General features: G+C 61.0%; 54 protein-coding genes (1 of these 54 running past the window's edge). 42 read left to right on the top strand and 12 right to left on the bottom strand.

Annotated elements, in window-relative coordinates:
• The 7 genes from ptsP to KW825_RS05555 form a co-directional block, all read left to right on the top strand.
• Positions 1–1,895, top strand: the 3' portion of a protein-coding gene (ptsP, locus tag KW825_RS05585) for a phosphoenolpyruvate--protein phosphotransferase (protein ID WP_042652122.1). It extends 385 nt beyond the left edge of the window; the window shows 1,895 of its 2,280 coding nt (coding positions 386–2,280); its start codon lies off the left edge, out of view; its stop codon occupies positions 1,893–1,895.
• A gap of 67 nt (positions 1,896–1,962) precedes the next feature.
• Complete coding sequence (gene lgt / locus KW825_RS05580) at positions 1,963–2,790, top strand: prolipoprotein diacylglyceryl transferase (RefSeq protein ID WP_218328589.1); 828 nt, start codon at positions 1,963–1,965, stop codon at positions 2,788–2,790.
• Positions 2,787–3,581, top strand: a complete 795-nt coding sequence (gene thyA, locus KW825_RS05575; RefSeq protein WP_042652124.1) for a thymidylate synthase — start codon at positions 2,787–2,789, stop codon at positions 3,579–3,581. Before lgt ends, thyA begins: the two co-directional genes overlap by 4 nt.
• A 305-nt stretch (positions 3,582–3,886) precedes the next feature.
• Positions 3,887–5,077 carry a Na+/H+ antiporter NhaA gene (gene nhaA / locus KW825_RS05570; protein WP_042652125.1) on the top strand — a complete coding sequence of 397 codons (1,191 nt, stop codon included), beginning with the start codon at positions 3,887–3,889 and terminating at the stop codon, positions 5,075–5,077.
• 20 nt (positions 5,078–5,097) lie between these two features.
• The gene (locus tag KW825_RS05565; RefSeq protein ID WP_218328775.1) at positions 5,098–5,478 is read left to right on the top strand and encodes a hypothetical protein; all 381 of its coding nucleotides are present in this window, start codon (positions 5,098–5,100) and stop codon (positions 5,476–5,478) included.
• Positions 5,465–6,397 carry a transcriptional activator NhaR gene (nhaR, locus tag KW825_RS05560; RefSeq protein WP_218291187.1) on the top strand — a complete coding sequence of 311 codons (933 nt, stop codon included), beginning with the start codon at positions 5,465–5,467 and terminating at the stop codon, positions 6,395–6,397. Before KW825_RS05565 ends, nhaR begins: the two co-directional genes overlap by 14 nt.
• 48 nt (positions 6,398–6,445) lie before the next feature.
• Positions 6,446–6,748, top strand: a complete 303-nt coding sequence (locus tag KW825_RS05555) for a metalloregulator ArsR/SmtB family transcription factor (protein ID WP_042652128.1) — start codon at positions 6,446–6,448, stop codon at positions 6,746–6,748.
• Positions 6,749–6,796: 48 nt separating this feature from the next.
• On the opposite strand, the gene rpsT is transcribed toward KW825_RS05555, so the two are convergent.
• A complete protein-coding gene (gene rpsT / locus KW825_RS05550) occupies positions 6,797–7,060 on the bottom strand; it encodes a 30S ribosomal protein S20 (RefSeq protein WP_005892298.1) in 264 nt (87 codons plus the stop codon).
• Positions 7,061–7,251: 191 nt separating this feature from the next.
• On the opposite strand from rpsT, the gene murJ reads away from it, so the two are divergent.
• The 7 genes from murJ (at position 7,252) to KW825_RS20660 (ending at position 15,123) form a co-directional block, all read left to right on the top strand.
• Positions 7,252–8,820, top strand: a complete 1,569-nt coding sequence (gene murJ, locus KW825_RS05545; RefSeq protein ID WP_218328588.1) for a murein biosynthesis integral membrane protein MurJ — start codon at positions 7,252–7,254, stop codon at positions 8,818–8,820.
• A 140-nt stretch (positions 8,821–8,960) separates the two neighbouring features.
• Complete coding sequence (gene ribF / locus KW825_RS05540; protein ID WP_218328774.1) at positions 8,961–9,935, top strand: bifunctional riboflavin kinase/FAD synthetase; 975 nt, start codon at positions 8,961–8,963, stop codon at positions 9,933–9,935.
• Positions 9,935–12,796: an isoleucine--tRNA ligase gene (ileS, locus tag KW825_RS05535; protein ID WP_218328587.1), complete on the top strand. Its 2,862-nt coding sequence runs from the start codon at positions 9,935–9,937 to the stop codon at positions 12,794–12,796. Before ribF ends, ileS begins: the two co-directional genes overlap by 1 nt.
• A complete protein-coding gene (gene lspA / locus KW825_RS05530; protein WP_218291189.1) occupies positions 12,796–13,296 on the top strand; it encodes a signal peptidase II in 501 nt (166 codons plus the stop codon). Before ileS ends, lspA begins: the two co-directional genes overlap by 1 nt.
• A complete protein-coding gene (gene fkpB, locus KW825_RS05525) occupies positions 13,293–13,745 on the top strand; it encodes an FKBP-type peptidyl-prolyl cis-trans isomerase (protein WP_218291190.1) in 453 nt (150 codons plus the stop codon). The genes lspA and fkpB overlap by 4 nt, the downstream gene beginning before the upstream one ends.
• Entirely contained in the window at positions 13,745–14,680 is a 936-nt protein-coding gene (gene ispH, locus KW825_RS05520; protein ID WP_218328586.1) for a 4-hydroxy-3-methylbut-2-enyl diphosphate reductase, read from the top strand. The genes fkpB and ispH overlap by 1 nt, the downstream gene beginning before the upstream one ends.
• A 155-nt stretch (positions 14,681–14,835) precedes the next feature.
• Positions 14,836–15,123: a Tfp pilus assembly protein FimT/FimU gene (locus KW825_RS20660; RefSeq protein WP_305730735.1), complete on the top strand. Its 288-nt coding sequence runs from the start codon at positions 14,836–14,838 to the stop codon at positions 15,121–15,123.
• A 239-nt stretch (positions 15,124–15,362) separates the two neighbouring features.
• Here the strand turns inward: KW825_RS20660 and KW825_RS05510 are convergent, their stop codons facing one another.
• A complete protein-coding gene (locus KW825_RS05510; protein ID WP_218291192.1) occupies positions 15,363–15,749 on the bottom strand; it encodes a type IV pilin protein in 387 nt (128 codons plus the stop codon).
• A gap of 94 nt (positions 15,750–15,843) precedes the next feature.
• Here KW825_RS05510 and KW825_RS05505 point away from each other — a divergent pair, with 94 nt between their 5' ends.
• The 8 genes from KW825_RS05505 (at position 15,844) to luxS (ending at position 23,495) form a co-directional block, all read left to right on the top strand.
• Entirely contained in the window at positions 15,844–16,377 is a 534-nt protein-coding gene (locus KW825_RS05505) for a GspH/FimT family pseudopilin (RefSeq protein ID WP_218328585.1), read from the top strand.
• Positions 16,371–17,015: a PilW family protein gene (locus KW825_RS05500; protein WP_084228255.1), complete on the top strand. Its 645-nt coding sequence runs from the start codon at positions 16,371–16,373 to the stop codon at positions 17,013–17,015. Before KW825_RS05505 ends, KW825_RS05500 begins: the two co-directional genes overlap by 7 nt.
• A gap of 1 nt (position 17,016) precedes the next feature.
• Positions 17,017–18,144 carry a PilX N-terminal domain-containing pilus assembly protein gene (locus KW825_RS05495; RefSeq protein WP_042652141.1) on the top strand — a complete coding sequence of 376 codons (1,128 nt, stop codon included), beginning with the start codon at positions 17,017–17,019 and terminating at the stop codon, positions 18,142–18,144.
• Between the two features lie 11 nt (positions 18,145–18,155).
• Positions 18,156–20,258 (top strand): prepilin-type N-terminal cleavage/methylation domain-containing protein, encoded by a 2,103-nt coding sequence (locus KW825_RS05490; RefSeq protein WP_218328584.1) that lies wholly within the window; start codon positions 18,156–18,158, stop codon positions 20,256–20,258.
• A gap of 87 nt (positions 20,259–20,345) precedes the next feature.
• Entirely contained in the window at positions 20,346–21,968 is a 1,623-nt protein-coding gene (locus KW825_RS05485) for an NAD+ synthase (protein WP_218328581.1), read from the top strand.
• A 9-nt stretch (positions 21,969–21,977) separates the two neighbouring features.
• The gene (gene glnB, locus KW825_RS05480) at positions 21,978–22,316 is read left to right on the top strand and encodes a nitrogen regulatory protein P-II (protein ID WP_005308848.1); all 339 of its coding nucleotides are present in this window, start codon (positions 21,978–21,980) and stop codon (positions 22,314–22,316) included.
• A gap of 52 nt (positions 22,317–22,368) precedes the next feature.
• Positions 22,369–22,968 (top strand): hypothetical protein, encoded by a 600-nt coding sequence (locus KW825_RS05475; RefSeq protein ID WP_305730739.1) that lies wholly within the window; start codon positions 22,369–22,371, stop codon positions 22,966–22,968.
• Positions 22,969–22,985: 17 nt separating this feature from the next.
• Complete coding sequence (gene luxS / locus KW825_RS05470) at positions 22,986–23,495, top strand: S-ribosylhomocysteine lyase (protein WP_218328573.1); 510 nt, start codon at positions 22,986–22,988, stop codon at positions 23,493–23,495.
• A 61-nt stretch (positions 23,496–23,556) separates the two neighbouring features.
• Here the strand turns inward: luxS and KW825_RS05465 are convergent, their stop codons facing one another.
• The gene (locus KW825_RS05465) at positions 23,557–24,579 is read right to left on the bottom strand and encodes a GGDEF domain-containing protein (RefSeq protein ID WP_218328571.1); all 1,023 of its coding nucleotides are present in this window, start codon (positions 24,577–24,579) and stop codon (positions 23,557–23,559) included.
• 133 nt (positions 24,580–24,712) lie between these two features.
• On the opposite strand from KW825_RS05465, the gene rnr reads away from it, so the two are divergent.
• The 5 genes from rnr (at position 24,713) to KW825_RS05440 (ending at position 29,856) form a co-directional block, all read left to right on the top strand.
• On the top strand, positions 24,713–27,079 hold the full coding sequence (gene rnr, locus KW825_RS05460) for a ribonuclease R (protein ID WP_218328569.1): 2,367 nt from the start codon (positions 24,713–24,715) through the stop codon (positions 27,077–27,079).
• Entirely contained in the window at positions 27,076–27,825 is a 750-nt protein-coding gene (gene rlmB, locus KW825_RS05455) for a 23S rRNA (guanosine(2251)-2'-O)-methyltransferase RlmB (protein ID WP_218291200.1), read from the top strand. The genes rnr and rlmB overlap by 4 nt, the downstream gene beginning before the upstream one ends.
• 10 nt (positions 27,826–27,835) lie before the next feature.
• Positions 27,836–28,402, top strand: a complete 567-nt coding sequence (locus KW825_RS05450; protein WP_218328567.1) for a Crp/Fnr family transcriptional regulator — start codon at positions 27,836–27,838, stop codon at positions 28,400–28,402.
• Between the two features lie 56 nt (positions 28,403–28,458).
• Positions 28,459–28,914 (top strand): GNAT family N-acetyltransferase, encoded by a 456-nt coding sequence (locus KW825_RS05445; protein WP_042652150.1) that lies wholly within the window; start codon positions 28,459–28,461, stop codon positions 28,912–28,914.
• Between the two features lie 105 nt (positions 28,915–29,019).
• A complete protein-coding gene (locus tag KW825_RS05440) occupies positions 29,020–29,856 on the top strand; it encodes a DMT family transporter (RefSeq protein ID WP_218328563.1) in 837 nt (278 codons plus the stop codon).
• Positions 29,857–29,894: 38 nt separating this feature from the next.
• On the opposite strand, the gene KW825_RS05435 is transcribed toward KW825_RS05440, so the two are convergent.
• Together KW825_RS05435 and KW825_RS05430 are read right to left on the bottom strand one after the other, a co-directional pair.
• Complete coding sequence (locus KW825_RS05435) at positions 29,895–30,743, bottom strand: hypothetical protein (protein WP_218328561.1); 849 nt, start codon at positions 30,741–30,743, stop codon at positions 29,895–29,897.
• A gap of 108 nt (positions 30,744–30,851) precedes the next feature.
• The gene (locus tag KW825_RS05430) at positions 30,852–32,075 is read right to left on the bottom strand and encodes an Nramp family divalent metal transporter (RefSeq protein ID WP_218328560.1); all 1,224 of its coding nucleotides are present in this window, start codon (positions 32,073–32,075) and stop codon (positions 30,852–30,854) included.
• 235 nt (positions 32,076–32,310) lie between these two features.
• On the opposite strand from KW825_RS05430, the gene rpsF reads away from it, so the two are divergent.
• From rpsF to KW825_RS05410, 4 genes are all read left to right on the top strand, one after another.
• The gene (gene rpsF / locus KW825_RS05425) at positions 32,311–32,697 is read left to right on the top strand and encodes a 30S ribosomal protein S6 (RefSeq protein ID WP_042652154.1); all 387 of its coding nucleotides are present in this window, start codon (positions 32,311–32,313) and stop codon (positions 32,695–32,697) included.
• A 32-nt stretch (positions 32,698–32,729) separates the two neighbouring features.
• The gene (rpsR, locus tag KW825_RS05420) at positions 32,730–32,960 is read left to right on the top strand and encodes a 30S ribosomal protein S18 (protein WP_005313392.1); all 231 of its coding nucleotides are present in this window, start codon (positions 32,730–32,732) and stop codon (positions 32,958–32,960) included.
• 49 nt (positions 32,961–33,009) lie between these two features.
• Complete coding sequence (gene rplI / locus KW825_RS05415) at positions 33,010–33,456, top strand: 50S ribosomal protein L9 (RefSeq protein ID WP_042011812.1); 447 nt, start codon at positions 33,010–33,012, stop codon at positions 33,454–33,456.
• A gap of 100 nt (positions 33,457–33,556) precedes the next feature.
• Positions 33,557–34,300, top strand: coding sequence for a ferredoxin--NADP reductase (locus tag KW825_RS05410; RefSeq protein WP_218328558.1), 744 nt, complete (start codon positions 33,557–33,559; stop codon positions 34,298–34,300).
• Positions 34,301–34,335: 35 nt separating this feature from the next.
• Here the strand turns inward: KW825_RS05410 and KW825_RS05405 are convergent, their stop codons facing one another.
• Positions 34,336–34,692 carry a hypothetical protein gene (locus tag KW825_RS05405; protein ID WP_218328557.1) on the bottom strand — a complete coding sequence of 119 codons (357 nt, stop codon included), beginning with the start codon at positions 34,690–34,692 and terminating at the stop codon, positions 34,336–34,338.
• Positions 34,693–34,944: 252 nt separating this feature from the next.
• On the opposite strand from KW825_RS05405, the gene KW825_RS05400 reads away from it, so the two are divergent.
• Positions 34,945–35,937 carry a Preprotein translocase subunit SecY gene (locus KW825_RS05400; protein ID WP_218328556.1) on the top strand — a complete coding sequence of 331 codons (993 nt, stop codon included), beginning with the start codon at positions 34,945–34,947 and terminating at the stop codon, positions 35,935–35,937.
• Between the two features lie 49 nt (positions 35,938–35,986).
• Here the strand turns inward: KW825_RS05400 and KW825_RS05395 are convergent, their stop codons facing one another.
• The gene (locus tag KW825_RS05395) at positions 35,987–36,145 is read right to left on the bottom strand and encodes a hypothetical protein (RefSeq protein WP_170175991.1); all 159 of its coding nucleotides are present in this window, start codon (positions 36,143–36,145) and stop codon (positions 35,987–35,989) included.
• 65 nt (positions 36,146–36,210) lie between these two features.
• Here KW825_RS05395 and KW825_RS05390 point away from each other — a divergent pair, with 65 nt between their 5' ends.
• The 4 genes from KW825_RS05390 to gshA are packed head-to-tail and all read left to right on the top strand — an operon-like array spanning position 36,211 to position 42,108.
• On the top strand, positions 36,211–37,176 hold the full coding sequence (locus tag KW825_RS05390) for an NADP-dependent oxidoreductase (RefSeq protein ID WP_371315780.1): 966 nt from the start codon (positions 36,211–36,213) through the stop codon (positions 37,174–37,176).
• Positions 37,173–37,610 carry a YqaA family protein gene (locus tag KW825_RS05385; RefSeq protein ID WP_218328546.1) on the top strand — a complete coding sequence of 146 codons (438 nt, stop codon included), beginning with the start codon at positions 37,173–37,175 and terminating at the stop codon, positions 37,608–37,610. Before KW825_RS05390 ends, KW825_RS05385 begins: the two co-directional genes overlap by 4 nt.
• 27 nt (positions 37,611–37,637) lie before the next feature.
• Positions 37,638–40,451, top strand: a complete 2,814-nt coding sequence (locus tag KW825_RS05380; RefSeq protein ID WP_218328545.1) for a pitrilysin family protein — start codon at positions 37,638–37,640, stop codon at positions 40,449–40,451.
• Between the two features lie 58 nt (positions 40,452–40,509).
• The gene (gene gshA / locus KW825_RS05375; protein ID WP_042652161.1) at positions 40,510–42,108 is read left to right on the top strand and encodes a glutamate--cysteine ligase; all 1,599 of its coding nucleotides are present in this window, start codon (positions 40,510–40,512) and stop codon (positions 42,106–42,108) included.
• A 137-nt stretch (positions 42,109–42,245) separates the two neighbouring features.
• Here the strand turns inward: gshA and KW825_RS05370 are convergent, their stop codons facing one another.
• Together KW825_RS05370 and aspA are read right to left on the bottom strand one after the other, a co-directional pair.
• Complete coding sequence (locus KW825_RS05370) at positions 42,246–43,565, bottom strand: anaerobic C4-dicarboxylate transporter (RefSeq protein WP_218291212.1); 1,320 nt, start codon at positions 43,563–43,565, stop codon at positions 42,246–42,248.
• Between the two features lie 129 nt (positions 43,566–43,694).
• The gene (gene aspA, locus KW825_RS05365; RefSeq protein WP_218328544.1) at positions 43,695–45,137 is read right to left on the bottom strand and encodes an aspartate ammonia-lyase; all 1,443 of its coding nucleotides are present in this window, start codon (positions 45,135–45,137) and stop codon (positions 43,695–43,697) included.
• Positions 45,138–45,584: 447 nt separating this feature from the next.
• On the opposite strand from aspA, the gene KW825_RS05360 reads away from it, so the two are divergent.
• The gene (locus KW825_RS05360; protein ID WP_218328542.1) at positions 45,585–46,058 is read left to right on the top strand and encodes an FxsA family protein; all 474 of its coding nucleotides are present in this window, start codon (positions 45,585–45,587) and stop codon (positions 46,056–46,058) included.
• 36 nt (positions 46,059–46,094) lie between these two features.
• Here the strand turns inward: KW825_RS05360 and KW825_RS05355 are convergent, their stop codons facing one another.
• Positions 46,095–47,429: an MATE family efflux transporter gene (locus tag KW825_RS05355; protein ID WP_256353793.1), complete on the bottom strand. Its 1,335-nt coding sequence runs from the start codon at positions 47,427–47,429 to the stop codon at positions 46,095–46,097.
• 241 nt (positions 47,430–47,670) lie between these two features.
• Between KW825_RS05355 and KW825_RS05350 the strand changes: the two genes are divergently transcribed.
• The 5 genes from KW825_RS05350 to KW825_RS05330 all read left to right on the top strand — a co-directional run bounded on the left by KW825_RS05350 (position 47,671) and on the right by KW825_RS05330 (position 52,436).
• On the top strand, positions 47,671–47,964 hold the full coding sequence (locus tag KW825_RS05350) for a co-chaperone GroES (protein ID WP_041214497.1): 294 nt from the start codon (positions 47,671–47,673) through the stop codon (positions 47,962–47,964).
• 40 nt (positions 47,965–48,004) lie between these two features.
• Positions 48,005–49,639 carry a chaperonin GroEL gene (groL, locus tag KW825_RS05345; RefSeq protein WP_042652165.1) on the top strand — a complete coding sequence of 545 codons (1,635 nt, stop codon included), beginning with the start codon at positions 48,005–48,007 and terminating at the stop codon, positions 49,637–49,639.
• A gap of 137 nt (positions 49,640–49,776) precedes the next feature.
• Complete coding sequence (locus tag KW825_RS05340) at positions 49,777–50,232, top strand: molybdopterin-binding oxidoreductase (RefSeq protein ID WP_371315779.1); 456 nt, start codon at positions 49,777–49,779, stop codon at positions 50,230–50,232.
• Between the two features lie 25 nt (positions 50,233–50,257).
• The gene (locus KW825_RS05335; RefSeq protein ID WP_042652167.1) at positions 50,258–52,189 is read left to right on the top strand and encodes a bifunctional diguanylate cyclase/phosphodiesterase; all 1,932 of its coding nucleotides are present in this window, start codon (positions 50,258–50,260) and stop codon (positions 52,187–52,189) included.
• A 58-nt stretch (positions 52,190–52,247) separates the two neighbouring features.
• On the top strand, positions 52,248–52,436 hold the full coding sequence (locus KW825_RS05330; protein ID WP_218328538.1) for a hypothetical protein: 189 nt from the start codon (positions 52,248–52,250) through the stop codon (positions 52,434–52,436).
• A 58-nt stretch (positions 52,437–52,494) separates the two neighbouring features.
• Here the strand turns inward: KW825_RS05330 and rluA are convergent, their stop codons facing one another.
• Positions 52,495–53,151 carry a bifunctional tRNA pseudouridine(32) synthase/23S rRNA pseudouridine(746) synthase RluA gene (gene rluA / locus KW825_RS05325; RefSeq protein WP_218328536.1) on the bottom strand — a complete coding sequence of 219 codons (657 nt, stop codon included), beginning with the start codon at positions 53,149–53,151 and terminating at the stop codon, positions 52,495–52,497.
• Positions 53,152–53,187: 36 nt separating this feature from the next.
• A complete protein-coding gene (gene rapA / locus KW825_RS05320) occupies positions 53,188–56,055 on the bottom strand; it encodes an RNA polymerase-associated protein RapA (protein WP_218328534.1) in 2,868 nt (955 codons plus the stop codon).
• Positions 56,056–56,591 lie beyond the last annotated feature (536 nt).

Genomic DNA, 56,591 nt, shown 5'->3' with positions numbered 1-56,591 from the left:
AGAAAGAGAGCCGGCTGTTCGATGAAGGGGAAGAGTCCTTCATGGTCACGCTGGCGGCGCAGCTGGCGGCCCGCATCGCCCAGGCCCAGGCCAAGGGCTGGCTGCAGAAGACCGACTGGAGCAAGCCGCTGCGCGGCATCGCTGGGGCCAGTGGCATCGCCATCGCCAAGGCCTGGGTGTGGCGCCCGCGCAAGGCGCTCAACAGCATCACCCCGCGCAAGGACGAGGAGCACGGCAAGCAGCTGGCGCGCCTCGAGCTCGCGGTGGAGGAGGTGCGCCACGATCTGGAGAGCCTGGCGCTGCGTTTTCGCGAGAGCTACAGCCAGGATTCGGTCGCCATCTTCGACATCTATCTGCACCTGCTCAACGATCCCGGTTACATCAAGCCGATCCGCAACAAGGTCAGCAAGGAACACTGGACCGCGATCTCCGCGGTCAAGCTCATCAGCGATCGGCTGATAGAGCAGTTCAAGGGGATGAAGGATCCCTACCTGCGGGAGCGTTCCACCGATGTGAAGGACATCGCCCAGCGGCTCATCAGCCGCCTGGTGCAGGATGAGCCTGAGCAACTCACCATAGGGGAGCCGGTGGTACTGGTCGCCGACGAGGTGACCGCCACCATACTCGCCGAGATCCCGCGCGAATTCTTGAGCGGTGTGGTCTCGCTGAAGGGGGGGACCAACTCCCATGCCGCCATCCTGGCCCGCGCCATGGGGGTCGCGGCCATCATGGGGGTGGATCTGCCGCTCGGCGACATCGGCGGTCGTACCCTGGTGGTCGACGGCTATAGCGGCGATCTCTTCATCGAACCCAATCAGGTGATCCTGACCGAGTACCGGCAGCTGCTCAATGAGGAGCGGGCGCTGGATACCCTGGTGCGCACCGTGGATCATCAGCCGTCCGAGACCGCTGACGGCACGCCGGTATCGCTGCTGCTCAACGCGGGCCTCAGCGCCGACACCGAGATCTCCCTCAATCATCTGGCGGACGGGGTGGGGCTCTATCGCACCGAGATCCCCTTCATGCTGCAAGACAGCTTCCCCTCCGAGTGGGAGCAGACCGCGCGTTATCGCGGCATCCTGGAAACCTATCGCGATCGTCCGGTGTGCATGCGCACCCTGGATGTGGGCGGCGACAAGCAACTGCCCTATTTCCCCATCGTCGAGGAGAATCCCTTCCTCGGCTGGCGGGGGATCCGGCTCACCCTGGATCACCCCGAACTGTTCCTGGTCCAGCTCAAGGCCATGCTGCGCGCCAGCGAAGGGCTGGACAATCTGGCCATCATGCTGCCGATGATCAGCAGCGTTGGCGAGATCCGGGCCTCCCGCCGGCTGCTGGATCAGGCCTGGCGCGAGGTGTCGGAAGAGGCCGCCAGCCGCGATGCCGTGATCCGCTACCCCAGCCTGGGGGTGATGATAGAGGTGCCCTCCGCCCTCTATATCCTGCCGGAGATGGCGCCCCTCATCGACTTCTGGTCGGTGGGCAGCAATGACCTGACCCAGTATCTGCTGGCGGTGGATCGCAACAATGCCCGGGTCGCCAGCATCTATGATGCCTTCCATCCGGCGGTGATCCGCGCCCTGCAACTGCTGGTCGACGCCTCCCACCGTTACCAGAAGCCGGTCTCGGTGTGCGGCGAGCTGGCCGGGGATCCGGTCGGCGTGCTGCTGCTGCTGGCCATGGGCTACCGCCGCTTCAGCATGAATACCCACAACATCTCCCGCATCAAGTACGTGCTGCGCCAATCCAATCTCGGCGAGCTGAAGGCCCTGATGGCCGATGGCCTCAAGCACGACAACCCCCATGTGCTGCGCGGCCTGTTTGCCCGCTATCTGGAAGAGCACGGCCTCGGCGGTTTGTTGCGCGCGGGCCACAAGGCCAAGCTGCCCGATTGATATTCAGTCTTGTTCCAGCTGACGAATGATCGGAGAATGCGGCTTTTCTTATGACTGGGGCCGCACTATGCAGCACGATGGATATTGGGTTTTCTCGCAGATTGATCCCGTAGCATTCAGTTTGGGACCACTATCGGTACGCTGGTATGGTCTCATGTACCTGTTTGGCTTCGCCTTTGCCATGTGGCTGGCGGGCCGTCGCGCCGATGCGCCGAACAGCGGCTGGACCCGCAACGAGGTCTCTGACCTGCTGTTTTACGGCTTCCTCGGGGTGATCCTGGGTGGCCGGGTCGGCTACGTGCTGTTCTACAACTTCGACCTCTTCCTGGCAGACCCCCTCTATCTGTTCAAGATCTGGACCGGCGGCATGTCGTTCCACGGTGGCCTGATCGGGGTTATCACCGCCATGATCTGGTTTGCCCACAAGACCAAGCGCCACTTCTTCACCGTGGCGGACTTCGTGGCGCCGCTGATCCCGTTCGGGCTGGGGGTCGGCCGCATCGGCAACTTCATGAACGGCGAGCTGTGGGGCAGGATCACCGACGTGCCCTGGGCAATCATCTTCCCGGAGGCGGGCCCGGAGCCGCGCCATCCCTCCCAGCTCTATCAGTTCGCCCTGGAAGGGGTGGTGCTGTTCATCATCCTCAACCTGTTCTGGCGCAAGAATCCGCCCCGTGGCGCCATCTCCGGCATGTTCCTGCTGTGCTACGGTCTGTTCCGCTTCCTGGTGGAGTTCGTGCGCCAGCCGGACAGCCAGCTCGGTCTCTACTTCCAGGAGATCAGCATGGGCCAGATCCTCTCTACCCCGATGATCATCATCGGCGCCCTGATGATCTGGGTCGCCTACAAGCGGCCGCAGCTGTTCGGTAACGCCGGGAAGGAGGCTAAACAATGAGGGCTTATCTCGACCTGATGCAGAAGATCCTGGATGAGGGCACGGTCAAATCCGACCGTACCGGCACCGGCACCGTCTCCCTATTCGGTCACCAGATGCGCTTCAATCTGGCCGACGGCTTCCCGCTGGTCACCACCAAGAAGTGCCACCTGCGCTCCATCATTCACGAGCTGCTCTGGTTCCTCAATGGCGATACCAACACCGCCTATCTGAAGGAGCACGGGGTCAGCATCTGGGATGAGTGGGCCGACGAGCACGGCGATCTGGGCCCGGTCTATGGCGCCCAGTGGCGTTCCTGGCCGGCGGCCGATGGCAGCGTCATCGACCAGATCCAGCGGGCGGTGGATGACATCAAGCACAATCCGGATTCGCGCCGCATCATCGTCTCGGCCTGGAACGTGGGTGAGCTGGACAAGATGGCGCTGGCACCCTGCCACGCCTTCTTCCAGTTCTACGTGGCGGACGGCAAGCTCTCCTGCCAGCTCTACCAGCGCAGCTGTGACGTCTTCCTCGGGTTGCCGTTCAACATCGCCAGCTACGCCCTGCTGACCCACATGATGGCCCAGCAGTGCGATCTGGCGGTGGGGGACTTCGTCTGGACCGGTGGCGACGTGCACCTCTACTCCAACCACATGGAGCAGACCGCGCTGCAGCTCTCCCGCGAGCCGCGCCCCTTGCCGCAGCTGGTGATCAAGCGCAAGCCGGACTCCATCTTCGACTACCAGTTCGAGGATTTCGAGATCCAGGGCTACGATCCCCATCCCGGCATCAAGGCGCCCGTCGCCATCTGATCCGGGCTTTCGCGTCGGTGGCGAGCTATTCCCTGAGTGGGAGCGCCATCCGACATCGAGGCGGGGTTCGACTGAATCCGCTTGAAAGGCGCCTCAGGGCGCCTTTTTTACGCACTCAATAAAATATTTATGCATTTTCATGAATGACTAGATAGCTGGGAAAAGGCATGTGAAAACATGCTTATAGCAGATGGCTTTATTTTTGCCTTCGGTTTTCCCGTTGTTAATGGCAGTTAGAAACGATTTTTCATTGGCTCACTTCGACTCTAGACTGAAAAAAATGCAATATTGTGGACAGTTAGACCATGAGTGACGTATTCAAAAGATTTCTCAAACTGGAGTCGGCCTCCGGAATAATTCTGATCCTGGCGGCCCTGCTGGCCATTGGCCTGGCCAACTCGGCCTTCGCCGAGCACTACCAGGCCTTCCTCAATACCCCGGTGCAGGTGCGCATCGCCGCCCTCGACATCGACAAGCCGCTGTTGCTCTGGATCAACGACGGCTTCATGGCGATCTTCTTCCTGCTGGTCGGGCTGGAGGTCAAGCGTGAGATGCTGGAGGGGGCGCTGTCGTCCCGGGTGCAGGCGACCTTCCCGGCGATCGCCGCGGTGGGTGGCATGCTGGCCCCTGCGCTCATCTACGCCTTCTTCAACTACGAAGACGAGGTGACCCGAGCCGGTTGGGCCATCCCGGCCGCCACCGACATCGCCTTCGCCCTCGGGGTGATGGCGTTGCTGGGCAAGCGGGTGCCGACCAGCCTCAAGGTGTTCTTGCTGGCGCTGGCCATCATGGACGACCTGGGGGTCATCATCATCATCGCGCTCTTCTATACCCAGCAACTGTCGCTGACCGCACTGGTGGTCGGCGTCCTGGCGACCCTGACCCTGCTGTGGATGAACCGCCGTGGCGAAGACAGGATCGGCCTCTACATGCTGGTCGGTCTGGTGCTCTGGGTGGCGGTGCTCAAGTCCGGCGTCCATGCGACCCTGGCCGGGGTGGTGGTGGGCTTCATGATCCCGCTCAACGGCAAGCGTTATGCCTCGCCGCTCAAGCATCTGGAGCATTCGCTGCATCCCTGGAGCGCCTACCTGATCCTGCCGCTGTTTGCCTTCGCCAACGCCGGGGTCTCCCTCGATGGAATAGGCATGTCGGCCCTGCTGAGCCCGGTGCCCCTTGGCATCATGCTGGGGCTGTTCGTCGGCAAGCCGCTCGGGGTGTTCACCATCAGCTGGCTGGCGGTGAAGCTCGGCATCGCCCAGTTGCCGAACGGGGTCAACTTCAAGCAGATCTTCGCGGTCAGCATCCTGTGTGGCATCGGCTTCACCATGTCGATGTTCATCGCATCGCTGGCATTCGAGCACGGCGGATTGGATTACGGCAGCTACTCACGCCTCGGGATCCTGGTGGGATCCACCCTGGCGGCCGTGGTCGGTTATCTCGCCCTGCGGATATCGCTGCCCAACCGGGAGGCGGATCAAAGCACGGAGGGGTTATGAGAAGACTAGGATGGTTGGTCATGCTGGCTAGCCCGGCGCTCTGGGCTAGCAGCCTGGCGGATTGCCAGCAGGATGTGGCATCCAGCAGTTGTTCCGCCTATCTCAATGGGGTGGTCGACAGCGCCGTCATGCTAGGTGACCAGCAGGCCAGGGCCCAGTTCGGCGAGACCTTCGCCGAGCGGGCCCTGAGCAGCCGGGCCGGGGAGCGAGTGAAGAAGTCCCACAAGCGCTACTGCGGGGAGCGGATACCGGACAAGGCGCAGCTCAAACACAGGTTGCAGACGCAGTTCGCCGCAAACAAGGTTGACTCGATCAGCGACATGTATGACATTCTGGCGGCTGAACTCAGCTGCTACCGGAGTCCGCCAGCCGCGGGAACCCCAACGGATGTCACACCTTAATTACAACCACCTCTACTATTTTTGGATGACTCAGAAGAAGGGCTCCGTCACCCAGGCGGCGGAGGCCCTCTTTCTCACCCCCCAGACCGTCACCGGTCAGATCAAGCTGCTGGAGCAGCGTCTGGGCGGCAAGCTGCTGATGCGCAAGGGGCGCTCCCTCGAAGCCACCGAGCTCGGTCAACTGGTGTTCCGCTACGCCGACAAGATGTTCAGCCTCTCCTACGAGATGCTGGATATCGTCAACTATCGCAAGGAGAGCCAGATCCTGTTCGACGTCGGCATCGCCGATGCGCTCTCCAAACGTCTCGCCAGCCGGGTGCTGCTCTCGGTCATCCCCAACGATGGCTCAATCCACCTGCGTTGCTTCGAATCGACTCACGAGCTGCTGCTCGAGCAGCTGAGCGAGCACAAGCTCGACATGATCCTCTCCGATTGCCCGGTGGATTCCAGCCAGCATGCGGGCCTGCTCTCCAAGCGGCTCGGCGGTTGCGGTGTCAGCTTCTTCTGCAAGGCGCCGCTGCCCGAGAAACCCTTTCCCGCCTGTCTGGAGGAGCGCAAGCTGCTCATCCCCGGTCGTCGTACCGCCATGGGGCGCCAGCTGACCCAGTGGTTCGAGCAGCAGGGCATCTCTCCCAGCATCCTGGGGGAGTTCGACGATGCGGCGCTGATGAAGGCATTCGGCTTCTTCAATCAGGGTATCTTCATGGCGCCGACCATCTATCGGGAGGAGATCCTGGAGGGGGAGGAGGTGATGCTACTGGGGGAGACCCAGGATCTGATGGAGGAGTATTACGTCATCTTCGCCGAGCGGATGATCCAGCATCCGGCGGTGAAGCGGGTATGCGAGAGCGACTTCTCCTTCCTGTTTGCCGGCCAGGAGGATTTCGCGACGATCCAGCCGGCGACCCTGTCGTTTTAAATGGAAGGGGCAGGGGGTATGATCCTTGCCTCGCATGAGGGGGATGAGATGCAACTGGAAGAGATGGCGGCGAATGCCGGGCGTGCGGTGGCGCTGCTCAAGGCGCTGGCCAATGAACGACGGCTGTTTATCCTGTGTCAGTTGCTAGAGCGGGAGTTGTCGGTGGGGGAGCTCAACGAGCGGCTCGGTCTGAGTCAGTCGGCCCTGTCACAACATCTGGCGTTGCTGCGGCGGGATGAGCTGGTGGCGACGCGAAAAGAGGCCAAGACGGTCTACTATTCGCTGCGCAGCCATGAGGTGCGGGAGTTGATAGGCTTGCTGCACCGGCTTTACTGCAGCGCAGATAAATAAAAAACCGGCACTAGGCCGGTTTTTTGAGCTTTATTCAGCCGGAGCTGATTAAGCCATAGCTTTGATCTGGGCAGACAGGCGGCTCTTGTGACGAGCAGCTTTGTTCTTGTGGATCAGGCCTTTGGTAGCCATGCGATCCATGATCGGCTGAGCGGTAGCGAAAGCAGCAACGGCAGCAGCTTTGTCGCCAGAAGCGATTGCAGCAATTACTTTCTTCAGATAGGTACGGGTCATGGAACGACGGCTGGCGTTGTGTTGACGACGTTTCTCTGATTGAATCGCGCGCTTCTTAGCAGATTTGATATTAGCCAAGGTAAAACTCCTAAAACTGTCTTAGCGAGTGTATTGAAAAGGCCCGGAAATATGCCTTCTCAACCACATATTGTCAAATGATTTGTGCAAATAAACACCGCCCCCCGGTGGTGTGTCAGTTGGGAGGCGGTTAAACTGTCGGCCGATTCTAGCAGCATTCTTTCCATTCTGACAGTTCCAGAGGCCTCGTCTTGAGTAAGAAATTGATCAAATCTGGCATGATAGTGTCCGCAATGACGCTGGTGTCCCGTGTGATGGGCTTGGTGCGCGATGTGGTCATCGCCAATCTGCTCGGCGCCGGGGTGGCCGCAGACGTCTTCTTCTTTGCCAACCGCATTCCCAACTTCCTGCGTCGACTGTTCGCCGAGGGGGCCTTCAACCAGGCCTTCGTGCCGGTGATGACCGAGTACAAGAAAAAAGGTGACGAGCAGGAGGTGCGCGATCTGCTGGCCGCGGTGGCGGGCACGCTCGGCGGCATCGTCACCATAGTCACCCTGCTCGGCGTGCTGGGCTCGGGGGTGCTGACGGCCCTGTTTGGCTGGGGCTGGTTCTGGGACTGGCTGCACGGCGGCCCGGCGGCCGAGAAGTTCGAGCTGGCCAGCCTGATGCTGAAGATAACCTTCCCCTATCTCTGGTTCATCACCTTCACCGCCATGGCGGGAGCCATCCTCAACACCTTCGGCCGTTTCGCCGTCTCCTCCTTCACGCCGGTGTTCCTCAACCTCACCATGATTGCGGCGGCCTGGTGGATTGCCCCGCTGCTGGAGCGGCCCGAGATCGCGCTGGCGATCGGGGTCTTCCTCGGCGGCCTGGTGCAGTTCCTGTTCCAGTATCCCTTCCTGCGTCAGATCAACATGCTGGTGTGGCCCAAATGGGGTTGGCACCATCCCGGGGTGGTCAAGATCCGTACCCTGATGATCCCGGCACTGTTTGGCGTCTCGGTCAGCCAGATCAACTTGCTGATCAACACCATGCTGGCCTCCTTCCTGGCGACCGGCGCCATCAGCTACCTCTATTACTCGGATCGGCTGCTGGAGTTTCCCCTCGGCCTGTTTGCGGTGGCCATCAGCACCGTGATCCTGCCGGCACTGGCCAAGAAGCACGTGGATGCGGAGTCGGCCGATTTTTCCCGCACCATGGACTGGGGGGTGCGGATGGTGATGCTGCTCGGCCTGCCCGCCATGGTGGGGATCGCCGTGTTGCGTGAGCCCATCCTGCGGGTGCTGTTCATGCGTGGCGAGTTCGGTCTGCACGAGGTCAGCATGTCCAGCGCCAGCCTGTTGGCCTCCACCACTGGACTGCTCTCCCTGATGCTGATCAAGGTGCTGGCGCCGGGCTACTACGCCCGCCAGGACACCAAGACCCCGGTGCGGATCGGGGTGATGTCCATGATTGCCAACATGGTGTGCAACCTCATCTTCATCTTCCCGCTCGGTTATGTGGGGCTGGCGCTGTCGACGGCCTGCTCCGGCACCCTGAACGCGGCCCTGCTGTTCAAGGGGCTCTATCAGCAGAACGTCTACCGGCCATCCCGCCATACCGGGGTGTTCTGTCTCAAGCTGCTGGTGGCGACCCTGGCGATGGGGGGGATGCTTGGCTATCTGTCACCGGATCTCGCCCAATGGGGCGCCTGGAGCATGGGCAAGGCCAGCCTGGAGCTGACCCTGCTGCTCTGCATGGGGGGCGGTCTGTACGGGATCATCTTGCTGGCGCTCGGCATTCGACCGAGGCACCTGAAATCGGGTCAGCAGCAGGAGTGATCCTGCTGCACGCCATGGGATCGCCCCGATGGCGTTCGGGATCCGGGCCAGATAGCTGAAATCGGGCCATGAGGGCTGACCCTGCCTGCTGCCTGATATATAATCCGCCGATTTCCATGGCAGCAACGCACAAGGCACTGATGGAGCTTATTCGCGGCATTCACAATATCCAGCCCCGTCATCGGGGCTGCGTATTGACCATAGGCAACTTCGATGGGGTTCATCAGGGGCACCATGCGGTGCTGGCTCGGCTGCAGGAAAAAGCCGCCCAACTCGGTCTGCCCGCCTGCGTCATGTTGTTCGAGCCACAGCCGCTTGAGCTGTTTGCTGGCGATGCCGCGCCGGCCCGCCTCAGCCGCTGGCGAGAGAAGTATGAGGCCCTCAAGGGCATGCAGATCGATCGCATGCTCTGCGTCCGCTTCACCCACCGCTTCGCCGACCAAGCCGCCAGCACCTTCATCGAGCAACTGCTGGTGGAGAAGCTCGGCGTGCACTACCTGGTGGTGGGGGACGATTTTCGCTTCGGCAAGGGGCGGGAAGGGGACTTCCAGCTGCTGGAGGCGGCGGGGCGGCGCTTCGGTTTCGAGGTGATCAGCACCCAGAGCTTCCAGATCGAACGCCAGCGGATCAGCAGCACGCTGGTGCGCGAGGCGTTGAAAGCGGGCCGGATGGCGGAGGTGGAGCTGATGCTTGGCCGCCCCTACGCCATCAGTGGCCGGGTGGCCCACGGCGACAAGCTGGGGCGCACCATAGGTTTTCCTACCGCCAATCTCGCGCTCAAACGGCAGGTGATCCCGGTCGGTGGCGTGTTCGCGGTGGAAGTGTTATGTTCCGGCAAGACCTTCCCCGGTGTCGCCAATGTGGGCGTACGGCCGACCTTGAGCGGTACGCAAGCCAGATTGGAAGTACATCTATTTGATTTTTCTGGTGATCTATATGGTCAGCAGGTCAAGGTGCTGCTTCGCCACAAGCTGCGCGAAGAGCAGAAATTTGCCTCTTTCACCGCCTTGAAAGAGCAGATCGAACGAGATGCCCTGGCGGCCCGAGCCTGGTTCGGGCTGCCACCATTCAATTTACCCAGCACTCTTTTAGAAAAGAAGGGAACCCAGGACTGATGAGCGACTATAAACACACCCTGAATCTGCCGGAAACCGAGTTTCCGATGCGTGGCGATCTGGCCAAACGCGAACCCAACATGCTGAAACGTTGGTACGATCAGGACCTTTACGGCGCCATTCGCCGCGCCAAAGCGGGCCAGCCTTCTTTCATTCTGCACGACGGTCCTCCCTATGCGAATGGCAGCATTCACATCGGTCACTCGGTCAACAAGATCCTCAAAGACATCATCATCAAGTCCAAGGGCCTCTCCGGTTTCGATTCCCCCTATGTGCCGGGCTGGGATTGTCATGGTCTGCCCATCGAGCTTAAGGTCGAGGGGCTCGTCGGCAAGCCTGGTGTGAAGGTGTCTGCCGCCGAATTCCGCGCCGAGTGCCGCAAATATGCCAAGACCCAGATAGAAGCGCAGAAGACCGACTTCATCCGTCTGGGGGTGCTGGGTGACTGGGACAAGCCTTACCTGACCATGGACTTCGGCACAGAGGCGAACATCATTCGCTCCATGGCCAAGATCGTCGAGAACGGCCACCTGCACAAGGGCTCCAAGCCGGTGCACTGGTGTACCGACTGTGGCTCCGCCCTGGCCGAGGCCGAGGTGGAGTACTACGACAAGAACTCCCCCTCCATCGACGTGCGCTTCAAGGCCGTCGACGAGGCTGCGGTTGCCGCCAAGTTTGATTGCGCCGAGGGTCACACCGGCCGCGGCCCACTCTCCGTGGTGATCTGGACCACCACGCCCTGGACCCTGCCGGCCAACCGTGCCGTCGCCCTGAACGCGGATCTGGACTACGCCCTGGTGCAGGTCGACGGGGATCATCCCGAGCGCCTGATCCTGGCCGCCGATCTGGTCAAGGACGTGATGGACCGTGCCGGCTTCGATCAGTTCCACAACCTGGGCTATGCCAAGGGTGCTGCGCTCGATCTGCTGCGCTTCCACCACCCCTTCTACAGCTTCGATGTGCCCATCGTCCTGGGTGAGCACGTCACCCTGGATGCCGGTACCGGCGCGGTGCACACCGCCCCTGGCCACGGCCAGGAAGACTTCGTGGTCGGCCAGAAATACGGCCTGGAAGTGGCTAACCCGGTGGGCAGCAACGGCGTTTACCTGCCGGATACCGAGCTGTTCGCCGGCCAGCACGTATTCAAGGCCAATGCCTCCGTCGTCGAGGTGTTGACCGAGCGTGGTGCCCTGCTGCACCACAAGGTGTTCAACCACTCCTATCCTCATTGCTGGCGTCACAAGACCCCCATCATCTTCCGTGCCACCCCGCAGTGGTTCATCAGCATGGAGCAGAAGGGGCTGCGCAAGCAGGCTCTTGCCGAGATCGAGCGTATCGAGACCGATGGCATCGCCCAGCACGGCCAGAGCGGCTGGGTGCCGGCCTGGGGCAAGAACCGCATCCAGGCCATGGTCGAGAACCGTCCTGACTGGTGTATCTCCCGTCAGCGCACCTGGGGTGTGCCCATCTCCCTGTTCGTTCACAAGGAGACTCAGCAGCTGCACCCGGAATCCGTGCGCCTGATGCACGAAGTCGCCAAGCGGGTCGAGCAGTCTGGCATCCAGGCCTGGTGGGATCTGGACAAGGCCGAGCTGCTTGGCAGCGACGCCGACCTGTACGACAAGGTGCCTGATACCCTAGACGTCTGGTTCGACTCAGGTTCGACCCACTCCTCAGTAGTGGATGCCCGCCCCGAGTTCAACGGCAAGTCGGCCGACATGTATCTGGAAGGCTCCGACCAGCACCGTGGCTGGTTCATGTCCTCCCTGATGATCGGCGTGGCCATGAAGAACAAGGCCCCCTACAACCAGGTGCTGACCCACGGTTTCACCGTGGATGGTCAGGGCCGCAAGATGTCCAAGTCCATCGGCAACGTGGTCAGCCCGCAGGATGTGATGAACAAGCTCGGCGCCGATATCCTGCGTCTGTGGGTGGCCAGCACCGACTACACCGGCGAGATGACGGTCTCCGACGAGATCCTCAAGCGCTCCGCCGATGCCTATCGTCGCATCCGCAACACCGCCCGCTTCCTGCTGGCGAACCTGAACGGCTTCAATCCGGCGACCGACATGGTGGCACCCGCCGACATGGTGGTGGTGGATCGTTGGGCCGTGGGTCGTGCCAAGGCGGTACAGGCCGAGATCGTGACCGCGTTCGACGAGTACAACTTCCACGGTGTGACCCAGAAGCTGATGCAGTTCTGCTCCATCGAGATGGGCTCCTTCTACCTGGACGTGATCAAGGACCGTCAGTACACCGCCAAGGCCGACAGCCTGGCCCGTCGCTCCTGCCAGACCGCCCTCTATCACATCGTCGAGGCCATGGTGCGCTGGATGGCGCCGATCATGAGCTTCACCGCCGACGAGATCTGGGCCCTGCTGCCGGGCGAGCGCGGTGAGTTCGTGTTCACCGAAGAGTGGTATGACGGCCTGTTCGGGCTGGATGCCGGCGAGCAGATGGGCGATGCCTTCTGGGCCGAGATCCTGACCGTGCGGGGTGAGGTCAACAAGGCGCTGGAAGCGGCCCGTGGTGAGAAGCGCATCGGCGGCTCCCTGCAGGCCGAACTGACCCTGTTTGCCAAGCCTGCGCTGGCCGAGCGTCTGAATGCCCTGGCCGATGAGCTGCGCTTCGTGCTGCTCACCTCCAAGGCCAAGGTGGTGGTCGCTGATGCTGCGCCCGAAGGCTCCGTCGCCACCGAGCGCGACGATCTGTGGCTGAGCGTGGCTCAGTCTGCCGCCGCCAAGTGCGATCGTTGCTGGCACCATGTGGAAGACGTGGGTACCATCGCCGGTCACGAAGAGATCTGTGGCCGCTGCGTCACCAACGTTGAGGGTGACGGCGAAACGCGTCAATTTGCCTGATGAACATGACACATAACAAGAGCGGCCTGCGTTGGCTGTGGCTGGCGGTGCTGGCATTCGTACTGGACCAGGCGAGCAAGCTCGCCGTGGTCAAGCTGCTGCCGTTTGGCTACCCGGGGGTGGAGATCACCCCCTTCTTTAACTTGGTGCACGTCTACAACAAGGGGGCGGCGTTCAGCTTCCTGGCCGATCAGGGGGGCTGGCAGCGCTGGTTCTTCGCGGTGCTGGCGTTCGCCATCTGCGGTCTGCTGATCCATTGGCTGCGCAAGCAGTCGGTGACCCAGCGCTGGAGCGGCATCGCCTACTCCCTGATCATCGGCGGCGCGCTCGGCAACGTGTTCGATCGGCTGGTACTGGGCCACGTGGTCGATTTCCTCGACTTCTACTGGCAGCGCGCCCATTGGCCGGCGTTCAACCTGGCCGACAGCTTCATCTTCATCGGCGCCGCCATGATAGTGCTGGAAGGCTTCCGCTCCGAGAAGCAGAAGGAGGCGGCATGAGCCAGCTGATTACTGCTGACAGCAGCGTGCTGTTCCATTTCTCCATCAAGCTGGAAGATGGCTCCGTGGCCGACAGCACGGCGTTGCACGGCAAGCCGGCCCGTCTGCGGATGGGTGACGGCAGCCTGACGGATAGCTTCGAGCAGTGCCTGCTGGGGCTGCAGCAGGGGGAGGCCAAGAGCTTCACCCTGGCGCCTGAGCAGGCCTTCGGCCTCTCCAACCCGGACAACATCTACCATCTGGACCGTGCCAAGTTCGGTGCCGATGTGGAGCCCAAGATCGGTACCATCATCGTCTTCGACCAGCCCAATGGCAGCGAGCTGCCCGGCATCATCCGGGCGGTGGAAGGCATGTCGGTGACGGTCGATTTCAACCATCCCCTGGCCGGCCATACCGTCACCTTCGAGGTGGAGATCCTGGCCGTCGATGACGAGGAAAAGGTGCACTGATGGATATTCTGCTCGCCAACCCACGTGGTTTTTGTGCCGGTGTCGACCGTGCCATCAGCATCGTCGAGAGTGCGCTGGAGAAGTTTGGTGCCCCCATCTATGTGCGCCATGAGGTGGTACATAACCGCTATGTGGTGAACAAGCTCAAGGAGGCGGGCGCGGTGTTCGTCGAAGAGCTCGACGAGGTGCCGGACGACAGCATCGTCATCTTCTCCGCCCATGGCGTCGCCAAGGTGGTGCGCGAGATGGCCAAGTCCCGTGCCCTCAAGGTGTTCGATGCGACCTGTCCGCTGGTGACCAAGGTCCATATGGAAGTCCATCGCGCCAGCCGCAAGGGGTCGGAGGCGGTGCTCATCGGCCACGCCGGCCATCCCGAGGTGATCGGCACCATGGGCCAGTATGAGAACCGCGAGGGGGGCATGTATCTGGTGGAGACACCGGAAGACGTGGCCAAACTCAAGGTGAAGAATCCGGACGAGCTCTGCTTCGTCACCCAGACTACCCTCAGCGTGGACGAAACCTCGGACGTCATCGACGCCCTGCGCAAGCACTTCCCCAAGATCCAGGGGCCGCGCAAAGACGACATCTGCTACGCCACCCAGAACCGCCAGGACGCGGTGCGGGAGATGGCGGGGCTGGTGGATGCCATGCTGGTGGTCGGTTCACGCAACTCCTCCAACTCCAACCGCCTGCGGGAGCTGGCCGAGAAGGTGGGGGCTCGCGCCTACCTGATCGATGATGCCTCCATGATCGAAACCGGCTGGCTGGAAGGGGTCGAACGGATTGGCGTGACGGCGGGTGCCTCGGCACCCGAGGTGCTGGTACAAAATGTCATCGCCCGTTTGCGTGAACTGGGCGGCAAGATAGTGGCCGAACACCCGGGTCGCGAGGAGAACGTGGTATTCGAAGTGCCACCCGAGTTGCGTATCCTCTGATTGAGATGCCGGCCCTGTGCCGGCATTTTTGTGATCGACATCCCATTCCTCGTATATAAAAGCAGCATAACTTCTCGTTTGAACCCGGAGTTGTAATTACCAACACCGACAACTCTGATTAGACTGTCTCTATCTCACCAATACCGCCCCCAACCATGGATGGGACTGAAGGAGGGTTTGGCACGGTGCACAACAGGACGTTTGCGCCTCTCGGCTTCACGCTCATCGAGCTGATGGTCGCCATTGCACTCTTGTCTATCCTGCTGACGCTGGGAATCCCTTCCTTTCTGCATACCCTTGGTGAGTACTATTCAGGCACTCTCTGGCAACCATCGTGCCTTCTTGGTCACCGAGTCGATCGCCTAGGGCAGGGGAAGAGTGGAGGGTATTTTGACCTCAACATAGCTTCAGAGTTAGCGGCGACTGGAAGACTGTGTTGCTGAGTAGCGTGGGTAGGGCTACGTGTCAATGTAACCACCTTTCCTGCATGGTGGCCGGTGGGGATTCAGCTGTAGTGGCAACGTCGAAATGGGTCTCGCGTTTTAGGTTGCTACCTTGGGAGGTGGCAGGATGGGTGACAAATGGGTATATAGCAGGTAGCACCCACATCAAGGAGTTGAAAATCGGGATTGGGTCTGATGGACAGGTTGTGCCTCGCTCACTGCGGCGGACTGCTGGTAATTCACTTCCAGCAGTTGGTTGGTGTCTTGTTGTCGGCCTTGTCTAGGGTCAGATTATCGCAGGGGGTGCCATCGATCTGAGCGCCTTTGGCATTGGCTTTCAGGACATAGTAAGTGGTGGCGGTTGCCGCTGATAAGACAACCTCGAAGTCGTAATAATCGCTGCTAGGATTACCAATTTGGGATTTAGTGCCGCTGTAACTGGTGTTGGATATCCGAAACTCTTCCTGTTTGAGCTGCATGCTGAGCAGGCCCTTGAACGCCTCGGCGCGGCGGGATTTACGCAGTCCATCAGTAAAGCTCGGATAGGCAATGGCCGCCAGGATGGCGACTATGGCGACCACGACCATCAGCTCTAGCAGTGTGATACCTGATTGTTTGACTCTCATTGGCGGCACGCCTCGGGAAACGGGTTGATACTATAGAATAGTACTGACGGTGCGCTCTACTGGCACGGGCAAAAAGAAAGGAGTCTTGAGCTAAATGGTACGCACAGCGGACAGAACCGCCGGTTTTACCCTGATTGAGTTGCTGATCGCCCTGACGTTGGTGGCTATCTTGGTGGCTGTGGCGTTGCCCAGCTATCAGTCATTGCGGCAGGAGCAGATGGTGCGGGCGGCGACGCAGGCTCTCTATACCGATGTCATGCTGCTCAAATCCGAGGCTGTCAAACGCAATCAGACGTTGAATCTCCTCCTTTTTAATAGCGGCACGAGTAACTGGTGCTACCGAGTTCATATCGATGGCAGCTGTAGCAGCTGTACTGATATTTGCTCCAGCATAGAGGGGCGGAAAGGGGGGGATGCCAGCGAGTTTCCCGGCCTCATTTTAGAGGCGAGTTACAGTGAATCAGCAACTAACATCAGGCCACTCAATATTTCTCCCCGTCGAGGCACGCTGACGGCGGGCAATATTGCTATCTCATCAGGTGACTACTCCATGCGGGTCGTAACCAACAATGTTGGGCGGGTACGCACCTGTGCCGTCCGCAATGTCAGTGGGGTGCCGGGATGCTGAGACGCCATACAGGTTTCAGTCTGGTGGAGCTGATGGTGGCCATGGTGGCTGGTCTGCTGCTGGTAGCGGCGGTGACGACGCTCTTCGCTACCGTTCTCAGGGCCAATAGTACCGCTATGAAGGTGAGCCGCCTCAATCAGGAGATACAGGCAATTACCGATATGATGGCCCGTGACATCGAGCGGGCAGGCTATGATGCCAGTGCGGCCACCGCAACCCGACTGGTGTCTGGCGCAGCCCCTTCCCCTTTCTATTTCAATGCCAGTGCCGATCTGCTGGATGAGACGGCAACAGGCTCCAAGCTATATCGCTGTATTAGAGTGAATTATGATGACAATGAAAATGGTGTGCTGAACAACAGCGTGTCCAGCAGTCATGAGACGCGAGTTTATAGTTACAGCAGTGCCGACAAGGGAGTCAAGCTGGCGACGGGGGCCAGTCCTGCCTGTAATAGCGGTAGTCTCATCTCGACCGATAACACCATCGAAGTTACCCAGCTCACTTATAGCCTGCTCTCGAGCAGTCAGGTGAGTGGCGCCAGGGCCATTCAGCTCAATATCTCCGGTCGTTACAAAGACAATACTGCGCTGACCCTGAACTTGCAGCGCGATATCAAGCTGCGTAATGACGGATACTGATATGAGAACCCAATCCGGTTTTACAACCTTCACTGTCACGCTGATCCTGGTGCTGATCCTGCTGGCGGTCTCCCTGCTGGTAGGCAAGTTGCTGGTGGCCGATCGTCGTGTGACATTAAACGAAGCGCTCTATCGTCAGGTCATGGCGTTGGCGGAGCAGGGGCTCTCCTACGGTTTTGGCCGATTAGCCGCTGAAGGCTCTCTTTGTCCTGCAACCCCCTCCTGGTCTGGAAATTCATTCTCTCCATCTGGGGCTGGCGGCACCTATGGCCTGACTGTGGATTGCATGACTTCTTTCCCCGTGGTGGTGGGGAGTACCACCCAAGTGACCCCGATCCGCATTCGTTCCGTGGCCAATTTGAATAACAATCAGGCTCAGGCTGCGGTCGAGGCGCAATATGTGCAGAGCAATGTCTTGGCAGGAACCCCGGCTGCCCCGCTGACCGTCGCCGGCGGCATGGCGGTGGGGGGCAATTTCACCGTGGTGGCCAATCCCAATGGGGGCGGGCTGGGAGTGCCGCTGTCCATCTGGACCAATGATTATGTGGACCTCAACAATGGATCTGGCCAGACCTGCAATCAGGGAGACTACGCGGGTAGTTGCAGTGCCAATATCAGCCAGGCGGGCAGCAAGCAATCGGATATCAAGGATAGCGATCCCGCCTTCCCCAGTGATCTGGTCTGGTATCTGTTCAATGAGAATGATGATGACGCAGGTTGGGCAAACATCGAATCCAGAGCCAATCAGATGGTCACGAATTGCAATGGTCTGGGGCCGACGACCACCGGGCTTGTCATCGTCGACGGCGATTGTAATCCGGGGGCCAATATTGGCACTCAGGCCGCCCCTGTTGTGTTGATCATTCGAAATGGCAACCTGACCATCAATGGTAACCGCCAGCTCTATGGACTGGTGTTTGCTTACTCTGAAGACCCGGCCACGGCGACCGCAGATATCAAACTCACTGGCGGGGCCATCGTCAATGGTGCCCTGGCGGCCAACTTCAAGCTTGGCAATTCCAATGGTACCTATGATGCAAAATATGATGAGGCTGCGCTGAGCAATATCAGGACAGGTGCCGTCTTCCAGACTCTTAAACAGGTGCCGGGTAGCTGGCGCGACTGGTAGAGGATAAGCAGATGAAATGGCAAAAAGGATTTGGCCTGCTCGAGATACTGGTGACCCTGGTGGTGTTGGGGGTTGCCGTGGTCGGCCTGGTGGTTCTCTCAAAGTCGGCCCTGACCGCTTCTCAGGATGGGCGGCGCTATGAAATCGCCATGCGTCTGGCCGAATCCAAGATCGATGAGTTCCGTAACTTCAATAGTCTGGTGACGGCGACAGCCCCGCTCACGGCCTATGACGCCATTGCGAGCGGTAATGTGACCAAGAGCCAGTCTGGTGATAGCTATACGCTGGTTTGGACGGTAACCAACCAATATTGGAACGGGGCCACTTCGGCATGGCAGAACACGGCACCTGCGGGGTACCTGCTGAACTACCCTGGACGAAAACAGATCTATACGAGAGTCAACTGGACCAACAGCGGAGGGGTGACCGCCTCGGTCACGCTTACGGGTTATGCCTCTCCCGCGGAATCATTGACTGCGGAACAGTTGAATGGGGGGCTGGATACAGCCCGGACAGGGCCGAAGATCAATTACACCCCAGGGGTGGCGCCGGACGTCATCTCCATCGATCTCGGCAACGGTAGCAGACAGGAAACCAGCAAGCCTTCTCCGACCGTGGTGGCCAAAAATAACACTGTCGGCAAGGAGGTACAGTTTGAAACAATGACCTACCAGCCTGCGAACCAAGGCAATACCCAGCAAATCCAGCAAGATATCAGCTCGGTAAGTTGCGCCTGCACCTATGGTTCCACTTTGAGTGCCTATCTTCCGGGTCAGGCCTACAGTACTGCCACCAACCAGCTTTATTGGAAAGTGGGGTCATTGCAAAGCAAGCAGACCGGGACGGTGAATGGCAATGATCAGCCAGCTTTATGCAGCAGCTGTTGCAAGGATCACTTCGACGGAACGGGGACGGGATTCCCCAACTACTATGCGCCGCTCAATACCAGCCGGCAGCGCTACAACAGCTCTTTTACCCAGGTTGGTAGCGGAAGTTATATCGATGCCTGCCGTTTCGTTCGGTTAGACGGTTACTATCGTCCTCTCCCGGATTGGAACCTGATCAAGGTCATCGTCACTACTTCAGACTTCTTGGCCAAACAAGCCAATCAGGTCAGTTATCAGAATTACATCCAGTATGTGGTCAAAGCCTATATCGACTGGCAGAAACAGACTCTGAACTGGACATCAAACCCGACGGCGACGGCGCCAACGATCAGTGATTTCTCCACATGGCTTCAAACCCCCGCCAATGTCGCGCCCGGCGGAGATGCTACCACGGGCATCACGGTCAATACCGGCACGCGTCAGCTGATCGCCCGTGGCATCTATGTCGATATTCTAAACCCGACCTATCTGGCCGGGATAGATACCAGCGTCACCGGTTATCTGGCCAGAGTGCCATTTCAGGATATCAATCTGACCATGTTGGCGGAGTGGTCCATGACACCGCTCAGTGGTCAATTGACGGGGGTGGTGACCGACTATGCCGTCGTCAGTAATGAGCCTATCGACACCATCGTTGATCTCAACAACTACTACTTCGGCAGTTACAGTCGTGGCTACCTGGCCGCCAAGAAATCCACCAAGGATGCCAGCCAGGCTCTGCAGAGCGTGAAGGTAAAGGCCACCGTCTATCAGGGGAACTCGGGGATTACAGCGACGCTTATCTCACCGCGCGATAAGAGCCTGGCACTCAGCACCGAACTGGCAGTGGAAATAGACACTGGCGTGGTGACACAACCCTTGTTGACGGTAACGGGCAAGGTGGAGTGTCTCGAGAAAACAAAAAACAACGATCCAACGCCCAAGGCCTGCAAGAAGAATGTGTTCGGTGGTTTGAGCATCAGTACCTCGACATCCGGTGCCAATTGTCATGTGGATACGCCGAGCAGTGATAATCAGACGGCCATCTATACCTGTACGGCAGCCCAGAATATTACCCTGGTGGTGAATTTCTCCTATTCGGGAAACAACACGACCTTCCTGCTTAAGCCTAGTTCTTTAAGCATCCCTATGACTCCGCCAGCCAGCGGGCAAGTCATCAGCGGCCCCTGCACCCTGCTGGTGGACAACGGCGTTACCAATGCCGCCAACCTGACCTGCTCCCCCTAGGGCCGGTTGTGGGAACCAAGGCGCTGGCACAGCCAGCGCCTTTTCTTTATCATTCCCCATCATTTTCGAGTTTTAAGATGCATCGCCATGGCAAAAGCCCTCTCTCTGATGCTTGCCCAGTTAAATCTGACGGTAGGCGCCATCGAAGATAACTGTGACAAGGTGCTGGCTGCGGCCGCAGAGGCGGATCAGCAAGGCGCCGATCTGCTGGTGTGCTCCGAGCTGGCATTGACCGGTTACCCGCCGGAAGATCTGCTGCTGCGGACCGACCTGATGATCCGGGTCGAGGCTGCGCTGGCCCGAGTGGCTGCCTGGCAGGGCAATTGCGCCATCCTGGTGGGGCATCCCTGGCGCGAAGGCGAGGCGCTCTATAACGCGGCCTCCCTCTATGAGCGGGGCCAGCTGGTGGCGCGTTACTTCAAGCAGGATCTGCCCAACTACGGGGTGTTTGACGAGAAGCGCTACTTCACCGCAGGCACTGAAACCTGCGTCGTGGCTTTCAGAGAGCACAAATTGGGGCTGCTCATCTGTGAAGATCTGTGGCAACCGGGCCCGGCCCTGGCGGCCAAGGCGGCCGGCGCCGAGCTGCTGCTAAGCATCAACGCCTCCCCCTATGACAGGGAGAAGCCCTGGATCCGCAATGAGTTGATGACGGAGCGCTGCGATCAGACCGGCCTGCCATTCGTTTATCTCAACCAGGTCTGCGGTCAGGACGAGCTGATCTTCGACGGCTGCTCCAAGGTGTTCAGCAGCCAGGGCGAGCTGACCCACAAGCTGGCGCCTTTTGCCGAGGCGCTGGCGCTGGTGCGTTTCGAAAACGGTCAACCGGTGAAGCTACATGAGCCTGCCGCCTCCCTCGCGCCATTGGCCGAGGTCTATCAGGCGCTGGTGCTGGCGGTGCGCGACTATGTCACCAAGAACGGCTTCCTGGGCGCCGTGCTGGGGCTTTCCGGCGGCATCGACTCCGCCCTGACCCTGGCCATCGCCGCCGATGCCATAGGGGCGGACAAGGTGCAGGCGGTGATGATGCCGTTCCGCTACACCGCCCAGATGAGTGTGGAGGATGCCAAGGAGCAGGCCGAACGGATGGGGGTCGAGTTCGACATCATCTCCATCGAGCCCATGTTCGAAGGTTTCATGACCCAGCTGGCGCCGCTGTTTGTCGGCACCGCGCGGGACACCACCGAAGAGAACCTGCAGGCCCGCTGCCGTGGCGTCTTGCTGATGGCGCTCTCCAACAAACGCCGCCGCATCGTGCTGACCACAGGCAACAAGAGCGAGATGGCGGTCGGTTATGCCACCCTCTACGGTGACATGGCGGGCGGCTTCGATGTGCTCAAGGACGTGCCCAAGACCCTGGTCTTCAAGCTGTGTGAATATCGCAACAGCGTCGATTATGTGATCCCGCAGCGGGTCATCGATCGACCCCCTTCGGCGGAGCTTGCTCCGGATCAGGTGGATCAGGACAGCTTGCCCCCCTATGACATCCTGGATGCCATCCTCAAACGTTATGTGGAAGAGGATGCCTCGGTCGCCGACCTGGTGGCGGAGGGCTTTGAAGAAGCCGTGGTACGCAAGGTGATCCGTCTGGTGGATCTCAACGAATACAAGCGCCGCCAAGCCGCCGTCGGGCCCCGTATCACGGCCCGCAACTTTGGTAAGGATCGCCGTTACCCCATCACCTCCGGGTTTGGCAAACAGAACTGGTAAGGAGTCACCATGAAGAAGATTGAAGCCATCATCAAACCGTTCAAGCTGGACGATGTGCGCGAGGCCCTGGCCGAGATCGGCATCAACGGCATGACAGTCTCAGAGGTCAAGGGCTTCGGCCGCCAGAAGGGGCACACCGAGCTCTATCGCGGCGCCGAATACATGGTGGATTTCCTGCCGAAGGTGAAGGTCGAGCTGGTGGTGCAAGACGAGGATCTCGATGCCTGCCTGGAAGCCATCCAGAACACCGCCCGCACCGGCAAGATCGGTGATGGCAAGATTTTTGTCTGTGAAGTGGAGCGGGTCATTCGTATCCGTACCGGCGAAGAGAACGAAGACGCAATTTGATGTGATGAATGAGCCTCGAAACGATGAAGAGAACCAAGATACCATCCCGCTGATGTGGACGCGTCTCATGGTGGTGGCAGGCCTGCTGATGGGTCTGACCGCCTGTAGTTCCAAGCCACCGGCCCAGCCGGAGAACCTGTGCCAGATCTTCAGCGAGAAGCCGGATTGGCACAAGGCGGCGCTGCGGATGAGCGAGCGCTGGGGGACACCGGTGCACGTGGTAATGGCCATGATGTATCAGGAGTCCTCCTTCGTACACGATGCCCGGCCGCCGATGGACTATTTCCTCTTCATCCCGACCGGGCGCGCCAGCTCGGCCTATGGCTATGCCCAGGTGAAGGATGAGACCTGGGATGACTATCAGCGGGAAAGTGGCAACGGCTGGAGCAATAGAGACGACTTTGCCGACGCCATCGATTTCATGGGCTGGTACACTAGCAAGGCGCAGCGGCTGAACGGCACCTCCAAGTGGGATGCCTATGGCCAGTATCTCAACTATCACGAAGGCTGGGGCGGCTACCGGCGTGGCAGCTACCGCAGCAAGGGATGGCTGATGAAGGTCTCCCGCAAGGTAGAGGTCCGCGCCCAGCGCTACGGCGCCCAGTACCGACAATGCAAGGATCGGCTCCCCAGCGGGGGCTGGTTCTCGTAACCAATCAGGAGTCAGAAATGCCGTTATTGGACAGTTTTACCGTCGACCATACCCGTATGGAGGCCCCTGCCGTGCGGGTGGCCAAGACCATGCAGACCCCGAGCAAGGACACCATCACGGTGTTCGATCTGCGCTTCTGCGTGCCGAACCAGGAGATCCTCTCCGAGCGCGGCATCCACACCCTGGAGCACCTGTTTGCCGGTTTCATGCGGGATCACCTGAACGGCAACGGGGTCGAGATTATCGACATCTCCCCCATGGGTTGCCGTACCGGCTTCTACATGAGCCTGATCGGCGCGCCGGACGAGGCGCGTGTGGGCGCTGCCTGGCAGGCCGCCATGAGCGATGTGCTGACCGTGCAGGATCAGGCCAAGATCCCCGAGCTGAACGAATATCAGTGCGGCACCTACAGCATGCACTCGCTGGAAGAGGCGCACGCCATCGCCCGTCACGTGCTGGAACGCGGCATCGGCGTCAACCATAACGACGAGCTGGCGCTGCCGGAAGATAAGCTGAAGAGCCTCTAAGCCGTTGGGTTGCAGAGATAAAAAGGCCGGTCAATGACCGGCCTTTTTGCTGCGCGCAGGCTCAGGAAGGGAGCGGCATCACCCGATTGCGACCGAGCTCCTTGGCCTTGTAGAGCAGCTTGTCGGTGCGCTCGACCAGGGCATCCGCCGTCTCCTGCCCCTGGTGTTCACCCACCCCGAACGAGGCGGTGATGTGATCGATGCGGCGGCCAGACTTGCGATCCAGGATCGACATCTTCTCGATGGCCCGGCGCAGGCTCTCCGCCATCTGCCGGGTCAGCGCCAGGGAGCGGCGTGGCGCCAGCAGCGCAAACTCCTCCCCCCCGAGTCGGTAGGCGGTGATCCCTTCCTTGCTGGCTTCCCGCAGCCGCTTGCCGAAGATGCGCAGCACCTGATCCCCCAGCAGGTGGCCATATTCGTCGTTGAAGCTCTTGAAACGATCGATGTCGACCAGGATCAGCGAGAACGGCTGACGGGTGCGGATCAGACACTCCATCTCCAGATCGAAGGCGCGGCGATTGAGCAGGTTGGTGAGGGCGTCCTCGGTGGCCAGCTTGCGGGTCTCGCTCAGGGCCTCCTTCAGCTCCTTGATCTCCTTCTCGGCGCTGCTGAGCTGACTGCGAAAGTGCATGGTGGACATGCGCACGTCCCGCGACTCGCGCACCAGCTCCCGCAGTATGCCCATGGTGTCTTCCAGGCTCAGCCCCTCGTCATCGATGAGGCTCAGCCTGTCGAAGCTCTTGTCGAGCATCGCCTGAAACTGGCCGGTGTCGACCAGCGCATCCTGCATGGAGTGTCCCAGCTCGTTGGCCATGGCGGCCAGATTGAGCTTCATGGCCTCCATCTGCTGCTCATCCTGGCTGGCGAGGTGCTGATGGTAGAGGCGCTCGCAGGTGGTGAGGGAGCAGGTGCCCTGCAGCTTGACCGCCTGATCGATGGCGCTGTTCAGCTCGGGCATGTCGCCGGAGACGTAGTTGTACCAGAGGTGGTAATTGTTCGGGGTGGTAGGAATCTGATACTTGATCATCAGGGGGACCGCCTGTTTCAAATAGGCGGCAGATTGGGCGAACGAGTCCTTGCTCATGAGTTCCGAGTCTCACATACCTGCAAACTGCGGCCAGTATGACAGAGAGATTGGCCAAAAGGCAGTCGATGGATGCCATTAGCTCCCCCCTTCGATATAATGTCTTCATTATTACCTACCCTAAGGCCTGCTTATGTCTCAAAAAGATCCTTTCCTCCAACGCGAGGCCGAAAAATACGAAAACCCCATCGCCAGCCGCGAGATGCTGCTGGAGCTCATCAAGGGCCATGAGAAACCCATGTCCCGGGAAGAGTTGGCCAAGGCCCTCAAGCTGACCGAAGAAGAGCCGCTGGAGGCCTTGCGCCGTCGTCTGCGCGCCATGGAGCGCGATGGGCAGCTCGTGTTCACCAGGAACCAATGTTACGCCCTGCCGGATCGTCTGAATCTGGTGAAAGGCTATGTGCTCGGCCATAAAGATGGATTCGGTTTTCTGCGCCCCGAGGGTGGTGGATCGGATCTCTTCCTGAACAACCGTGAGATGCAGCGCCTGATGCACGGCGACTACGTGCTGGTACAGCCGACCGAGATCGATCGCAAGGGCCGGCAGGAGGCCAGACTGGTGCGCCTGCTCAAGCCCCGCGAGGCTGACATCGTCGGCCGCTACTTCGTCGAGAACGGGGTCGGCTTCGTGGTGCCGGATGACAGCCGCATCGGCCAGGACATCCTCATCCCCGAAGGGGAGAACAAGGGTGCCCGCCAGAGCCAGGTCGTGGTCGTTCGCATCACCCAGCGCGCCACCTCCCGCATCAATTCGGTCGGTACCGTGCTGGACGTGCTGGGCGAGAACATGGCGCCGGGCATGGAGATCGAGATCGCCCTGCGTACCCACGGCATCCCGCACACCTGGCCGGAAGAGGTGACCAAAGAGGTCGCAGGTCTGGGCGAACAGGTGCCGGAGAAGGCCAAAGAGGGTCGTATCGACCTGCGTGCCCTGCCGCTGGTCACCATAGACGGGGAAGATGCGCGTGACTTCGATGACGCCGTCTTCTGTGAAGCCAAGCGCGGTGGCGGCTGGCGCCTGTGGGTGGCCATCGCGGATGTCTCCTCCTACGTGAAGCCCGGCACTGCGCTGGATGCCGAAGCCTATCAGCGCGGCAACTCCGTCTATTTCCCCGAGTTCGTGGTGCCCATGCTGCCGGAGGTGCTCTCCAACGGCCTCTGCTCCCTGAACCCGCAGGTCGACCGGCTGTGCATGGTGTGCGAGATGACCATCTCCGCCGCCGGCCGCATGTCCGGTTACAAGTTCTACGAAGCGGTGATGAATTCCCACGCGCGCATGACCTACAGCAAGGTGGCGGCGATCCTGGATGGCGAGCCCAAGCTGCGTCAGCAGTACGAGCCGCTGGTGGGCCACATCGAGGAGCTCAACAACCTCTACAAGGCGCTCAAGCACGCCCGTCACCAGCGTGGCGCCGTGGAATTCGAGAGCGAAGAGACCCGCTTCATCTTCAACGCCCAGCGCAAGATCGACCAGATAGTGCCGCTGGTGCGCAACGATGCCCACAAGATCATCGAAGAGTGCATGATCCAGGCGAACGTGGCCGCGGCCCGTTACATCGAGAAGAACGAAGCCTTTGCCCTGTTCCGGGTGCACGATCGTCCGGGCGAAGAGCGCCTGACCGGTTTCCGTGACTTCCTGGCCGAACTGGGTCTGGAGCTCAAGGGGGGTCTCGAGCCCGAGCCGAAGGACTTCGCCGAGCTGGCCGCCAAGTTTGAGGGGCGTCCGGATGCCGAGCTGCTCTCCACCATGTTGCTGCGCTCCATGCGCCAGGCGGTCTATCAGGCCGACAACATAGGTCACTTCGGTCTGGCCCTGAAGTCCTACGCCCACTTCACCTCGCCGATCCGCCGCTATCCGGATCTCATCCTGCACCGCGCCATCAAGTACCAGACGGCCAAGGAGCAGCAGGGCAACCTGCGCCATAAGTGGACCCCGAGCGGGGGTTATCACTACCAGCTGGAAGAAGTGGATCCCATGGGCGAGCACTGCTCCATGACCGAGCGCCGTGCCGACGATGCGACCCGCGACGTGGCCGACTGGCTCAAGTGTGAGTACATGCTGGATCACGTGGGTGACGAGTTCGATGGCGTCATCGCCAGCGTCACCGGCTTCGGTTTCTTCGTGCGGCTGGCGGATATCCACATCGACGGTCTGGTGCACGTCAGCACCCTCACCAACGACTACTACCAGTTTGATCCCCTGCACATGCAGCTGATCGGCGAGAACTTCCGCCGTCGCTACCGCCTGGGTGACAAGGTACGCGTCAAGGTGATGGGCGTGAACCTGGACGATCGCAAGATCGACTTCGTGATGGTGGAAGCGCCACTCACCGGCAAGGATGGCAAAGAGGTAGTGCGCAAGCCCGCCAAGGGTGGTCAGCGTCACGATAAACGCAAAGAGAGCAAGGATAGCGGCAAATCCGACAAGGGTGGCCGTGCCAAGCCCAGCAACAGACGACCGAGCAAGAAGGCTCGCGAAAAGACCAAGAGCACTAAATGAGTACAGAACTGATCTACGGCATTCACGCTGTATCCGCGCTGCTGGAGCGCACCCCGGAGCGCTTCATCGAGGTGTGGGCCCTCAAGGGCCGTGAAGACGACAGGTTGCAGCCCCTGCTGGACGAGCTGGAAGCGCTCGGCCTCAAGGTGCAGAGCGTGAACCGCAAGACGCTCGATGATAAAGCCGAGGGCAACAATCACCAGGGCATCATGGCCAAGGTGATAGAGGCGCCCAAGCTGGCCGAGCACGATCTGGCCAGCCTGCTGGACAGCCTGGCCTCGCGACAAGCCCAGCCTTTCCTGCTGGTGCTGGACGGGGTGACTGACCCGCACAACCTCGGCGCCTGCCTGCGCAGCGCCGATGCGGCGGGGGTCCATGCGGTCATAGTGCCGCGGGACAAGGCCACCGGCCTGACCTCCGTGGTGCGCAAGGTCGCCTGTGGCGCCGCCGAAGTGGTGCCGCTGATCCAGGTCACCAACCTGGCCCGCAGCCTGCGCGAGTTGCAGGAGCGCGGCGTTTGGCTGGTCGGCACCGCCGGCGAGGCGGATCACGATCTCTATCAGGCCAAACTGACCGGCCCGATGGCGCTGGTGATGGGTGCCGAGGGCAAGGGCATGCGTCGCCTGACGCGCGAGCACTGCGACGAGCTGGTGAGCATCCCGATGGCCGGGGCTGTCTCCAGCCTCAACGTCTCGGTGGCGGCGGGCGTCTGCCTGTTCGAAGCCGTGCGTCAGCGCCGCGCCTGAGCCAAGGGTGATGGACAGACCCCCGTTTAGCCGGGATCGGGTCACAGATGAGCAGGAGGCCACGCGCCTCCTCTCTTTTGCCCGCTCCTTGACGCTCGCCCCCCGAGCCTGCCTCTGGCACGCCGGTGACAGCCCGGATCTGCTGGTCAGGGTGGAGCAGGGCTTGCTGCGGGCCAAGGTGGTGCTGGCGGATGGGCGCGAGTACATCAAGGAGTTCTACTGGGAGGGGGACGAGTTCATCGACTTCCACCACCTGCTCAGTGGCGAGCCCGCCCGCTACAGCGTGGAGGCGCTGGAGCCCTGCCGGCTGCAACTGTTCGCCCTGGCCGATCTGCGCCAGCTCAGCTGCTGGCCCGCCTGGTATCAGCACCTGCTGGCGGTGCAGCTGCGCATCAAGGAGGAGAAGGAATTGTTGCTGCTGACCGAGAGCCCCCAGGCCCGCTACCAGCACTTCCTGCAGAGCTTCCCGGCCCTTGATGCCAGGGTGCCGGATCACCAGATCGCCGCCTATCTCGGCATCAGCCCCATCAGCCTCAGCCGCATTCGCAAGCGGCTTAAAAGTCTTAACAAAGGTTAATGCCGGTCTGGCTGCGCTCCCCTATGCTGGCGGGCCTAATCGATAAGGAGTTGCCGATGAACTGGAGTCTCAAGGCCTGGTCCGAGCTGACCACGGACGAACTGTATGATCTGCTGGCCCTGCGGGCCGAAGTCTTCGTGGTGGAGCAGACTTGCCCTTTCCAGGATCTGGATGGGCTGGATCGCCGCGAAGGGGTGCTGCACCTGCTGGGCTACGAGGGCCGGCACCTGGCGGCCTATAGCCGGATTATGGCGCCTGGCATAGGTGACGAGCATGGCTGCGCCATCGGCCGGGTGGTCACCTCGCCCCAGTCGCGGGGTGGCGGCCTGGGTCACCGGTTGCTGGCGGAGGCCGTCAGGGGCTGCGAGGCCGGCTGGCCGGGTCACTCCATCTGGCTCGGCGCCCAGGCACACCTGCAAGGCTTCTACGGTCAACACGGTTTCGTGGCGGAAGGGGAAGGCTATCTCGAAGACGACATCCCCCACATGGGCATGCGCAAAACGGCGGTCTGAGCCCGGGCCTGGATGTCGGGCAAGGGGCGCCAGTTTGAGATGGCTCCCACACTGCCGTGATACAAACGGATATGATCGGTCCCCCATCCTGACTGGAACGTTGTCGTGACCCCCACCCTCTTTGCGGCCATCCTGCTGGCCGCCCTGTTACACGCCCTCTGGAATGCGCTGGCCAAGCGCCAGGCCGAGGGGCGGGTCAGCGTCTTGCTGGTCTCTCTCTGCTCCGGCCTCTTTGCCGCGCCCTTCCTGCCCCTGGTGGGATGGCCGGCCGCCGCCGAATATCCCTGGCTGGCGCTCTCCATCCTGCTGCACTGCGGTTATTGCCTGTTCCTCGGCCGGGCCTACCGGCTCGGTGAGTTCGGCCAGATCTATCCGCTGGCCCGTGGCAGTGCACCCCTGCTAACCCTGTCGCTGGGGGCGCTGCTGTTGGGGGAGGTCCCCGGTGGGCTGGCGGTGGCGGGCGCCCTGGTTCTGGTGAGCGGGGTGCTGTTGATGGCCTGGCGCGGTGGCATCAGGCTGGCGCCTGCGGCCCTGAGTGCCGTGCTGATCACGGCGTTGTTCACGGCCGCCTATACCCTCTCCGATGGGGCGGGCGCCCGCTCGGCCGGCGCGCCGGTGCGCTACACCCTCTGGCTGTTCACCCTCACCGCGCTGGTGATGCCGCTGCTGATGCGCTGGCAGAGTCGCACCGCCTGGCGGGATCTGGATGCCGCGGCCTGGTATACAGGCGCGCTCGGCGGCGCCTTGTCACTGCTGGCCTACGGCATTGTCATCTGGGCCATGACCCAGGCACCCATCGGGCTGGTGGCGGCGCTGCGCGAGAGCAGCGTGCTGTTTGCGGTGCTGCTCTCCTGGAGCTGGCTGGGGGAGAAACTGGGCCGGGTCAGGTTGATGGCGGCGCTGGTGATCCTGTGCGGTATCCTGCTGATCCGGATCGGCTGAAGAGGGTCAGGCCGGGGACGCCCGGCCTGAGAGTGGACTTAAGGGGTGACCCGGCTGATCAGGCTGAAGCCTTCATCGGCGAGGCTCAGTTGCACGCTGACCCGGCCCAGCGTGGCCAGGCTGTCGACGTGGGTGCCACCGCAGGGGATGGTCAGCTCCTGCCCCTCCAGGGTGCAGTGCCAATAGCGGGAGTCGATGATGGCCTCACCGGCGCGGGAGCGGCGAATGTCGCCGCCCTCCGCCAGCCAGCTGAGCAGCTGGGCGTTGATCTCCTGCTCGATGGCGGGCAGGGCCGCCAGCAGCTCGGCCGCCATCACCCCCTTCTTGCGCAGGCTCTTGCCGATGCGATACAGCTCCTGCGAGCCTCTGGGCTCGACCCGCGAGGTCTGGATGGCGAGCCGGTCAAAATCGGGCTGGCCGAGGGCGTCCCGCTCGCTCGGCTCCTTGCGCCAGTAAGTGGTCAGCACCCGGTTGAGGGCCAGCGCCGCCAGATGGCAGCCACTATGGCCCAGGCTCAGGGCACGGCGGGCATCGGCATCTACCTGCAACTCGACGTGGGTTCCCACGGCCAGCTCATGCCTGCCCGTCAGCGGGTGCACCACCACGAAGGCCCAGCCCTCGGCCCCCCGTTTGACCGGGATATCCTGATCCACGAACAGCTCGCCGTCCGGGCTGATGGAGCCCATGCGGCAGGGGCCCACGCCGGCTTCGCCACTATCCCAGCAAACCCTGCCCACATCGCCCGGTTGATCGGGCCAGAGATGGCTCTGGGGATGGAAGGGGGTCAGGTCGGTGACCAGCAGGGTCGGCTCGCCGGCCTGGCAATAGACTACCCTGGCCTGCTCTTGGTGATGGCTCAGCACGAAGCTGGCTCGGCTATGTTCCATGGATGGCTCCCGCGCGTTGCGAATGAAGAGAGAGCCGCAGCATACGCCAAAGCGGGGACAGGCTCATTAACCTGGGTTAATGAGCCTGTATGAATGCTGCCAATTGGGTCAGAGCATGGAGACCAGCAGATAGGCATTGAGGCCGATCACCAGGGCGACGATGAGTCGCCCCAGCGCCTGAGTCACCGGATGATTGCGATGCTGGCCCATCAGGGCGCGATCCCCGGTCAGCATCAACAGCGGAATGAGTGCGAGCGCTATGCCGAAGCTCAGGATCACCTGGCTCAGCACCAGGATATCCGTGGTGTTGAGCCCCATGGCGATCACCACGAAGGCGGGGGCCATGGTGATGGCCCGACGCAACCAGAGTGGAATGGTGAAGCGCACGAAGCCCTGCATCACCACCTGTCCGGCCAGGGTTCCCACCACGGTGGAGGAGATGCCGGACGCGACCAGGGAGAGGCCGAACAGAGTGGCGGCCGCCTGTCCCAACAAGGGCGTGAGCGTCTGGTAGGCGGACTCCAGCTCGGCCACGGGCTGGTTGCCCACCCCGTGAAAGGCCGCGGCGGCCATGGCCATCATGGCCAGGTTGACGAAGCCGGCGATGGTCATGGCGATGGCGACGTCCACCCGGGTGCTGTGCAGCCGCTGGGGGACCGTGCCCCTGTCCTGGGTGTGCTGGGTCAGCGCCGAATGCAGATAGATGACGTGGGGCATGACGGTCGCCCCCAGCACGCCGGCGGCCAGATAGACGGCATCGCCGTTGGGCAGCCCGGGGAAGAGCGCGCCCTCCAGCAGGCTCGGCAGATGGGGGCGGGAGAAGACCAGCTCGACGATGTAAGCGGCGGCCACGAACAGCAGCAGGCCGCCCACCACGAACTCCAGCGGCTTCTGGCCGCGAGACTGCAGCATCAGGATGGCCCAGGTGACCACGGCGGTGATGCAGGCCCCCTCCAGCAGGGTGACGCCCAGCAGCAGCTTGAAGCCCACGGCGGCGCCGATGAACTCGGCGAGATCCGTGGCCATGGCGATGATCTCCGCCTGCACCCAGTAAGCCCAGACCGCGGGTCTGGGTAACTTGTCCCGGATGTGTTCCGCGAGGTTCTTGCCGGTGACTATGCCGAGCTTGGCGGAGAGGGTCTGCACCAGCATGGCCATCAGGTTGGCCCACACCACCACCCACAGCAGCTGATAACCAAAGGTGGAACCCGCCTGGATATTGGTGGCGAAGTTGCCCGGGTCTATATAGCCGATGGCGGCGATAAAGGCGGGCCCCAGCAGGGTCAGCTTGAATTTGCGGGCCGGGATGGCCGTGCTCAGGGCGGGTTGCATACTGTCATCCTCCATAGGATATGAGGATAGAATAGATCTAAATGATAATTGTTATCAATTGAAGTTTTGCATCAGGCTCATCGATAAAAACATCTGTCGACGCCAGTTGCAGTGAGAGAGGCGATTTCGTACAATACGCCGCCCTAGAAAGCAGTGTCTAAACACCACTATGTTCCTTGCCTCCGAGGTTTGGCTGCACCTGGGCGGAGGCTGAATTAATCCGTAAGGAGCTAAAATGCGTCATTACGAAATCGTCTTCATGGTTCATCCGGACCAGAGCGAGCAAGTACCTGGCATGATCGAGCGTTACACCGGCGCTATCACCACCGCTGGTGGTACCATTCATCGCATGGAAGATTGGGGCCGTCGTCAACTGGCTTACCCGATCGACAAGCTGCACAAGGCTCACTATGTTCTGATGAACGTAGAAGCAGAGCAGGCCGTTATCGACGAACTGGAAACCAACTTCCGCTTCAACGATGCCGTTATCCGCAACATGATCATGCGCACCAAGCACGCCGTGACTGAAGTTTCTCCTATGGCCAAGGCCAAGGAAGAGCGCTTCGTCCGTCGTGACGACGAGCGCCGCGAAGATGCTGTTGAAGCGTCTTCCGAAGAGTAATTCTTAGATCAACGCATTAGAGGATAAAGGCCATGGCACGTTATTTCCGTCGTCGTAAGTTCTGCCGCTTCACCGCCGAGAACGTTACCGAGATCGACTACAAAGATATCGTTACTCTGAAAAACTACGTCACTGAATCTGGCAAGATCGTACCGAGCCGTATCACCGGTACCCGCGCCAAGTATCAGCGTCAGCTGGCACGCGCCATCAAGCGTGCTCGTTACCTGGCTCTGCTGCCGTACACCGATCTGCACAACAAGTAAGAATCGGTCCGGCACTTAAGCCTAACTCCACATTTATAGAGGAAAGGTAATGCAAGTTATCCTGCTCGACAAAATCGCCAAACTGGGCGGTCTGGGTGATCAAGTCGCTGTTAAAGCTGGCTACGCCCGTAACTATCTGATCCCGCAAGGCAAAGCCGTTATGGCTACCAAGGCCAACATCGAGACCTTCGATGCTCGCCGTGCTGAACTGGAAGCCAAACTGGCTGCCGGTAAAGCTGCCGCTGAAGAGCGCGCTGCCAAGCTGGGTGAACTGGCTGCCGTTGTCATCGCCTCCAAGTCTGGCGACGAAGGTAAGCTGTTCGGTTCCATCGGTACCCGTGACGTGGCTGACGCCATCACTGCTGCCGGCGTTGCTGTTGCCAAGAGCGAGGTCCGCATGGGCAACGTTCTGCGTAACACCGGCGAGTACGAAGTTGTTGTTCAGCTGCACGCTGACGTCAAGGCAACCGTACAGATCCAGGTTGTTGCTCTGTAATAGCGATTCGCTTTGCAGAAAAAACCCGCGCACATGCGCGGGTTTTTTATTTCCAGATCAAGGGGTAGAGTAGGGTTCTGTTCCTCTGGAGGAGATCCTTATGGCTGCCTGGGTCGAAGGTCGGGTACTCGAGCGCATCGAGTGGACCCCCACCCTGTTCTCCCTGCGTGTGAAGGCGGATCTCGCCCCCTACAAGGCGGGGCAATTTACCAAGCTGGCCCTGCAACAGGGTGAGCGCCGCATCCAGCGGGCCTACTCCTTCGTCAATCCCCCCTCTGCCCCCTATCACGAGTTCTATCTGGTCGAGATCCCGGAGGGAGAGCTGACGCCGTCCCTTGGCTCGTTGCAATCGGGGGACTCGGTGCTGGTCCAATCCCAGGCGACCGGCTTCCTGACCCTGGATGAACTGCCCGCCGGGCGCGATCTCTGGCTGCTCTCCACCGGCACCGCCATCGGTCCCTTCCTGGCCATGCTGGCGGACGGTGAGGCCTTCGATCGCTTCGACAATCTGGTGCTGGTGCACGGAGTGAGGAAGGGGGAGGAGCTGAGTTATCGGTCGCTTATCGAGAGCTTTGCCGAGCGGCACGGGCCGCGCTTTCACTACGTCCCCTTCGTCAGCCGCGAGGAGTGGCCCGGTGCCATGACCGGCCGGATCCCGGCGGCCATCGGCGAGGGGCGCCTGCAGGCGCGGGTCGGGCTAGAGTTCTCTGCCGTACACAGCCAAGTGATGATATGCGGCAACCCCGCCATGGTGAAGGAGACCCAGCAGACACTGCTTGAGCTGGGGCTGGCCAAGAACCTGCGGCGGGCCCCCGGCAATATCAGTGCGGAAAATTACTGGTAGCAGACAGCATTCAGGGGCCATGGGCCCCTGAATCGTTATTTGTTTTTGCCTTTCCCGTTCCCATTTCCTTTCTCTTTGTATTTCACGCTGCCGCCATTGTCCCAGTCGTCCTTGTCGTGGCCCTTGCCCGGGTTGTTGCCGCTGTGGACGCTGCGGTTGTAATGGTCACGGTACTTGCTGTCCATCTTGTCACAGTCGATCTTGACCCGGTCGCTGCTGATGTTCAGGCAGTTGTTCTGCCACCAGCCATATTCCCTGTCATCCCAATCCAGATTGACCCGCACGTTGTCGGTCGAGATCTTGATGTCGTCGTTGTCGTAATTCTTGGGGGCGGCGATGGCTGCACCCTGAGCCAGGAACAGAGAGATCAGCAGTGTGGTGGTTTTGTTCATAATGGTCTCGATAACGGGGAAATATTCATCAGTGTATGTCTTTTAGCCCAACCTCGGCGGAACTGAGTAGAAAAGCACCAGCCATGGATTATGCCGAGCCGTGGCTCCCCGGGGCGGCAATTTGCCCAATTCGGTCGCGTTCTATTCACCTAGATGAGGATATGAAGGAATTCAAGTGATTCATCTTCATTCTGTGGCCTGGGCGACTATAATCGGCAGCCAACTTTTCCTCGGCACCACATCCTCTTCATCATGACTACACAGGCCACCGCCGCGCTGCGCTACCCCAAGGGGTGGTTCGCACTGACCACGGTTTACAGTTTTACCGGGTTGGCCATTCTGGCCTCCATCGTCTTCTCCCTGCTGCTGTTTCTCTCCATCGACGACAACCCGCTGATGAAGTGGCTGTTCGGCGGGCTGGCCATCATCTTCGAACTGGGCAAGTTTTACGTCTGGTACGAATACGGTGAGTGCAAGGCCCGGCGGGATCTCGGTGGCGCCTTCTGGTCGCTGCTGTTCTACAGCGTGCTGGCGGCCATCTCCATCGGTGGCAGCATAGGCGGCATCAACAGCGCCACCAACACCATACTGAGCCAGCAGGCGCGCCACGAGCGGGAAATTGCCCGCTTCGACGAGCAGATCGCCAGCATAGAGCGGCAGATCCAGCTCAACGAGGAGGCGGCTCGCAAGTACATAGAGATGGCGCGCATCTCCAGCGGCGTCAGTGGCTTGCAGCAGGCTAACACCAAGCTCAGGCTGAAGCAGGACGATCTGCGCCAGGAGCGGGATGCCAAGCCGCTCAACGAGCAATCCTCCATGCTGGGGCTGATGAGTAGCCTGGCGGACGGGGTGGGCATGAGCATCAGCCAGGTGCAGTTCCTGCTGGTCTGCTTCCTATCTGTGCTGTTGGATGCGTTCGGTGCCTTCTTCGTCAGCCTGATCGGGGAGGAGAACCGCTTCCGCCGCCAGTGGCTGTGGCAACGGCAGCGCGAGCACGCCGAGGCTGTGGCAGCATCCCCCGTCGAGCCGGTGGCGGTCGGCAAACCGGCCCCGGCCCCCGCCCTGGTGGAGCGGGTGCGGGCCGCGCTGGAGAGCGGTGAGCTCAAGTGCAGCAAGCGCCGGGTGGCCGAGGTGCTGGCCATGCCGCTGGAGGAGGTGGACAGGGTGTTCCAGCATCTGCTGGCCCAAGGGGTGTTGGGGCAGGGCAGCAACCGTCATTACCATCTCAATGCACCAGCCAGTTGAGCGCGAGGCCACCCCAGGGTGGCCTTCTCGTTGCTGGCCGCGCTGAAGGCTAGTGCGTCAGCACCATCATCAGGCTGAAGAAGGCGGCCAGGCCACCACCGATGCCGATGATCCAGTAAAACCCCTTGGCCCCCTGTTTGAGCGGGATGCGGAAGTAGAGCAACAAGGCCCACCACCCCAGCGCCAGCAACAGAGGAATAAGAAACATTCGAGCCATGGTGTCCTCGCTGTTATTCTGTGGATCCTTGATCAATCAACAGGATGGATTGTGCAATGACGCAGCTACAGATTACCGCATTCGGCGACCCCTCGGTACTTAAGCTCAACCCTTCGCTCGACAAGGTTCCCGCCGAGGGGGAGGTCCGGGTGCGCATCTGTTATGCCGGGGTCAATCCTATCGATGCCAAGACCCGGGCCGGTCTGGGCTGGGCGGCGGCCCAGAACAAGGACAAGCTGCCCTGGACGCCGGGTTATGACGTGGCGGGGGTGGTAGAGAAGGTCGGCCCGGGCGTCAGCACCCTGGCGGAGGGGGACAGGGTGTGCGGCATGGTCGGTTTCCCGCTGGCGGGCGGCGGCTATGCCGAGTCCATAGTGGTGAGCGAGGGGGAGCTGGTCCAGCTTGACGGCGTCAGCCTCAAGCAGGGGGCGGCGTTGCCGCTGGCCGGGCTCACCGCCTGGCAGGGGCTGCTTGAGCACGGCGCTCTCAAGGCGGGGCAGCGGGTGCTGATCCTGGCCGCCGCCGGCGGGGTGGGGCACCTGGCGGTGCAGTTCGCCAGCGCCTATGGCGCCGAGGTGGTGGTGACGGCCAGCAAGGAAAACCACGGCTTCCTGCATGGGATCGGGGCCAGCAAGATGGTGGATTACCACGATGCGGACTGGGTTGTGCAGGTTGGCCGCGTCGATCTGGTGCTGGATCTGATGGGCGGCGAGAGTGGCAAGGCGGCGCTCGCCTGCGTCGCCGAGGGTGGCCGCCTGGTGACGGTGCCGACTATAACTGCGCAGTCGATCAAGGATGCCGGCGCCGCCCTGGGGATCGCGGTGAGAGGCATGCTGGTGCATCCCGACAGCAAGCAGCTGGCCCAGATGCTGATCCTGTTGCGTCAGGGCGATGCCCACATCACCCTGGCTGGCGAGTTCGAGCTGGCGGAGGGGGCGCTGGCGCACCAGGCTCTCGAGAGCGGCCACACCCGTGGCAAGCTGGTGCTGCGGATGCCCGCCGCCGGGCGTTATCCTGGATGATGGAGACGCTGGAAACCGGGTTGGGCTGGCTGTTTCTCAGCGCCTTCACCTCGGCGACCCTGTTGCCCGGCAGCTCGGAAGTGCTGCTGGGGGTCATGGCAAACCAGGGACAGTGGAGCATGGCCAGCCTGCTGCTGTGGGCCACCCTCGGCAATACCTTAGGGTCAATGACCACCTGGTGGCTCGGCTGGCTTGCCACATACAAGAAAAAACCGGAAGATTTTCAAGGCCGTGGGGAACAAAAGGCGCTAGGTTGGCTCAAACAACATGGCCACTGGTGCCTGCTGCTGGCCTGGACGCCGGTGGTCGGTGACGGTCTCTGTCTGCTGGCCGGCTGGCTGCGTCTCTCGTTCTGGCGCTCTCTCATTCTGATCGGGCTGGGCAAATTGGTGCGCTATGTCCTGGTTTTTCTGTTGGCCAAACAGGTCTTCTAGCCGCTTCTCTTCACTCACGAGGTAACCGTGAACAAACTCATTCCATTAAGCATTCTTCTGGGCTTGGCCCTGCCGGTGCTGGCAGCCCCGACCCTGGTATCGGAACAGGTCAAGCAGGAGGGCAAGCTCGGCATCCCCTACCAGATGTACAAGCTGGATAACGGCCTGACCGTGATCCTGGCCCCCGACAAGTCCGATCCCCTGGTGCACCTCAACGTGACCTATCACGTGGGCTCGTCCCGCGAGACTGTGGGCAAGTCCGGCTTCGCCCACTTCTTCGAGCACATGATGTTCCAGGGCTCCAAGCACGTTGGCGATCAGGAGCACATGCGGATCATCAACGAGGCCGGTGGCGAGATGAACGGCACCACCAACAAGGATCGCACCAACTATTACGAAACCGTGCCAGCCAACCAACTGGAGAAGGTGCTGTGGCTGGAGGCGGATCGCATGGGCTTCCTGCTCGATGCGGTGAGCCAGAAGAAGTTCGAGATCCAGCGCGCCACCGTCAAGAACGAGCGCGCCCAGCGCATCGACAACCAGCCCTATGGTCTGGTGGGCGAGAAGGCGGGCGAGGCGCTCTATCCGCGCACTCATCCCTACTCCTGGCAGCCCATCGGCTACGTGGAGGATCTGGACCGGGTCGGGGTGGAGGATCTCAAGCAGTTCTTCCTGCGCTGGTATGGCCCGAACAACGCCACCCTGACCCTGGGGGGCGACTTCGACACCCAGCAGGCGCTGGCCTGGATCGAGAAGTACTTCGGCAGCATCCCCCGTGGCCCGGACGTGGCCGAGCCGACCCCGGAGCCGGTGACCCTGCCCGAGACCCGCTACGTCACCCTGGAAGACAAGGTGCACCTGCCGCTGCTCTACATCAGCTATCCGACGGTGGCGCTCGGGGATCCCCAGGAGCCGGCACTGGACATTTTTGCCGATGTGCTCGGCGGCTCCGCCAGCTCCATGCTCTACCAGTCGCTGGTCAAGACCGGCAAGGCCATCGAGGTGGGCGCCACCCACTCCTGTGAGGAGCTGGCCTGCACCCTGACGGTCTACGCCTATCCGAACCCGGCCCAGGATGGCAGCCTCAAGACGCTGAAAGGCGAGGTGGACAAGGTGATCGGCGACTTTGCCAGCCGCGGCCTCAAGCCCGAGGATCTCGAGAAGGCCATCAGCAGCTATCGCGCCGAGGCCATCTGGGGGCTGGACAGCATAGAGGGCAAGGTGAGCCAGCTCGCCCTGGGCCAGGTGCTGACCCAGGATCCGAACTATGTGTTCAAGAACCTGGACGCCATCAGCCAGGTGAACGCGCAGCAGGTCAAGGCCGCCTATGACAAGTTCATCGCGGGCAAACCCGCCGTGGTGCTGAGCGTGGTACCCAAGGGCAAGACGGATTGGCAGGCGGGTACGCCGAACTTCTCCCCCGCCAAGCGGGAGTTGCCGGATTACAGCCAGCACGGCGAGCCGCTGGCGCTGCGCCCGGTCAAGGACAGCTTCGATCGCAGCGTGGAGCCCAAGGCGAGCGAGGCGGTCAGCGTCAAGGTGCCGACCACCTGGCACGGCAAGCTGGACAAGGGCATCGAGATCATCGGTACCCAGAGTGACGAGATCCCCGCCGTCTCCATCATGATCGCCCTGCCGGGTGGCATGAGAGCCGAGGGCAAGGGGGAACTGGGGCTGGCCAGTCTCACCGCCGCCATGCTGGGGCAGGGAACGGTACGGCTGACCGAGGCCGAGCTCAGCGACGAGCTGCAAAAACTCGGCGCCAGCATCAGCGTCTCGACCGCCCAGTACAACAACCTCATCACCATCAGCAGCCTGACCGACAAGTTGCCGCAGACCCTGGATCTGGTGCGCGAGGTCTTGATGCGACCCGGGATGCGGGAGGCGGACTTCGAGCGGCTCAAGGCGCAGATGCTGCAAGGCATGAAGCAGAGCGAGCAGCAGCCGGAGTGGCTGGCGGGCCAGGCGTTCCGCGAGCTGGTGTACGGCAAACAGAACCGGCTCGGTCAACCGACCGAGGGGGTGCTGAAGGACGTCGAGAAGCTGACCCTGGCGGACGTGAAGCGCTTCTATCAGGACTACTACAATCCGACCAACGCCAGGGTGGTGGTGACCGGGGATGTGACCCAGCAGCAGATCGAGGAGCAGCTTGGCTTCCTGACCCAGTGGAAGGGGACCACTCCTGCCCTCGGCGATCTCAAGCTCAAGGGCGAGCAGGCCAAGCCGGGCATCTATCTGGTGGACAAGCCGGGGGCGCCCCAGTCGGTGATCCGCATCGGCCGTCGTGCCATGCCGTTTGACACCACGGGGGACTTCTTCGTCGCCAGCCTGATGAACTTCAATCTGGGGGGCAACTTCAACAGCCGCATCAACCTCAACCTGCGGGAAGACAAGGGCTACACCTATGGTGCCAGCTCGGGCTTCTCCGCCAACCGCGAGGCGGGTGTCTTCGCCACCGGTGCCAACGTGCGGACCGACGCGACCGTGGATGCCATCCGCCAGTTCCTGAAGGAGATGGACGGCTACCGCAAGAGCGGCCCGACCCCGGTGGAGCTGGCCTACATGCGCAGCGCCGTCTCCCAGCAGGATGCGCTCTCCTACGAAACCCTGGCGCAGAAGGCGATGTTCCTGCTGCAGATGATCATGTATGACCTGAAGCCGGACTATGTGCTGGCCCAGGGCAAGCTGATCAAAACGGTGTCGCCTGAGGCACTCAAGGCCAGCGCGGCCCGCTGGCTCGATCCGGCCGAGATGGTGATTGTGGTGGTGGGAGACAAGCAAAAGCTTGAAAAAACCCTGTCGGAGCTTCATCTTCCCATCTATCCGCTGCAGCTGCCCTGAGGGCGCTTCACAAAATGAGCGCCGCCCCGTTTGGGGCGGCCATACATGAGCCGTGAATATGACTACTACTAGCTTGTCGCTCACCGAGTTGTTGACTGCCCTGGGTTCGCCGGAACGGGTGACCGCCCTCAAGGGGATCCGGCGCGGGATCGAACGTGAATGCCTGCGCATCACCCCGGAAGGCGCCCTCTCCCAGACCGACCACCCCAGGAGCCTGGGCTCGGCGCTGACCCACGCCAACATCACCACCGACTACTCCGAGAGCCTGCTGGAGTTCATCACCCCGGCCACCGACTCCATCGAGAGCCTGATCGAGCAGCTCGGCGACATCCACCGTCATACCATTCATCACCTCGGCGATGAGCGGATCTGGCCGCTCTCCATGCCCTGCTTCATCGGCGATGAGGAGAGCATCCGCCTGGCCCAGTACGGCAGTTCCAACATAGGCCGGATGAAGACCCTCTACCGACAGGGGCTGAAGAACCGCTACGGCAGCCTGATGCAGGTGATCGCCGGGGTGCACTTCAACTTCTCCATGCCGGACAGCTTCTGGTGCGAATGGCAGGATCTGGTGGGTGAGGGCTGCTGCAGCCAGCGTTTCATCTCCGACAAATACATGGGGCTTATTCGCAACGTCTACCGCTTCGGCTGGTTGGTGCCCTATCTGTTCGGCGCCTCGCCGGCCATCTGCGACTCCTTCCTCAAGGGGCGCAAGAGCAACCTGCCGTTCCAGAAGACCGGCAAGGGCACCCTCTATCTGCCCTATGCCACCGCGCTGCGGTTGTCCGATCTCGGCTACACCAGCAGCTCCCAGAGCATGCTCAATATCAGCCACGACAACCTGCCGGCCTATGTGGCCAGCCTGCGCCGTGCCATCAGCACCCATGATCCCGAGTTCGCCAAGATCGGGGTCAAGGTCAACGGCGAATACCGCCAGCTCAATGACAACGTGCTGCAGCTGGAGAACGAGCTGTATGCGCCGATCCGTCCCAAGCGCACCCCGCGCAGCGGCGAGAAGCCGTCCGACGCGCTGGAGCAGCGCGGCATCGAATACATCGAGCTGCGCACCGTGGACGTGAACCCCTTCACCCCGTTCGGCATCGATGTGGATCAGATCCGCTTCTTCGATCTGTTCCTGGTCTGGTGCCTGCTGCGCCCGTCCCCGGTGCTGACCGACGAGGAGATTGCCCGCAATCGCCGCAACCAGAACAAGGTGGTGCTGGAGGGGCGTCGTCCCGGCCTCGAGCTGGAAGACGAGCAGGGCAACCCCATCGGCCTCAGGGAGTACGGCCTCCAGCTGTTCGACGAGCTGGATCAGGTCGCCGATCTGCTGGATCGCTGCTGTGGCCGTAACCGCTATCGCGAGACGCTGGCCATGCACCGCGAGAAGCTGCTCAATCCGGAGCTGACCTACTCCGCCCGCCTGCTCAAGCAGTTGCTGGAGAGCGGCCAGGACAACGGCTGCTTCGGCGACGAGCTGGCGAGCCGCTACCGGGAGGAGATGCTGAGCGGCGAGCTGCAGTACTGGGATCAGGCCTACTTCGCGGGCGAGGCACGCGAGTCCCTGGCCAAGCAGAGGGAGCGGGAGCGCGGTGACAGCCTGTCGTTCGATGAGTTCCTCGCCGATTACTTCGGTACCCGGCAGACGACCAGCTGAGGGTCTGCCCCCCGACAGTCAAAAGCCGCTCCAGGGAGCGGCTTTTTGTTGGCCGAAAGGGGCCTAGTGGGTTGGTTTCACAGCATAAAAAAACGGCCCAGCGGGCCGTTTTTGCACTCTGTCGTCGGCACTCCCGGTTAGAGGATGATGCCGCCGAAGAAGAAGCCAAGGGCGACTGCCATGGCGATGGTGGCCACACCCGGGATGAAGAAGGGGTGGTTGAACACCGCCTTGCCGATCCGGGTCGAGCCGGTGTCATCCATCTCTACCGCCGCCAGCAGGGTCGGGTAGGTGGGCAGCACGAACAGCGCGCTCACGGCGGCGAAGGAGGCGATGGCAGCCAGCGGGCTGACACCCAGCGCCAGGGCGGCCGGCATCAGGGCCTTGGTGGTGGCACCCTGTGAATAGAGCAGCATGGAGGAGAAGAACAGCACCACGGCCAGCAGCCAGCTGTATTGGCTCAGCAGATCGCCGGCGAAGGCCTGGATCTCGACCATGTTGCCCTTCACGAAGACGTTACCCAACCAGGCCACACCCAGCACGCAGATACAGGCGGACATACCGGACTTGAAGGTCGGCATGTTGGTGATCTGGGCGGCGTCCAGTTTGCAGAACAGCACCATCAAGGTGGCGGCGGAGAGCATGATGCCCATGATGGCACCGTCACGGGGGATCGGCGGATTGGCGATCAGGCCCACGTTGCCGGAGATGGCGGTGGCATAGGCCATGACGGCGACGATGGCGGCGATGAAGATGGCGACGGACAGCTTGGCGTAAGGCTTGAGTTCAACCTTGCTGGTGCCGCGCAGCTTGATCAGGCCCTTTGCCTTGCGCTCCAGGTAGACTTCGTCCTGGTCCAGCGGCTTGCCCAGCATGTTGGCCACGAAGGCACCCAGGATACAGGCGAGGAAGCTGGACGGGATGCAGATGGCCAGCAGGGTCAGGTAGTCGACCCCGAGCGGCTCAAGCATGCCGGAGAAGGCAACCACGGCGGCCGAGATGGGCGAGGCGGTGATGGCGATCTGGGAGGCGACGACCGCGATGGAGAGTGGGCGGGAGGGGCGAATGCCCTGTTCCTTGGCCACCTCGGCGATCACCGGCAGGGTGGAGAAGGCGGTGTGACCGGTACCGGCCAGCATGGTCATCAGGTAGGTGACGACCGGGGCGGCGAAGGTGATGTATTTGGGGTTCTTGCGCAGCGCCTTCTCGGCCAGGGAGACCAGGTAGTCCATCCCGCCGGCCAGTTGCATACAGGCGATGGCGCAGATGACGGACGCGATGATCATGATCACGTCCCAGGGGAGATAGGCAACCAGCTGATCGCTCGGGATGGGCATGCCCAGACCCCAGGTCAGCACCAGTACCCCCAAACCACCGGCAAAGCCGATGCCGATGCTGCCTATCCGGGCTCCCAGATAGATAGCGGCGAGCACGACAAGTAACTCGATTCCAATCATAGCGAACACTCCAATTTCCAGTTTTTTTTAGGTTTTTTGTGGCAGAAAAGCCAATTCCCGATAGGACTGGGGGAGGCCAATCGGGAACTGACTCTATGGGCCGGGAGTGATCCCGGCCCATCGATACCCTTATACGGTGGCTTCGCGGGTGTAGCGCTTGGCCTTGTATTGCGGGTTCATCAGGTTCTCGATGGAGAGGATCTCGTCCAGCTGCTCGGCGGTCAGCAGGCCGCGTTCCAGCACGACCTCACGGACGTTCTTGCCGGTCTGGGCGCAGATCTTGCCGACGATGTCACCCTCGTGGTGACCGATGAAGGGGTTCAGGTAGGTCACGATGCCGATGGAGTTCAGCACGTGGTTCATGCAGATTTCCGGGTTGGCGGTGATGCCTTCGACACACTTCTCGCGCAGGGAGATGCAGGCTTTTTCCATCAGGCTCAGGGATTCGAACATGGCCTGGCCAATCACCGGCTCCATCACGTTCAGCTGCAGCTGACCGGCTTCGGCGGCGAAGGTGATGGTGACGTCGTTACCGAACACCTTGAAGCAGGACTGGTTGACCACTTCCGGGATGACCGGGTTGACCTTGGCCGGCATGATGGAGGAGCCTGCCTGCATTTCCGGCAGGTTGATCTCTTTGAGGGCGGTACGCGGGCCGGAGGAGAGCAGACGCAGATCGTTACAGATCTTGGACATCTTCATCGCCATGCGCTTGATGGCGCCGTGCAGCATCACGTAGGCGCCACAGTCGGAGGTCGCTTCGATCAGATCTTCAGCCGGCACATAGGCGCGACCGGTGATCTCGGCCAGGCGCTTGATGGCCAGAGCGGAGTACTCGGGCGGAGTGTTCAGGCCGGTACCGATGGCGGTAGCGCCCAGGTTCACTTCCAGCAGCAGCTCCTGGCAACGCTTGACGGACTTGATCTCTTCGCGCAGGGTGACGGCGAAGGCGTGGAATTCCTGACCCAGGGTCATGGGTACCGCATCCTGCAGCTGGGTACGGCCCATCTTGAGGATGCTCTTGAACTCTTTGGCCTTGTCATCGAAGGCGGCGATCAGCGCTTCAAGGGCAAACAGGGTGGTGTCGGTGCTGTTCACCACGGCAACGCGGAAGCCGGTCGGGTAGGCGTCGTTGGTGGATTGGCACTTGTTGACGTGGTCGTTCGGGTTGATGACGTCGTAACGCCCTTTCTCCAGCCCCATCAGCTCGAGGGCGATGTTGGCCAGCACTTCGTTGGTGTTCATGTTGACGGAGGTACCGGCGCCGCCTTGATAAACGTCGACCGGGAACTGGTCGAAGCATTTGCCGGTGTTCAGCATCAGATCGCAGGCTTCGATAATCTTGTCGGCGATTTCGGGACGGATGGTGCCGAGTTCACCGTTGGCCAGGGCGGCGGCCTTCTTGGTCAACACCATGCCACGGACAAATTCTGGAACGTCAGAAATCTTCTGAGTGCTGATCTTGAAGTTCTCGACTGCGCGCAGGGTATGCACACCGTAATAGAGATCGTTGGAAACTTCTTTGGTGCCCAGCAGGTCTTCTTCAATGCGGACGTTCTTGATGTCACTCATTGTAATGCCTCAGAAATCAGATAAATGGAAACAATCCTCACCGAGTGGTCGCGACTTCCTTACGCACGGTTCATCCTGAAGCACCACACATCGAGTGGGGCAGTTGGGAGCCTGTTGCTCCCTGTGCAATTACTGCGGTAGATATTACCTCAATTGAGGTATCTGATATTAGACCTGGATCACTAAATTTGAGGCAGCCCCAAAGATCTTGTGGTCATTAAACAGATATTGCAATTGAGCTATTTACTTTGACAGATCAACCACTTCAATCCCAGTTGTTCGGGAGGATATTTGTCTGAATCCCGATCGGTGTCACTCATGGGCTTGAAAAATGAATGTGATGCCCCATTTTATTGGTTAGAAACCGATAGAATGGTGGGTTGGCGGCTCGTTCCCGTCGGTCGCATGCATCACTGGTTGATCTATTTCACCCGTACCGAGGTCATTATGGGCAAGTTACTGCTGTTGTTGGTTGGTTTGGTATTGCTGGAGCTCACAGTGATGATCGAGGTGGGATCCGTGATCGGTGCCTTGCCGACCGTGGGATTGCTGGTGCTGACCGCCGTGCTGGGCTCCTCCCTGGTGCGCAGCGAGGGGATCAAGACCCTGTTCAGTGCACAGCAGAAGATGCAGCAAGGAGAGATGCCGGGCCGCGAGGTGATGGGGGGCATGATGCTGGCACTGGCCGGTCTGCTGCTGATCATCCCGGGCTTCGTGACCGACTTCTTCGGCATCCTGCTGCTGCAACCCTGGTTGCGCAACCGGCTGGCCGACAAGCTGGTGGGCAGCAGCCAGTTCAGGATGCAGATGGGGGGCTTCCAGACGCCGCCTCCGTTCGAGGCGCGTCCGGGCGATGGGCAACCGGATCAGGTCAATCGTGGTGGCACTACCATAGAGGGCGAGTTTGAACGTAAAGAGTGAGCGCAAAGAGTAAGTCGCTGCCTCAGCCAATGGCCATCAGGGGTTGCCCTGATGGCACAGGGATTCGAACCTGCGCCGGGCATAAATCCAGGCCAGCATGCCCGCCGCCAGGTTCGCCAGCAGTATCCCCAGATAGACCCCCTGCTCCCCCCCCAGTGTTGCCCCCAGCCAGGCCCCTGGCAGCAAGAAGACAAACAGACGCAAGCCATTGAACAGGAAAGATACCATCGAGGCTCTTACGCCGTTGAGGGCGGATGCCAGCAGCATCACCATGCCTTGAAAACCATAGCCGACCGGCACCAGATACAGGTAGAGCACGATGAGCTGCACCACCTTGGGGTGATCGCTGAACAGGCCGGCGATGAAGGGGGCCAGCAGCCAGGTCAGGGCATAGACCCCGAGCTGGAACAGCAGCGCGAAGCGCATGCAGAGCAGCAGGGCCGCCCTGGCCCGCGCCGGGTTGCCCGCCCCGCAGTTTTGCGAGATGAAGGGGGCCAGCACCGAGGAGAGCGCCATCATCACGATCAGCAGCAGCGCCTCGACCCGGGAGGCGGCGCCATAGGCGGCGACCATCTCGGTCCCCAGCCCGGCAAAGATGATCATCAGTACGGCGTTGGCGAGGGGGTTGAGCATGTTGGTGAAAGAGGCGGGCACCGCCACATGCAGCAAGGCGCGCCAGTGCGCCAGCAGCTGGGGGCGGGGGGAGAGGTGCCACAGCAATAGCCCTTCCCGCTTGCGCAGTATATGGAGGCTGACCAGCATGGCCATCAGCCAGGAGATAGAAGTGGCGATGGCGGCGCCGCCAATGCCCCATTCGGGGAAGGGGCCTATGCCGAAGATGAGCAGGGGATCCAGCACCCCGTTGACCAGGCCGGCCACCCCCATCACCAGACTCGGCGTCTTGGTATCCCCGGTCGCCCGGATGGCGGCATTGCCGACCATGGGCAGCGCCAGCATGGGTACGGTCAGATACCAGATCAGCATGTAGTCGTGGATCAGCGAGATGAGCTCTGCACTGGCCCCCAGCAGGGTGAACAGGGGATCTATGGTCAGCGCCCCCAGCGCCGCGAGCAGGGACACCAGTATGATGGCGAGGAACAGGCAGTCGGTGGTGATGCGCGCGGCCTCGTCGTGACGGCCCTGGCCCAGGGTATGGCCGAGCAGCGCACTGAGGCCCGCCCCCAGTCCCATGGTCAGGGAGGTCACCACGAAGGTCACCGGAAAGGTGAAGCTGATGGCGGCCAGCGCCTGGGTGCCCATCATGCCGATGAAGAAGGTATCGACCAGGTTGAAGGCCAGGATGGCGACGATGCCGAGGATCATGGGAGCCGTCATGCGCAGCAGCACGGAGGGCATGGGTGCGGTCAGCATGGGATTGGGTCGGCTCAAGGGAATCGTCTCTGTTGCTCTGGGCCGAAATGCCGGCCACGTCCATCCGCCTTCCTGGTGGGGGTTGCTGATCCATCAAAGATGTTCATAGTACGTGAAAATATTTTTTTTGTATTTGCCCTTGAAGGGCTACCCAAATTGCCCCAGATCAGGGGCATAACAAATTTGGCCAAGCGTGGCCATTCCTCAAGCAACACAGAGACTCATTTTGGGAGAGTTATCGATGAAAATTCGTCCACTGCACGACCGCGTCATCATCAAGCGCATCGAAGCTGAAGCCAAATCCGCTGGCGGCATCGTCTTGACTGGCACTGCGGCCCAGAAGTCCACCCGTGGTCAAGTTCTTGCCGTGGGGACTGGTCGAATTCTGGACAATGGCGATGTCAAAGCCCTCGCCGTCAAGGTAGGTGACAAGGTGATCTTCAATGAAGGCTACGGTGTGAAGACCGAGAAGCTGGATGGCCAGGACGTACTGATCCTGTCCGAGACCGACATCCTGGCGATTGTCGAAGAGTAATCACTCCCTTTTCCCCGAATTGATTTAAGGACCGAATAACATGGCAGCTAAAGAAGTTAAGTTTGGCAACGAAGCCCGCATCAAAATGCTGGAAGGCGTCAACATCCTGGCCGACGCCGTCAAGGTAACCCTGGGCCCGAAAGGCCGCAACGTGGTACTGGACAAGTCCTTCGGTGCCCCGACCATCACCAAGGATGGCGTCTCCGTTGCGCGCGAAATCGAGCTGGAAGACAAGTTCCAGAACATGGGCGCCCAGATGGTCAAGGAAGTCGCTTCCAAGGCCAACGACGCCGCCGGTGACGGTACCACTACCGCTACCGTGCTGGCGCAAGCCATCGTCAACGAAGGCCTGAAGGCCGTTGCCGCCGGCATGAACCCGATGGATCTGAAGCGCGGTATCGACAAGGCCGTCGTGGCTGCCGTCGCCGAGCTGCAGGCGCTGTCCACTCCTTGTGCCGACAACAATGCCATCGCCCAGGTAGGCACCATCTCCGCCAACTCCGACGAGAAAGTGGGTGCACTGATCGCCGAAGCCATGGACAAGGTCGGTCGTGACGGCGTCATCACCGTCGAAGACGGTCAGGGTCTGGAGGATGAGCTGGCCGTGGTAGAAGGCATGCAGTTCGATCGTGGCTACCTCTCCCCTTACTTCGTCAACAAGCCGGAAACCGGCGCCGTCGAGCTGGATGACCCCTTCATCCTGCTGGTGGACAAGAAAGTCTCCAACATCCGCGAAATGCTGCCGGTGCTGGAAGGCGTGGCCAAGGCGGGCAAACCGCTGCTGATCGTTGCCGAAGACGTGGAAGGCGAAGCGCTGGCGACCCTGGTGGTCAACACCATGCGTGGCATCGTCAAAGTTGCCGCCGTCAAGGCGCCGGGCTTCGGTGACCGTCGCAAGGCCATGCTGCAGGATATCGCCGTGCTGACTGGCGGTACCGTGATCTCCGAAGAGGTGGGCATGGAGCTGGAGAAAGCGACCCTGGAAGATCTGGGCCGTGCCAAGCGCATCGTGATCACCAAAGAGAACACCACCATCATCGATGGCGTGGGTGATGCTGCCCTGATCGAAAGCCGTGTTGCCCAGATCCGTCAGCAGATCGAAGAGACCTCTTCCGATTACGACCGTGAGAAGCTGCAAGAGCGCGTGGCCAAGCTGGCTGGCGGCGTTGCCGTCATCAAGGTTGGCGCTGCCACCGAAGTCGAGATGAAAGAGAAGAAGGCCCGCGTTGACGATGCCCTGCACGCCACTCGCGCCGCCGTGGAAGAAGGCGTGGTTGCCGGTGGTGGTGTGGCGCTGGTACGCGTTGCCGCCAAACTGGCCGACCTGCGTGGTGACAACGAAGACCAGAACGTGGGTATCAAGGTTGCTCTGCGCGCCATGGAAGCTCCGCTGCGTCAGATCGTGATCAACGCCGGTGAAGAAGCCTCCGTCATTGCCAACGCCGTGAAGAATGGCGAAGGTAACTTCGGTTACAACGCTTACACCGAACAGTACGGCGACATGCTGGCCATGGGGATCCTGGATCCGACCAAGGTAACCCGCTCCGCGCTGCAGTTTGCCTCGTCCATCGCCGGTCTGATGATCACCACCGAGTGCATGATCACCGAACTGCCGAAGAGAGACACTCCTGCCATGCCTGATATGGGTGGCATGGGCGGCATGGGTATGATGTAATCCTGTCGTAGTTATCAAACGGCTCGCATTTGCGGGCCGTTTTTTTTAGTGCTACTAGAATGAGCTTATTAATATCGACAGCATCTGAGGTAAACATGCGAAATTTAGGCCTGATTACATTACTGTTTTCCCTTGTCATGCCCGCCATGGCCGTGGCGGCCCCGCAGGGGCCCGTGATCCTCAAGGTGACAGGTAATGTGGATCCCGCCGAACCGGCCGACGGCGAGGTCGCCTTCGACCTGACCATGCTCCAGGCCCTGCCGCAGCATGAGATAGTGACGGCCAGCCCCTGGGTGGACAAGCCGCACAAGTATGTGGGCCCCAAGCTGTCGGATCTGATGGTGGCGGTGGGGGGCAAGGGCAAGAACATCACTCTCACTGCCCTGAACAGTTTCCAGATCCGGATCAACTGGGATAAGGTCAAGCAGTACGATCCTATCCTGGCCTGGCAGGATGACGGCGTGACCATGCGGGTACGTGACAAGGGGCCGCTCTGGTTTATTCTGCCACTGGATCAGAATCCCGAACTCAAGCGGTCCGAATTCACCGACATGATGATCTGGCAGCTGAGTTCGATCGATATTCAAGACTGACGATGGTTGCTTGCGGGAGTACGGGGTGAAAGCGAAGACCAGGGCCTGGCCCTTACTCGGCGTTCTCTATCTATCCATTCTGCTGTTCACGGGTAGCACCCTGTATTGTCTGGTGCAGATACAGAATGCGACCCGGGTGATGGAGAAGTACACCTACGACGTCTCCTGGGCCCTGATGCAGCTCCAGCTCGAGCTGGGGCGCTTTCTCAATGCCGTGGAGATCTACCATTACGGCGGGATCGACCATGAGGCCCTGCTGCTGCGCTACGACATTCTCTGGAGCCGCACCCCTATCCTGCTGAGCGGCCAGCTGCGCAAGAGCCTGGCAGACAATCAGAAGACGCTGCGACTGGTCCAGCTGACCGAGAACAACATCCGGGAGCTGGAACCCAAGCTGGCCGTGCTGAAACCGGGTACACCGGATTATCAGCAGATCATGATGCGGCTCGCCCCCCTGCAAGAGCCGCTGTCCTACTCCCTCGCCTCCGTCATGCAGAACAACATCAACGTCTATTCCGGCAACGACAAGCGCTTTGGCCAGCTGCGTAACGCCTTGCTGTTCATGGTATCCGGCCTGGTGATCTCCGTCATCCTGCTCAGCGGTCTGCTTATTCGTGAGGCCAGGCGCCACTTCAGAATGGCGCGGATCGATCCATTGACCGGCCTCGCCAACCGGCTGGCGTTACTGGAGAAGATGGAGTCCTACGTCGGCCGCGATACCCCGTTCGGACTGGTGCTGATCGACATCAACGACTTTAGGGACATCAACAGCAAGTTTGGCTACAACACCGGGGATATCCTGCTGCAGGAGCTGGCGAAGCGGCTGCGAACCCTGTGTGAAAATGGCGAATGGGTCGCCCGCCTTGGCGGCGATCAGCTCGCCATGCTGCAGCGGGAAAGCAGCGATCTGCGCCAGGTCAGGGAACTGGTGGCGAGGGTCCTGCATGCCATCAAGCAGGATATTCTCATCGACAACTACCCGTTCCGGCTGGAGGTGGGGATCGGCATCGCCTTCTTCCCCATGGACAGCAACCAGACCCAGGAGCTGCTCAGCCGGGCGGAGCAGGCCCTGTTCCACAGCCGCAAGACCCATGTGCCCTATGTCATCTATGACAACTCCCTGCTCAATGAAACCGCCAGGCGCAAGCACCTCGCCTCCGACATGGTGATGGCGCTGGAGCACAATGCGCTCGAGCTCTACTACCAGCCCATCGTCAACCTGGAGAACGGTCGCTGCGAGGCGGTCGAGGCGCTGCTGCGCTGGCGCCACCCCGAGCTGGGCTTCATCCCGCCCAACGAGGTGATCCAGGTGGCGGAGGAGTTCCAGCTGGCGGAGAAACTCGGCAGCTGGGTCCTGAACACCGCCTGCGAGCAGCTCTACAAGTGGCAGCATCTGGGCTTGGTCGATCTGCAGATGTGCGTCAACATCTCGCCCGGCATGTACCAGCGCAACTTGTTGAAACTGGTAGCCAAGGCATTGATGGAGCACCACATCCCCGCCTCCAGTCTGGTGCTGGAGGTGACCGAGGACACCACCATGCGCGAGGTGAAGAACTCGCTGCAGCTGATGCAGGATCTTAACCAGCAGGGGGTGCAACTGGCGCTTGACGATTTCGGTACCGGCTACTCCTCCCTCAGCTACCTGCAGAAATTGCCGGTCAGCAAGGTGAAGATCGACCGATCCTTCATCCAGGGGATAGACACCTCCATCGAGGCGGCCGAGCTGGTGGCCAATATCTGTCGCATGGCCTCCATGCTGGGCAAGAAGCTGGTCTGCGAGGGCATAGAGACCCAGGGCCAGCTCGATGTGCTGCGCTCATTGACCGACATCCACCTCTACGGCCAGGGCTATCTGTTCAGCCGGCCCGAGCAGGCGGCCAAGGCCTATCAGACCCTGCTGGAGATGGAGGAGCGTTGGCTGGCACGGCGCTCGCCGGACAAGGCCTACCTGATCTGACCGATAGGGCTCATGTTCGGTACACAATGGCCGATAGAGCTTAGGCAGGAGGTACACAATGGATATTTCTAGCTCTGCATCTACGTCATACGGCTCTGCCTTGATGACGGCCAGTCTGGCGAAAAAACAGCAGATCCAGGACGGTGAAACCGCGCTGAAGTTGCTGCAGACGGCCGCCCAACCCGCTCAGGCGCCAGTTACATCGGCGACTGGCGCCTTGGGAAGCAACATCAATATTCACGTTTGATCCTAATGAAAAAGCCCCCATCGATCGATGGGGGCTTTTTTTATTCGCAGCATCCGGCTCAGAGCGGGAAGGGCGCCGGCGCCTCGAAGCTCATCCGCTCGCCGCTGCGGGGATGAGCGATGGTCAGCATGGCCGCATGCAGATAGAGATGCGGCGCCGCGGCCAGGGCATCGGGGTGGGCGTAGAGGTTGTCACCGAGTATGGGGTGCCCCAGCTCCAGCATGTGCACCCGCAACTGGTGGGAGCGGCCGGTGATCGGCGTCAGCTTGATCAGGCTGTTGCCATTCTCCACCTTCAGCTTCTCCCACAGGGTCAGGGCATGGCGGCCCTCCTCGAAGTCCACCTTCTGCCTGGGGCGGTTGGGCCAGTCCACGCAGAGCGGCAGATCGACCTGACCGGAGTCCGCCTGCGGCTCACCCCAGACCCAGGCGAGGTAATGCTTCTCGGTCTCCCGCTCGCGGAATTGCCGACTCAGCTCCCGGTGGGCGTTCGGGGTGAGGGGAATGACGATCACCCCGGTGGTGGACATGTCGAGGCGATGGGCCGCCGCCGCCTTGGGGTGTTGCTGCTTGACCCTGTGCAGGACGCTGTCTTCATTTTCGGGCCCGCGCCCGGGCACGCTGAGCAGGCCGGTAGGCTTGTTGACCACCATGATGTCCTTGTCCTTGAACAGGATATCGAGCCAGGGTTCCAGAGGCGGTGAATATTCAAACATAGCGTCTCGCATCTTCAATCAAGGGGATGGCCCCCATCAGTTATGGGTGACCACGATAAAGCGGATGGCATCCAGCTTGAGCTGGGTCTGATCGATCAGGTGGTGCAATTCTGCCTGCAAGTTGCGCAGATAATCCAGTTCGCTGTCGCGCACGTTCGGATTGACCGCCTTGAGCGCCTCCAGTCGGTCCAGATCCTGCTGCAGGGTCTGCGCCATCTGAGCGCGGGCCTTGTCCACTATGGCGGCCTTCAGCTCTTCTGCAATGACCTGGCCCTTGCCAATCAAGCCGTGGATCACCGGCTGTGACGCGGTCACCAGCTTGCTGCCGAGGTGGCGGTTGACCGGGGTCAGCTGACGGTTGAAGGCATCGAACGCCACCTTCTCACCCAGGTTCTGGCCATTCTTGTCCATCAGCAAGCGGATCGGGGTCGGCGGCATGAAGCGGTAGAGCTGGGGGTGCGCCGCCGACTCGGCCACGAAGATCAGCTCGAGCAGGATGGAGCCGATCGGCAGGGCCTTGTTCTTCAACAGGGAGACCGAGGTCGCGCCGATCTCGGAACCCAGGATCAGATCGATACCACCACGCATGATGGGGTGCTCCCAGGAGAGCAGCGCCATGTCGTCCCGTGCCAGGGCGGTGGGGCGATCGAAGGTGATGGTCATGCCATCCTGGGGCAGGCCCGGGAAGCTTGGCACCAGCATGTGATCGCCGGGGGTCAGCACCAGCGCATTCTCGCCCCTGTCATCCTGGTTGACGCCGATCTCGTCGAACATCTTGAGGGCGAAGGAGATCATGCCGGTGTCATCATCCTCGGCGTCCAGCTTCTCGACCAGGGCGAGGGCGGCGTTGCCGCCACTGGAGTGGATCTCCAGCAGCCGATCGCGGCCCTGCTCCATCCGGGCCTTGAGCGGCTCGTGCAGCTCGCGGGTCTTGACCAGCAGGGCATCCAGTACCGTCTGCTCGCCGTCGTTGGCGGCCAGCAGCTCGAACAGCTCGTCCCGCACCGCTTCAAAGATCGGGCGGGCGGTGGGGCAGGTCTGCTCGAAGGCATCCAGACCATCGTGATACCAGAGCAGCAGGGCCCGCTGGGCGGTACCGGTCAGATAGGGAACATGGATCTCAACCGTGTTCTGCTGGCCGATCCGATCGAGACGACCGATGCGTTGCTCCAGCAGATCCGGGTTGAGGGGCAGATCGAACAGCACCAGGTGGCTGGCAAACTGGAAGTTGCGACCCTCCGAGCCTATCTCGGAGCAGAGCAGCACCTGGGCGCCCCCCTCTTGCTGAGCAAAATAGGCAGACGCCTTGTCCCGCTCCAGGATGGACATCCCCTCGTGGAACACGGCGCCCCGGATCCCCTCGCGGGTGCGCAGCGCCTCTTCCAGTGCGATGGCGGTGGCGGCCTCGGAGCAGATCACCAACACCTTCTGCTGGCGGGCGCCGAGCAGCAGCTCCAGCAACCAGTCGACGCGCGGATCGAACTGGGTCCAGCTGGCGTTGTCGCCTTCGAACTGCTGGAAGATCTTCTCCGGATAGAGGTAACGCAGGGCGCGAGTCTGCAGATCGCCCCCGTTGCCGCCCATCATGCCCATCACCTTGATCGCGGTCTTGTACTGCTCCGGCAGCGGCATGGGGTAGACGTTGAGGTGACGCTCGGGGAAGCCCTGAATGTTGGCGCGGCTGTTGCGGAACAGCACGCGGCCGGTGCCGTGCTGATCGAGCAGCTTGCGAACCGCCTGTTCACGGGCGGCGGCATCGCTCAAGTCCAGCCCATCCAGCTGGCCGGCGAGGATCTGCCGAGCTTCATCGCTCAGTGTCTCGCCCGCCAGTAGTTCCTGGGCGGCGCTGGCCACCTGGCCATAGGCCTGCTCCTCGGCGAGGAAGGCGTCGTAATCGTAGAAGCGCTCGGGATCGAGCAGGCGCAGACGGGCGAAATGGCTCTGGTGGCCCAGCTGATCCGGGGTGGCGGTCAGCAGCAGCACGCCTGGCACCTGTTCGGCCAGGGCCTCCACCATCTCGTAGGCGCGGCTCGGTGCCTCTTCGCTCCACTCCAGGTGGTGCGCTTCGTCGACGACCAGCAGATCCCACTCGGCTTCCAGCACCTGCTCGAAGCGGCGGCGTTTCTTGCGCAAGAAGTCGAGGCTGCAGATCACCAGCTGCTCCGTCTCGAACGGATTCTCGGCGTCCGCAAAGGCCTCGATGCAGCGCTCCTCGTCAAACAGGGAGAAGTGCAGGTTGAAGCGGCGCAGCATCTCGACCAGCCACTGGTGCTGCAGGGTCTCCGGCAGCAGGATGAGCACGCGTTGGGCACGACCGGAGAGCAGTTGCTGATGGATGATCATGCCCGCCTCTATGGTCTTGCCCAGACCCACCTCGTCGGCTAGCAGCACGCGGGGGGCATAGCGATGACCCACTTCGTGGGCAATATAGAGCTGATGCGGGATCAGGCTGACCTTGCCGCCGGCCAGGCCGCGGGTCGGATTGCGGCGACGCTGGTGCTGGTTGATCAGGGCTTCGTAGCGCAGGGTGAAACGGGACATCCGATCGATCTGACCGGCAAACAGGCGATCCTGCGGCTTGTTGAACTTGATGAAGTTACTAAGGAACACCTCTTTGAGAACGACGGGCTCCTCGTTATCGGTGCGCACACCGACATATATAAGCAGCCCATCCTTCTCCTGCACTTCTTCAACCAGCATGGTCCAGTCTTCATGACTGGCTATCTGGTCGCCCACATTGAAGCTGACCCGGGTGACCGGCGCCTCTTCTTTGGCATACATGCGGTTTTCACCGGTAGCCGGAAACAACAGGGTAACCATGCGTCCTTCAACAGCAACGACAGTCCCCAACCCCAGATCCGTCTCTGTATCACTAATCCAACGCTGGCCAAGTGCAAAAGGCATTAAACTCTCCAAAGCCCAAGAGTGTGAGAATCGCAAAGGGGCGCTATGTTACCCGAAGGCGGGATCCCGATCACCATGCTAATGGCGATCGGGAAAACCAATTCGAAACAAGTTTGATCTGTCGACCCCATCCATCCGCCAAGATGAAGAAAGCACACTCAATTGATTCCCTCCGCGAACGCTAGGGCATCACTTTGGTTGCTTAGTGAACGGTTGAACTGCAAATACGAATATTATGCGAAATTAGCCTTGCCAATCCGATCTCGCTCCCTATAATGCGCCACATCGACAGGGCAAGCGGCAACGCAAACAAGCCGGTCGGTGCCTCGATAAAGCCTCTGAAAATAAGGCTTGACTCGAGAAGGCGGTTGAGTAGAATGCCACTCCCGCAGCGACAAAACGTTGCAACGCTCTTTAACAATTTGAATCAAGCAATCTGTGTGGGCACTCACAGCATCGAGCATCAAAAACAATTTTTGATTTTCAATGTCTGGTGAAGTGACCAAAACGACTTGTTAGCAATAACAAGCCGAACA

The organism is Aeromonas sp. sif2433, from assembly GCF_019218705.1.
GTDB classification, from domain to species: domain Bacteria; phylum Pseudomonadota; class Gammaproteobacteria; order Enterobacterales; family Aeromonadaceae; genus Aeromonas; species Aeromonas encheleia.
This window is presented reverse-complemented; position numbering and strand designations above follow the sequence as displayed.

Excerpts from the sequence above, each read along its gene's own strand:
- lgt (WP_218328589.1), top strand. The coding sequence starts at position 1,963 with ATGCAGCACGATGGATATTGGGTTTTCTCGCAGATTGATCCCGTAGCA.
- thyA (WP_042652124.1), top strand. The coding sequence starts at position 2,787 with ATGAGGGCTTATCTCGACCTGATGCAGAAGATCCTGGATGAGGGCACG.
- nhaA (WP_042652125.1), top strand. The coding sequence starts at position 3,887 with ATGAGTGACGTATTCAAAAGATTTCTCAAACTGGAGTCGGCCTCCGGA.
- KW825_RS05565 (WP_218328775.1), top strand. The coding sequence starts at position 5,098 with ATGCTGGCTAGCCCGGCGCTCTGGGCTAGCAGCCTGGCGGATTGCCAG.
- nhaR (WP_218291187.1), top strand. The coding sequence starts at position 5,465 with ATGTCACACCTTAATTACAACCACCTCTACTATTTTTGGATGACTCAG.
- KW825_RS05555 (WP_042652128.1), top strand. The coding sequence starts at position 6,446 with ATGCAACTGGAAGAGATGGCGGCGAATGCCGGGCGTGCGGTGGCGCTG.
- ribF (WP_218328774.1), top strand. The coding sequence starts at position 8,961 with ATGGAGCTTATTCGCGGCATTCACAATATCCAGCCCCGTCATCGGGGC.
- ileS (WP_218328587.1), top strand. The coding sequence starts at position 9,935 with ATGAGCGACTATAAACACACCCTGAATCTGCCGGAAACCGAGTTTCCG.
- lspA (WP_218291189.1), top strand. The coding sequence starts at position 12,796 with ATGAACATGACACATAACAAGAGCGGCCTGCGTTGGCTGTGGCTGGCG.
- fkpB (WP_218291190.1), top strand. The coding sequence starts at position 13,293 with ATGAGCCAGCTGATTACTGCTGACAGCAGCGTGCTGTTCCATTTCTCC.
- ispH (WP_218328586.1), top strand. The coding sequence starts at position 13,745 with ATGGATATTCTGCTCGCCAACCCACGTGGTTTTTGTGCCGGTGTCGAC.
- KW825_RS20660 (WP_305730735.1), top strand. The coding sequence starts at position 14,836 with ATGGATGGGACTGAAGGAGGGTTTGGCACGGTGCACAACAGGACGTTT.
- KW825_RS05510 (WP_218291192.1), bottom strand. The coding sequence starts at position 15,749 with ATGAGAGTCAAACAATCAGGTATCACACTGCTAGAGCTGATGGTCGTG.
- KW825_RS05505 (WP_218328585.1), top strand. The coding sequence starts at position 15,844 with ATGGTACGCACAGCGGACAGAACCGCCGGTTTTACCCTGATTGAGTTG.
- KW825_RS05500 (WP_084228255.1), top strand. The coding sequence starts at position 16,371 with ATGCTGAGACGCCATACAGGTTTCAGTCTGGTGGAGCTGATGGTGGCC.
- KW825_RS05495 (WP_042652141.1), top strand. The coding sequence starts at position 17,017 with ATGAGAACCCAATCCGGTTTTACAACCTTCACTGTCACGCTGATCCTG.
- KW825_RS05490 (WP_218328584.1), top strand. The coding sequence starts at position 18,156 with ATGAAATGGCAAAAAGGATTTGGCCTGCTCGAGATACTGGTGACCCTG.
- KW825_RS05485 (WP_218328581.1), top strand. The coding sequence starts at position 20,346 with ATGGCAAAAGCCCTCTCTCTGATGCTTGCCCAGTTAAATCTGACGGTA.
- glnB (WP_005308848.1), top strand. The coding sequence starts at position 21,978 with ATGAAGAAGATTGAAGCCATCATCAAACCGTTCAAGCTGGACGATGTG.
- KW825_RS05475 (WP_305730739.1), top strand. The coding sequence starts at position 22,369 with ATGTGGACGCGTCTCATGGTGGTGGCAGGCCTGCTGATGGGTCTGACC.
- luxS (WP_218328573.1), top strand. The coding sequence starts at position 22,986 with ATGCCGTTATTGGACAGTTTTACCGTCGACCATACCCGTATGGAGGCC.
- KW825_RS05465 (WP_218328571.1), bottom strand. The coding sequence starts at position 24,579 with ATGAGCAAGGACTCGTTCGCCCAATCTGCCGCCTATTTGAAACAGGCG.
- rnr (WP_218328569.1), top strand. The coding sequence starts at position 24,713 with ATGTCTCAAAAAGATCCTTTCCTCCAACGCGAGGCCGAAAAATACGAA.
- rlmB (WP_218291200.1), top strand. The coding sequence starts at position 27,076 with ATGAGTACAGAACTGATCTACGGCATTCACGCTGTATCCGCGCTGCTG.
- KW825_RS05450 (WP_218328567.1), top strand. The coding sequence starts at position 27,836 with ATGGACAGACCCCCGTTTAGCCGGGATCGGGTCACAGATGAGCAGGAG.
- KW825_RS05445 (WP_042652150.1), top strand. The coding sequence starts at position 28,459 with ATGAACTGGAGTCTCAAGGCCTGGTCCGAGCTGACCACGGACGAACTG.
- KW825_RS05435 (WP_218328561.1), bottom strand. The coding sequence starts at position 30,743 with ATGGAACATAGCCGAGCCAGCTTCGTGCTGAGCCATCACCAAGAGCAG.
- KW825_RS05430 (WP_218328560.1), bottom strand. The coding sequence starts at position 32,075 with ATGCAACCCGCCCTGAGCACGGCCATCCCGGCCCGCAAATTCAAGCTG.
- rpsF (WP_042652154.1), top strand. The coding sequence starts at position 32,311 with ATGCGTCATTACGAAATCGTCTTCATGGTTCATCCGGACCAGAGCGAG.
- rpsR (WP_005313392.1), top strand. The coding sequence starts at position 32,730 with ATGGCACGTTATTTCCGTCGTCGTAAGTTCTGCCGCTTCACCGCCGAG.
- rplI (WP_042011812.1), top strand. The coding sequence starts at position 33,010 with ATGCAAGTTATCCTGCTCGACAAAATCGCCAAACTGGGCGGTCTGGGT.
- KW825_RS05410 (WP_218328558.1), top strand. The coding sequence starts at position 33,557 with ATGGCTGCCTGGGTCGAAGGTCGGGTACTCGAGCGCATCGAGTGGACC.
- KW825_RS05405 (WP_218328557.1), bottom strand. The coding sequence starts at position 34,692 with ATGAACAAAACCACCACACTGCTGATCTCTCTGTTCCTGGCTCAGGGT.
- KW825_RS05400 (WP_218328556.1), top strand. The coding sequence starts at position 34,945 with ATGACTACACAGGCCACCGCCGCGCTGCGCTACCCCAAGGGGTGGTTC.
- KW825_RS05395 (WP_170175991.1), bottom strand. The coding sequence starts at position 36,145 with ATGTTTCTTATTCCTCTGTTGCTGGCGCTGGGGTGGTGGGCCTTGTTG.
- KW825_RS05390 (WP_371315780.1), top strand. The coding sequence starts at position 36,211 with ATGACGCAGCTACAGATTACCGCATTCGGCGACCCCTCGGTACTTAAG.
- KW825_RS05385 (WP_218328546.1), top strand. The coding sequence starts at position 37,173 with ATGATGGAGACGCTGGAAACCGGGTTGGGCTGGCTGTTTCTCAGCGCC.
- gshA (WP_042652161.1), top strand. The coding sequence starts at position 40,510 with ATGACTACTACTAGCTTGTCGCTCACCGAGTTGTTGACTGCCCTGGGT.
- KW825_RS05370 (WP_218291212.1), bottom strand. The coding sequence starts at position 43,565 with ATGATTGGAATCGAGTTACTTGTCGTGCTCGCCGCTATCTATCTGGGA.
- aspA (WP_218328544.1), bottom strand. The coding sequence starts at position 45,137 with ATGAGTGACATCAAGAACGTCCGCATTGAAGAAGACCTGCTGGGCACC.
- KW825_RS05360 (WP_218328542.1), top strand. The coding sequence starts at position 45,585 with ATGGGCAAGTTACTGCTGTTGTTGGTTGGTTTGGTATTGCTGGAGCTC.
- KW825_RS05355 (WP_256353793.1), bottom strand. The coding sequence starts at position 47,429 with ATGCTGACCGCACCCATGCCCTCCGTGCTGCTGCGCATGACGGCTCCC.
- KW825_RS05350 (WP_041214497.1), top strand. The coding sequence starts at position 47,671 with ATGAAAATTCGTCCACTGCACGACCGCGTCATCATCAAGCGCATCGAA.
- groL (WP_042652165.1), top strand. The coding sequence starts at position 48,005 with ATGGCAGCTAAAGAAGTTAAGTTTGGCAACGAAGCCCGCATCAAAATG.
- KW825_RS05340 (WP_371315779.1), top strand. The coding sequence starts at position 49,777 with ATGCCCGCCATGGCCGTGGCGGCCCCGCAGGGGCCCGTGATCCTCAAG.
- KW825_RS05330 (WP_218328538.1), top strand. The coding sequence starts at position 52,248 with ATGGATATTTCTAGCTCTGCATCTACGTCATACGGCTCTGCCTTGATG.
- rluA (WP_218328536.1), bottom strand. The coding sequence starts at position 53,151 with ATGTTTGAATATTCACCGCCTCTGGAACCCTGGCTCGATATCCTGTTC.
- rapA (WP_218328534.1), bottom strand. The coding sequence starts at position 56,055 with ATGCCTTTTGCACTTGGCCAGCGTTGGATTAGTGATACAGAGACGGAT.